Genomic DNA, 55,415 nt, shown 5'->3' on the forward strand with positions numbered 1-55,415 from the left:
GCGTATCATCGCCAACCTGCCCTACAATGTCGGCACGCAGCTTCTCGTCAACTGGCTGCTGCCGGAGCGCTGGCCGCCCTTCTGGGAGTCGATGACGCTGATGTTCCAGCGGGAAGTCGGATTGCGCATCGTCGCAGGCGCCGACGACGATCACTATGGCCGCCTTGGCGTCCTCTGCGGCTGGAGAACCAAGGCGCGCCTCGCCTTCGACGTGCCGCCGCAGGCCTTCACCCCTCCTCCGAAGGTCACGTCCACGGTTGTGCATCTCGAGCCGATCGAAACGCCCATTCCCTGTGTGGTATCCTCTCTCGAGAAAGTCACGCAGGCAGCCTTCGGCCAGCGCCGCAAGATGCTGCGCCAGAGCCTCAAGCCGCTCGGTGGCGAAGCACTGCTCGGCAAGGCCGGCATCGACCCGCAACGCCGAGCCGAGACGCTGACGGTCGAAGAATTCTGCCGCCTTGCGAATTGCCTGTGAGCCGACACGAAGGACTTAGAACGGGTTTTCCGTCAGAAGCCCGTTGACGAATTCGAACAGACCGGGGCGACGGTCGCGGCGCAGGCGCTCCGCTTCGATGATAGAACGGACCGAGGAGAAGGCGCGGTCCAGATCGTCGTTGACGACGATATAGTCGTATTCCCGCCAATGCTCGATCTCCGCGCGCGAGTTGGCGAGTCGAGTGGCGATCACCTCCTCGGTGTCTTCGGCGCGACGGTGCAGTCGCGACTGCAGCTCGGCCATGGACGGCGGCAGGATGAAGATCGAGACCACGTCGCCCGCCATCTTTTCCTGCAATTGCTGCGCACCTTGCCAGTCGATGTCGAAGAGCATGTCACGCCCTTCGGCCATCGCCGCCTCCACCGCGTCGCGCGGCGTGCCGTAAAAATTGCCGTGTACCTCGGCCCATTCGAGCAGCGAATCCGTCGCCCTCAGGGCTTCGAATTCGCGGATCGTCTTGAAGTGGTAGTGCCGGCCCTCGATCTCGCTCAGTCTCTTCGCGCGCGTCGTCACACTCACGGAAATGCTCAGTTCCGGATCGGCTTCAAGCAGGTTGCGCGCGATGGTCGACTTGCCCGCACCCGAGGGCGACGAGATCACGAGCATCAATCCGCGACGGGGTATCCTGATGGGCGATGCGGTCGCCGATTTCATGTGTTACTCCAGATTCTGAACCTGTTCGCGGAACTGGTCGATCACAACCTTCAGTTCGATGCCCGCGGCCGAGACGACAGCGGCATTCGACTTCGAACAGATCGTATTCGATTCCCGGTTAAATTCCTGTGCAAGGAAATCCAGCTTGCGTCCGACCGGACCGCCTTTCGTCAGAAGCTCGCGGGCGGCAGCGATATGCGAGCGGAGCCGGTCGATCTCTTCCCGGAGGTCGGCCTTTGTGGCAAGAAGTGCGACCTCGGCATGCAATCTCTCGCGGTCGATCGACGAGGCATTGTCCATGATCAGCGCGACCTGCTGCACCAGTCGCGCGGCAATGGCCGAAGGGCTGCGTGAGGGATCGTTCTCCACCGTCGTCGTCAGCGCTTCGATGCGGTCCACCTGCGCCAGCAGAACTTTTTCAAGCGCCGCTCCCTCGTCTTCGCGCATCGCCATGAGGTCGCCAAGCGCCAGCTCCAGCCCCTTGACAATGTCGGCGTCGCGGGCGGCGCGCTCGCTCTCGCTTTCCTCCGGCTCGCGAAGATCGATGATGCCGCGGAGCGACAGAAGCGTATCGAACCTCAGCGGCGCCGGATCGACGAGATCCCCGAGCTGCTCGCGGAGCCTCAGGACAGCGTCCAGGGCACCCCGATTGATCACGGCGTCGACGGCCGTCTCGCCGCCGCTGACCGACAGGGCGATCTGCAGGTTGCCGCGAGAGAAATACTGCGGAGCAAGACGCCGACAGTCGGGCTCGAAACGCTCCAGCCCCTGCGGCAGGCGGAGCCGCACATCGAGCCCCTTGCCGTTGACCGAGCGCAACTCCCAGGCCCAGCGATAGCGGCCGCTGCTCCCCTCTCTCCTGGCGAAGCCGGTCATCGATTGGAGCGGCATGGTTTCCTCCATTTCGCTGCTGAGTGCTTCCTCTAGCCGATTGCAGACGAGGGCCAAACACGCAGCGTTGCTAAGCTACAGCGGCTTTGTGCGTCCGCAAGAACGCAAGGCGCTGTCGTGCAGACAGCAATAGGGCGACGGCGCGGCATACCGCAAGGGATATCCGCGCCGTCCGCCAATCGTCCACAATGAGCCTGTCTATTGCGCCTCGGGCACCGTGGCGGCATCCGCAGCCGCCTTCGCCGCCTCGGCCGCCTTTTCGGCCTCGAGCTTTCGCCACCGCCGCACATTCGCATTGTGCTCTTCGAGGGTTGCGGCGAAGACGTGACCGCCGGTCCCGTCGGCGACAAAATAAAGCTCGGGCGTACGCGACGGATTGGCCACCGCTTCCAGCGCCGCCCGGCCCGGATTGGCGATCGGCGTCGGCGGCAGGCCCTTGATGATATAGGTGTTGTAGGGCGTTTGCTTTTCCAGGTCCGACTTCAGGATCGCCCGGTCGGCTGGTTTGCCCTCGCCGCCGAAGATGCCGTAGATGATCGTCGGATCCGACTGCAGGCGCATGCCTTTTTCCAACCGGTTGATGAACACGGAGGCTACACGCGGCCGTTCGTCTGCGCGGCCCGTTTCCTTCTCGACGATGGAGGCGAGCGTGACGAACTCGTCGACCGACGAAACCGGCAGCTTCGGGTCACGCTTTTCCCAGATCTGCTCGACCAGCGACTTTTGTGCCGCAACCATCTGCTGGACGATCTCGGCCCGCTTGGTGCCGCGGGTGAATTTGTAGGTGTCCGGCTTCAGCGAGCCTTCGGCCGGCAGTTCCGTTGGCAGGTCGCCCACGAGCACCGGGTCGTCCGCAAGCTTGCGGAACATCTGCTTCACCGTCAGCCCTTCCGGCAGAGACACGGCATAAAGGATCGACTTGCCGGATTTCAGCAGTTCCATGATCTCCTGCATCGACGCATGCGCCTTGATCTCGTATTCGCCGGCCTTCAGCGTTTCGTTGTCGAGATAGGCTTCGGAGACGAAGCGGAACACACGGGCGTCGGTGATGATGCTGTTGCGTTCCAGGTCCTCGGCAATCTGAATAATGCCGGCCCCGCTGCGCACGATGAAGTTCCTGTTCGCTTCCAGGGGCCCAGCTTTCTCGTATTCATGCATGGCGTAGTAGACGGCGCCCGCCGCCGCCAACACGACGAAAACCACCACGGTCATCAGGAAATTGAGGAAGATGACGACCTGGCTGCGTGCTTTCCTGGAACGCTTCGGCGGCTCCGGCACGCGTTCGGGTCGTAGCGCCTCGTTCGCCGACTTCGGAATGATCGGCCCGTTGCTCCCGGTCTCATTGCGGCCGAACTGCGCCGCGCTGTTATCGTTTGAGTCGCTCACGATTTTCCCGAATCCGAAACCCGCAAATTCAATTGAGCTGTCGCCGGCGCGAATTTCGGCTTAGACCGGCGGCAAGCGTAACGTGCACGAATGTGTCAGAGCAATGGATAGTCTACAATGCCGGTTGTGCCTTGCGCGAACATAGCCAAGCGGGGCGACGCCGACACGGCATTTCCCGCCGACAGCTTGTAGCGAGCATTGCGGCAAAAAGCGGGATAAGGCAACGCACGGGCCAGGAAAGCGCGAGCGGTTTTTCGCTCGCGCTGCCGCAGCCGGTCCGACGGGATCAGTGACCCCGGTAGCGGCGCAGCACCAGCGAAGCATTGGTGCCGCCGAATCCGAAGGAATTCGACAGGGCGACGTTGATTTCCCGCTTGCGGGCAACGTGCGGCACCAGGTCGATCTTCGTCTCGACCGACGGATTGTCGAGATTGAGGGTCGGCGGTGCGATATTGTCGCGAATCGCGAGCGCCGAGAAAATCGCCTCGACCGCGCCCGCAGCCCCGAGCAGATGACCGATCGCCGATTTCGTCGAAGACATCGAGATCTTCGAAGCGCTGTCGCCGACCAGCCGCTCGACCGCGCCGAGTTCGATCGTGTCGGCCATGGTGGATGTGCCGTGCGCGTTGATGTAGTCGACGTCGGCGGCTGTCACGCCGGCGCGCTTCAGCGCCATCTGCATGCAACGGTAGGCGCCGTCGCCGTCTTCCGACGGAGCGGTGATGTGGAATGCGTCACCGGAAAGGCCGTAGCCGACCACCTCCGCGTAGATCTTGGCGCCGCGCGCCTTGGCGTGCTCAAGCTCCTCGAGAATGACGATGCCGGCGCCCTCGCCCATGACGAAGCCGTCGCGATCGGCATCATAGGGACGGGATGCCTTTTCCGGATTGTCGTTGTGCTGTGTCGAGAGCGCCTTGCAGGCGGCAAAGCCGGCGAGCGAAATGCGGCAGATCGGCGATTCTGTGCCGCCCGCCACCATCACGTCGGCGTCGCCGAGCGCGATCAGGCGGCTCGCATCGCCGATCGCGTGCGCGCCGGTCGAACACGCCGTGACAACCGAATGGTTCGGGCCGCGCAGCTTGTGGCGGATGGAGACCTGGCCGGAGGCGAGATTGATCAGGCGGCCGGGGATGAAGAAGGGCGAAAGCCGGCGCGGCCCCTTGTCGCGCAGCGTGTAGCCGCCTTCGACGATGCCTTCGAGGCCGCCGATGCCGGAGCCGATCAGCACGCCGGTGGCAATCTGATCCTCGTCGCTTTCCGGCTTCCAGCCGGCGTCCGCCAGCGCCATGTCGGCGGCGGCCATCGCGTAGACGATGAAGGGGTCGACCTTGCGCTGCTCCTTGGGCTCCATCCAGTCGTCGGCATTGAAGGTGCCGTCGAATCCGTCGCCGAACGGAATGCGGCAGGCGATCTTGGCGGGGAGGTCCTCGACCTCGAATTCGGTCACCTTGCGCGCCGCGTTGCCGCCGGCAAGAAGACGCGACCAGCTAACCTCGGTTCCGCAACCTAAAGGAGATACCATGCCGGTACCGGTGATAACGACACGTCTCATGCCCATGATCCACCCTGAACGTTCCATTCCGGAGCCCGACCGGTACGCGTGCGACGAGCCCGATCCCTGCATCCCTTGCAGCTTCGACGATCAGAGGGAAAGGCGGGAGCGCTTTGCTGATCGCGACCCGCAATCGCGGCGGGCCAGCCCACATCCCCAGGGCTGTACGGGCCGCGGTCCAGCGGCCCGCCGGGCGGCCTTGCGGCCGCAGCGACGATTAGGCCTGGGCCTTTTCGATGAACTTGACGGCGTCGCCGACGGTCAGGATCGAATCCGCCGCGTCGTCCGGAATCTCGACGCCGAATTCTTCTTCGAAGGCCATGACCAGTTCGACGGTGTCGAGCGAGTCCGCGCCGAGGTCGTCGATGAAGCTTGCGCCTTCGCTTACTTTTTCGGCATCGACGCCAAGATGATCAATAACAATTTTCTTCACGCGTTCTGCGATATCGCTCATGTCGGAGTTCCTCGACCTTCGTTTTCTCTGCGGCGCCATTGTTGGCGCCGGTACTCGTTCACGCCTGATAGACCAAGATGGCCCACCGGGCAATCCATTCAACCGAAAACCGCGGAAAACCCGTGGCAGCAGGGGCTGCCGGACAACCTGGCCGGACCGGTCGACTGCGCACAGTCATGGCCCGATTAACACGGTTTAAGTCTGCCGCAAAGTCCGAAAATGCCCGACATTCGCTTGCTCAACATTGAATTTCAGGCATTTGACATCGATGGGCGATCGCACTGACCGGGCGCCCGGCGGCAGGCAGCAGGCTGCATCACCCGGCCGCCGAAAAAGCAGGTCAGATCATCGCCATGCCGCCGTTGACGTGGATGGTCTGACCGGTGACGTAGCCCGCTTCGTTGGAGGCGAGATAGGCGACGGCGGAAGCGACTTCGGCACCGCTTCCCATCCGGCGCATCGGGATCGCCGCCATGATGCCTTCCTTCTGCTTGTCGTTCAGCTTGCCGGTCATCGCGCTCTCGATGAAGCCCGGCGCCACGCAATTGACCGTGACGTTGCGGGTGGCGATCTCCTGGGCGAGCGACTTGGAGAAGCCGATCATGCCGGCCTTCGACGCGCAGTAGTTGGCCTGACCCGGATTGCCGGTCACGCCGACGACGGAAGTGATGTTGACGATGCGGCCGAACCGCCGGCGCATCATCGGATGCGTCAGCTCGCGGGTCAGCCGGAAGACGGCCGTCAGGTTGACCTCCAGGACATTATCCCAGTCCTCGTCGCTCATGCGGACGAAAAGACCGTCCTTGGTGATGCCGGCATTGTTGACGAGAATGTCCACGCCGCCGAGCTCGGTGTCCGCCTTCTCGCCGAGCGCCTTGACTTCCACGCGATCAGAGAGATTTGCCGGAAAGATCCGGACCCGCTCGCCAAGAGTGTTGGCGAGCGCCTCGAGCTTTTCGACGCGCGTGCCGTGAAGGCCGACAATTGCGCCTTGGGCGTGCAGCACGCGGGCGATTTCCTCGCCGATGCCGCCGGATGCACCGGTGACGAGAGCCTTGCGGCCGGAAAGATCGAACATGGATTTCTCCCTTTTACAATGGGCGCTTGATTGGGGCGCTCAGGCCAGAAGAGCGGCAAGCGCCGCGTCGATATCGGCGGGCGTATTGACGGCAAGGCCGTTGACGGTCTTGTCGATCCGCCGGGCAAGGCCGGTCAGCACCTTGCCCGAGCCGATCTCGTAGAGTGTCGTCACATCATTGGCGGCGAACCATTGCACCGTCTCGCGCCAGCGCACCTGACCGGTCACCTGCTCGACCAGCAGCCGGGCAATCTCGCCGGCATCGCTGACTGGAGCGGCCAGCACATTGGTGACGACCGGCACGAGCGGATCGCGCTTCTCGACAGTGGAAAGGGCATCGCGCATCGCGTCGGCGGCCGGCGCCATCAGGGCGGAATGGAAGGGTGCGGAGACCGGCAGCATCAGGGCGCGCTTTGCGCCTTTTTCAGAGGCGAGCGCGGCCGCCTTTTCCACCGCCTGCTTCTCGCCCGAGATCACCAGCTGCCCGCCGCCATTGTCATTGGCGATCTGGCAAGCACCGAGTGACAACGCCTCGCGACAGACCGCTTCGACATCCTCGTTTTCCAGGCCGATGATCGCAGCCATCGCGCCCCTGCCGACCGGGACGGCCGCCTGCATCGCATTGCCGCGGATGCGCAGGAGGCGCGCCGTATCGGCAAGCGAAAAGGTTCCGACGGCACAGAGCGCCGAATATTCGCCGAGCGAATGACCTGCAACGAAGGAAACCTTGTTTCTGAAATCGAGGCCTTTCGACTCGAGCACCCGGATGACTGCCATGGAGACGGCCATCAGCGCCGGCTGCGCATTCGCCGTCAGCGTCAGGGTTTCCTCGGGACCGTTCCACATGGTGTCGGAAAGCTTTTCACCGAGCGCGTCGTCGACCTCGGCGAAGACGGCTGCGGCCTCCGGAAAGGCTTCGGCCAATTCCTTGCCCATGCCTACGGCCTGGCTGCCCTGACCGGGGAACGTGAATGCAATGCTCATCAGGAGTGCCCTTCCCTGGATTTCGACGGGCGATCGTGTCGGGCCCGTCGCAATCTGCTTTCTCGGTGTGAGTGGAACGCGGGCGCCGGCGTCACAGTGTCCTCACCCCACCGTTTTCCTCTCCATTCACATTCCTGAACGGCGAGTCAAGCGCGCCGCCCTCTCGTTGCCGGCTTTTGCCCTTGATCTTCGTCAAGCAAGGCTTAAGTTTGCCCGCATCGCCGCACCGGCTCGATATCCTCCAGGTTGCGGCATCACCCTATTCGAGGGCAGCGCGCCTTTCTCCTCCCGCCGGCGCGCATCCGCCAGCACAAGGAACGTGATTACATGCGCTACAATACGCTTGGCCGCACCGGCATCAAGGTTTCCGAAATCTGCCTCGGCACCATGACCTGGGGCTCCCAGAACAAGCTGATCGAAGCCCACGGGCAGCTCGACTATGCCGTCGAACGGGGCGTCAACTTCATCGACACCGCCGAACTTTATCCGACAACGCCGCTTTCGGCGGAAACCTACGGCAATACCGAGCGCATCATCGGCGACTGGCTGGCAGCCCGGCGCCGGCGCGACGACGTGGTGCTTGCCACGAAGGTCGCCGGTTCCGGCCGTCCTTATATCCGCAACGGCGGCCCGATGACGCCGGAGGGCATCGACGAAGCACTCGACGCCAGCCTCAAGCGGCTGAAGACCGACTATGTCGATCTCTACCAGCTGCACTGGCCCAATCGCGGCCACTACCACTTCCGCAATGCCTGGTCGTACGACCCGTCGCGGCAGGACAAGGAGCATGTCGCCGCCGATCTGAAGGCCATTCTCGACAAGCTCGGCGATCTGGTGAAGGCCGGCAAGATCCGCGCCATCGGGCTTTCCAACGACACCGCCTGGGGCACGATGAAGATGCTCCACCTCTCCGAGAAACACGGTCTGCCGCGAGTCGCCAGCATCCAGAACGAGTACAACCTGCTTTACCGCCCCTTCGACCTCGACCTCGCCGAACTCTCGCATCATGAAGACGTCGGGCTGCTTGCCTATTCGCCGCTCGCAGCCGGTTTGCTGACGGGCAAATATCTCGACGGGGCAAGACCCGCCGGCTCGCGCCTGTCGATCAACGGCGACCTCGGGGGCCGCTTCACGCCGCACCAGGAGCCGGCGGTCGCCGCCTATGTGGCGCTGGCGCGCGAGCATGGCCTCGATTCGGCGCAGATGGCGCTTGCCTTTTGCCTGACGCGCCCCTTCATGGCATCCGTCATCATCGGCGCAACATCGATCCCGCAGCTCAAGACCGCCATCGGCGCCGCCGACGTGACGCTGTCGCAGGATGTGCTGAATGGAATTCGCCGTCTCCACCGGCTCTATCCGGCGCCGATCTGAGCGACGCCGTCTCCTCCATTCCAGGCGACCGGGACGTCAGGCGGCCATCTGACGGCAGCTTTCGGCGCAGCGCTGGCAGGCATCGACGCATTCGGCCATGTCGCCGATGCGCTCGCAGTCGGCCGCGCATTCGCTGCAGATCTCCGCACATTCGCCGCAGACATGCCGGTGATGGGGCGTTCCGATCAGCATGAAATGTGCCGAGGTCCGGCATATCTCGGCGCAGGCCATCATCAGCCGGAAATGATCGGGCTCCGTGTGCTTGCCGCCCGCCTCGAGACAATGGCTCATTGCCGTCGAAAGACAGGCACGGTAGCAGGCCAGGCAATTTTCGATGCACTCCTGCATCTTCGGATCGATATGGTGCATTGTCGTCTCCTGCAGTTTACGACAGCCGGGCCAACAGGGAAGTAGGCCGAATGTTCCGCAACTTGGCGCTGCGGGGATCCCTTACCATTTCTACGCGACGCAGGATCTTCCAATCGCGCCTTGCATTTCGGCTGAAAATCCGTATAAGCGCGCTGTTCGAAACGCCCGGTCTTCTGGCTGGTGGCTGAACGGAGGGCCGGCTTCCATCCCGGAGGCCGCCAGGAACGACAAGCTGTTCCGGCCTCCCGTGTCTCCGCTCTCGACCGTCTCGATACAACACTTTCTTGCCGGCTCGTTCGAGCCCATAAGAACAGTCGTTGAGGCTTAGCCGCCGAGGTCCGGGCTGATTAACGCAAGAAAGGCAAGCCACAATGGCTCTTTATGAACACGTATTCCTCGCTCGGCAGGACATCACGCCGCAGCAGGTCGACGCCCTCGTTGAGCAGTACAAGGGCGTCATCGAATCGAACGGCGGCAAGGTCGGCCGAGTCGAGAACTGGGGCCTGAAGTCCCTCACCTACCGCATCAAGAAGAACCGCAAGGCTCACTACGTCCTCATGGACATCGATGCTCCGGCACCGGCAGTCCACGAAGTCGAGCGCCAGATGCGCATCAATGAAGACGTCCTGCGCTACATGACGATCGCCGTCGAGAAGCACGAGGAAGGCCCGTCCGCGATGATGCAGAAGCGCGACCGCGACGATCGTCCGCGCCGCGACGGCGACCGTCCGGACCGTGGTGGATTCGGTGACCGTGGTCCGCGTCCGGACCGTGGCGATCGCGAAGACCGTCCGCGCCGCCCGCGCGAAGACCGCGCGTAACCCGAAGCCTAGGAGATAAAGACAATGGCTGAAGTTTCTTCCGCTCCGGTACGCCGCCCGTTCCACCGTCGCCGCAAGACCTGCCCCTTCTCGGGCGCAAACGCTCCGCGGATCGACTACAAGGACGTTCGCCTCCTGCAGCGCTACATTTCCGAGCGCGGCAAGATCGTTCCTTCCCGCATCACGGCCGTTTCCCAGAAGAAGCAGCGCGAACTCGCCCAGGCGATCAAGCGCGCACGCTTCCTCGGCCTGCTGCCCTACGTCGTGTCGTAAGGATCTCTCTCCGTTGGTCGCCTGACTCGACGGTAACCGACTCTGCGTCGAGGCGCTTCCTTCGGGTGAGCGCCTCGACGCCTCCCTTCCGCGGTGGGCGCGGATCGGAACCGGCGCGGAATGCGCCAAATCCCATGTTGGGGCAGCCAAAGGCGCCCCTAACTGCGTTTGAAGCAGGACAGCGAACGTTGAAGAACTGGAACAGGACATCGCTGATCACCGGCGCGCTTGCCGGCGTTACCGCCGCCCTTCTGTCGATGGGCGCGAACACGCAGTCGTCCCTGGCGATCGTTCTCTATGCCGCTTCCGCACTGCCGATTCTGATTGCCGGGCTCGGCTGGGGCAATGCCGCAGCGCTCACCGCGATCGGCGTGGCCGGAGCAACGGCGGCAAGTCTGGTCTCGCCCTATTTCGCGCTGCTCATCCTCGTCGTCACGCTCGTTCCGGCCGGCTGGCTCAGCCATCTTGCCAGTCTGGCGCGGCCTGCCTCCGAACTCGGCGGCCCCGAGGGCGCTCTTGCCTGGTATCCGCTTTCCGACATCCTCGGCCACCTCGCCGGGCTCGTCACCCTCGGCATGATCATCGTCGCCACGATCATCGGATATGATTCCAGCGTCTCGGAACTGATGGTGGACATGCTCGTCGAGGCGGTCAAGGCCCAGGAACCGCTCTACAATCCCGACGCGGCCACGATTGCCCAGCTCAAGTCGATGTTCACGCTGGCGCTGCCGTTGGTGCAGGGGGCGCTCTGGGTGGTCATGCTGTTTGCCGCCTATTACGTCGCCACCCGGATCGTCCAGATGTCGGGAAAGTCCCTGCGGCCGCGCGAAGACATTCCCTCTTCGCTCAGGATGCACCGCAACGCCATCTTCGTCTTCCTCGGCGGCCTGATCCTTACCTTTCTCGGCGGCGCGCCGGCGGCGATCGGCGCCCTCGTCTGCGGCACGTTCGGGGCGGGCTTTCTGCTCTCGGGCTTCGCCTCCTTCCATTTCCGCACGCGCGGCAGGTCCTGGCGGCTTCCCGTGCTGTGGATCGCCTATCTGTCGGTTCTCGTCTTTACGATCCCGGCGGTCTTCTTCCTCCTGTCCGGATTGACCGACACGCGACGCACCATCGCGGTCACGCCGACGGGGAAAAGCTAACCAACGAACAATGCCAAACTGAAAAGGAACTCAACATGGAAGTGATTCTCCTCGAACGCATCGCCAAGCTCGGCCAGATGGGCGAAACCGTGAAGGTTCGCGACGGCTTTGCACGCAACTACCTGCTGCCGCTTGGCAAGGCCCTGCGCGCCAACGCCGCCAACAAGGCCCGCTTCGAATCCGAGCGCGCAACGCTCGAAGCCCGCAACCTCGAGCGCAAGTCGGAAGCCCAGAAGGTCGCCGACAAGCTTGACGGCAAGTCTTTCGTGATCGTGCGCTCCGCCGGCGAAACCGGCCAGCTCTACGGCTCAGTCGCCGCTCGCGACATCGTCGATGTGCTGGCCGCCGAAGGCTTCAACATCAACCGCAACCAGGTTAACCTCAACCAGCCGATCAAGTCGATCGGCGTTCACAAGGTAACGCTGCACCTGCACGCGGAAGTCGACGTCGTCGTCGAAGTCAACGTTGCCCGTTCGGCCGAAGAAGCCGAGCGTCAGGCCAAGGGCGAGAGCCTGACCTCCGTCGACGCCATCTACGGCGTCGACGAAGACGCCCTGAAGCCGGAAGACTTCTTCAACCCGGAAGCCGAATTCGCGGGCGAAGAAGAATAAGCATCAGCTTCAGAGCTCAACGACAGGCCCGGATCTCCCGATCCGGGCCTTTCTTTTGCCGTCACGAACAGCGCGCGAAGGCGATTGCGGACGACGGGGGAAGGCGAATCAGATAGATTTGCGGCCGACCTCCGCCATTGTGCAAATGCCCGGCGTGGCATGTTTCGGGTCCACCGCGCCCCCCTGTGAATCAGTGTGAACAACCGCCAAAAACCAAAGGCGGACACGCAAGCTCCAGCACTGTTGCACAGCTACACTAGACGTGGCGGAAGGGAGGAAGCAAATCGATTGGCACACGGGATAATAGAGGCGGATACGGATCTCCCATGAACGACGCAGCGCGAAAGCTCGCTCCCTTGCCCAAGGATCAGGCGGACCAGCATTACCGCGAAGCGCCGAACAATCTGGAAGCCGAGCAGGCGCTGCTTGGCGCGATCCTGGTCAACAACGACGCCTTCTATCGCGTGTCGGACTTTCTCAAGCCCGTGCATCTCTACGAGCCCCTGCATCGCAAGATCTTCGAGGTCGCCGGCGAGATCATCCGCATGGGCAAGACCGCTAACCCGGTGACGGTCAAGACCTTCCTCAAGGCCGACGAGAAGGTCGGCGACCTGACTGTCGCGCAATATCTTGCTCGCCTCGCGGCCGAAGCCGTGTCGATCATCAACGCCGAGGATTACGGCCGGGCAATCTACGACCTGGCGCTCCGCCGCTCGCTGATCACCATCGGCGAGGACATGGTCAACATCGCCTATGATGCGCCGCTCGACATGCCGCCGCAGAGCCAGATCGAGGACGCCGAACGGCGCCTCTTCGAACTCGCGGAGACCGGCCGCTACGACGGCGGCTTCCAATCCTTCAACGACGCCGTGGCGCTCGCCATTGACATGGCCGGCCAGGCCTTCGAACGCGACGGGCACCTCTCCGGCATCTCCACTGGCATCCATTCGCTCGACGGCAAGATGGGCGGTCTGCAGCGCTCGGACCTGATCATCCTCGCCGGTCGCCCTGGCATGGGCAAGACGTCGCTTGCCACCAACATCGCCTATAACATTGCCGCGTCTTATGAACCGGAAGTGCAGCCGGACGGCTCCTTCAAGGCGAAAAACGGCGGCGTCGTCGGCTTCTACTCGCTTGAAATGTCGTCCGAACAGCTTGCGACCCGCATCATCTCGGAACAGACCGAAGTGTCGTCCTCGAAGATCCGCCGCGGCGATATCTCCGAAGCCGATTTCGAAAAACTCGTCGCCTGCTCGCAGATGATGCAGAAGGTGCCGCTCTATATCGACCAGACCGGCGGCATCTCGATCGCCCAGCTGGCGGCCCGCGCACGCCGCCTGAAGCGCCAGCGCGGCCTCGACGTGCTCGTGGTCGACTACGTCCAGCTGATGACCGGCTCGAAGAAGTCTGGCGAAAATCGGGTGCAGGAGATCACCGAAATCACCACCGGCCTCAAGGCGCTCGGCAAGGAACTCAACGTACCGATCATCGCTCTGTCACAGCTGTCGCGTGCGGTGGAAAGCCGCGAGGACAAGCGCCCGCAACTCTCCGACCTGCGTGAATCCGGCTCGATCGAGCAGGACGCCGACGTCGTGCTCTTCGTGTTTCGCGAGGAATACTATGTGAAGAACATGGAGCCGCGCGACGAACTCGACCCGAAATACGAAGAGTGGAAAATGCAGATGGAGCGGGTGAAGGGCACGGCCGACGTGATCATCGCCAAGCAGCGCCACGGGCCGACCGGCACCGTCAAGCTCGCCTTCCAGTCGGAATTCACCCGCTTCTCGGACCTCGCCGACTCATCGTTCACGCAATACGAGCATTGAACGTATTGGCCCCTCATCCCGCTGCCGCGACCTTCTCCCCGCACGCGGGGAGAAGGGGCAAGAGGCACCGCTTAGCCTCCCCCTCCTGCAAGGCGGAGCAAAGTCTGAGAGGGCGCCGCGAGTCTCCTTCGCCCCGCCTGCGGGGAGAAGGTGGCCGGCAGGCCGGATGAGGGGAAAATCCCGAAAACGTTCGCTCTCACGCCCCGATCAGCGCTCTTGCGACCGCTACGACGAAGACGCCAATCGCGACGGCCGCAAGCAGCGGCAGTCGCGTGGCGGCGAGTGCCGTCGCAAGCGTTGCCAGCGTCTCGGCCGGCCCGGTCACGAGCGCCGTCGGGGCGATGACCGCCATGAGCACGGCGGGAGGAATCGCCTCCAGGGTGCGCTTCTGCTGCGGGCCGATCGCGACGAAGCGAATGACGAGAAGACCGGCAATGCGTGTCAGCACCGTAGCTGCAGCCATCGCCACGATGGCGAGGAGCGTATTGGGATCGAGCGTCATGCGCAGGCCTCCCGGTGTCTGGCGGTGAGGAGCGTTGCGGCAACGCCTGCGGCGGCACCGGCCGCGATGTACCAGACGCCGGGCAGGACTTGGTGGGCAAGGACCGCCGCCGCCGCACTGGCGAAGAGCACCGCGCCGGTGTCCCGCCCCTTCCAGAAGCCAATCACCAGAACCGTAAATACGGCCGGGAACGCGAAATCCAGGCCGATCGCCTTCGGGTCGCCGAGGAAGGCGCCAGCGGCGGCGCCAGCGAGGCTCGTTAGAACCCAGACGCAATAGAACGGCACGGCAAGGCCCGCATACCAGGCGGGCGTCAGCCGCGTCTGGCCGGCGCGGACCTCGGCCATGGCCCAGATTTCATCGGCGAGCAGCAACATCGCGGCATATCTTGCCGGGCCGGAAAACGCCGGCATCTTCGTGCCGATCGAAGCGCTCATCAGCACGTGACGGATATTGACGAGCAGCGCCGAAAAGGCGAGCGCGCCCCAGGAGGCCGGATGCGTCCAGATGTCCATGGCGACGAATTGCGACCCGCCGGCAAAGACGAAGGCGCTCATCAGCGTCGCTTCAAGGCTGCTCAGGCCCTTGCTTGCGGCAACGGCGCCAAACACCAGGCCGATCGGCATCACCGCTACCGTCAGCGGCGCCATCGCCCTCATGCCGCCTAGAAACTGAGACATCCCTGCCCTTCTCACGTCCGTTATCTCCACCTTGTCTTGCGGAGAGTTCATAGAACGGACAGCGAGGGCCGGTCTTGAACGAAAGTGATCAGCCGGCGCGGAAGGCCCCCGGCGTCACGCCGGTGCGCGCCTTGAAGTGGCGGGTAAAATGCGCCTGGTCCGCAAAGCCGCAATGATAGGCCGTATCGGCCGGCGACCAACCCCGACGCAGAAGCGTCCTTGCCTCGCGCACCCGCTTGTCGGTCAGGAAGGCATGCGGTGTGATGTGGAACTCCTTGCGAAAGGCCCGGATCAGATGGGCGCGGCTGAGGCCGGCGACGTTCGCAAGCTCGTCGAGGCCGATGTCGCTCGCATAATTCTCGAGAAGATAGTCGCGGGCGCGGTGTACCGCGGAACTCTCGCGCGTGCGGACCGGAACGATGATCGCGCTGCCGTGCCGCTCGAACAGCGTCGCCAGAAATCCAAACATGCCCTCGTCCGCCTCGAGCGCCCCCGTCTTTCCCTCCAGCACCTGATGCGCACGGCGGAAGGCGGCTGCAAGCTCGAGGTCCGTCAGCCACTGCCGCGAAAAGCACGGCGTGCCACGGAACGGACGGCCGGTGATATCTTCGAGAATTTCGACGAACAGCTCCACGGACGGGTATATCATCCTGTAGCGATAGCCGTCATTGCCCGGATGCCCGTCATGGGTTTCGTCGGGATTGATCAGGTAGAGGTCTCCCGGCCCTGTCTGCGAACGCTCGCCTTTGATGGTGCTGATCTGCGAACCCGCTTCGATGGCACCAATGCTGAACGTGTCATGCGCATGCGGCGCGAACTCGTGGGTGATGAATGTCGCGCTCAGGCATTCCATGCCCTTGAACCGCGCATCCCGCCAGAAACGGGTGTGCTCGGCTCCCTTGAGCGGCATGGCCTCGATGGCCTCTTCCTGGGAAATCGTATGCATCGGCCGATCCTAACGGTGCCGAGATTTTTCGTCTTGCACAAAAGTGCTCAGCTTTCGCGAGGTCGGCAGTCAGGCCGAAGAGGTTTGCGGCACCGGGCGCTTGGATGTATTGCTCACATATCGCCCATGCAAGAGTTCTCCCATGCACAGCCCCGAATTCCTCGCTGCCTCGAACCGGCTCACCATCGATCTGACGGCGCTCGCCGACAATTGGCGGGCGATGAACGAGCGGTCGGGCAAGGCCCGTGCCGCCGCCGTGCTCAAGGCCAATGCCTATGGTATCGGCGTCGCGCATGCGGCCCCGTCGCTCTACGCTGCCGGCGCCCGCGATTTCTTCGTCGCGGATGCCGAGGAAGGTGCCGAACTCCGCCCGCTCCTGCCGGACGCCCGCATCTATATTCTCGCCGGCATGTGGCCCGGCAACGAGGAGCTGTTCTTCGCCAATGACCTCGTGCCGATCATCAACTCGGAGGAGCAGCTTGCCGTGTTCATGGCGGCGCTTTCCGATCGGGGCGACCATCCTTGCGTCCTCCATGTCGATACCGGCATGAACCGGCTCGGCCTATCGGTCGAGGAGGCCCTAGCGCTCGCCCATGATCCAGCGCGCCCGGCGAGTTTCTCGCCCGTGCTGGTGATGAGCCATCTTGCCTGCGGCGATGATCCGAGGCATCCGATGAACCTCTATCAGCTGCAGCGTTTTCGAGAGGTGACGGCGGCCTTTGAAGGCGTGCCCGCCAGCCTTGCAAATTCCGGCGGCGTTTTCCTCGGCGAAGACTACCATTTCGACCTCACGCGTCCGGGCATTGCGGTCTATGGCGGCGAAGCGGTCAACGATGCCGTCAACCCGATGAAGCCAGTCGTCACCGCGGAAGCGCGCATCCTGCAACTGCGCACCGTCCCCTCGGGCGGAACGGCAAGCTACGGCGCCTCGGCGCGCTTTATGCGTGACAGCCGGATCGCGACCGTCGCGATCGGCTATGCGGATGGCTACCACCGCTCCGTTTCCGGAGGCGGGGTCACGATGAGGCAGGCGATGCCGTCGGGTGCCTGCGGGTTCCTGCATGGCAGGAAGGTTCCGCATGTCGGACGTGTCACGATGGATCTCAGCCTGTTCGATGTCACCGACCTGCCGGAACGGGCGGTGCGTGCCGGCGACTATATCGAGCTTTTCGGCCGGAACGTCGCCATCGACGACGTTGCGCGGGCCGGCGGTACGATCGGCTACGAGTTGCTGACGAGCCTCGGACACCGCTATTGCCGGACCTATGTCGGCGGTGCCTGATCGTCGTTTCAGGCGGCGTCGAAAATCACCCTTTCAATCGGCATTTCGCGTCATTATGTGACCGCTCGAAGTGATTCTCCCGAGGCGGAGACGGACCGCCCCTTCCTCTTGCAACTTTCCGAAAGCTGATCCCGATGGCGAAAACCCGCACCCAGTTCGTCTGCCAGAATTGCGGCACCGTGCACTCCCGATGGGTCGGCAAGTGCGACGGATGCGGCGAGTGGAATACCATCGTCGAGGAAGACCCGATGGGAGGCATCGGCGGCGGTCCGATGCGCGCCCCCAAGAAGGGACGGCCGGTGGCGTTGACGACGCTTTCCGGCGACATCGAGGACGCGCCGCGCATCAAGACCGGCATATCCGAGCTCGACCGCGTTACCGGCGGCGGCTTCGTGCGCGGATCGGCGCTGCTCGTCGGGGGCGACCCGGGCATCGGCAAATCGACCGTGCTGATGCAGGCGGCGGCAGCGCTTTCGCGCCGCAAGCATCGGGTGATCTATGTCTCGGGCGAGGAGGCGGTCGCCCAGGTACGTCTGCGGGCCCAGCGGCTCGGTGCCGCAGACAGCGACGTGCTGCTCGCCGCCGAGACCAATGTCGAAGACATCCTAGCGACGCTTGCCGAGGGCAAGCGCCCGGATCTCGTCATCATCGATTCGATCCAGACGCTTTGGAGCGATACCGTCGATTCCGCCCCCGGAACGGTGACGCAGGTGCGCACCGGCGTTCAGGCGATGATCCGCTTCGCCAAGCAGACGGGGACGGCGGTCGTGCTCGTCGGCCATGTCACCAAGGAAGGGCAGATCGCCGGACCGCGGGTCGTCGAGCACATGGTCGATGCCGTGCTCTATTTCGAGGGCGACCGCGGCCACCACTATCGTATCCTCCGGACGGTGAAGAACCGTTTCGGTCCGACCGACGAGATCGGCGTCTTCGAAATGTCCGACCAAGGCCTGCGGGAAGTCGCCAATCCGTCCGAGCTCTTCCTCGGCGAACGCAACGAGAAATCGCCCGGTGCCGCGGTTTTTGCCGGTATGGAAGGAACCCGGCCGCTCCTCGTCGAGGTGCAGGCGCTGGTAGCACCGACCTCGCTCGGCACGCCGCGACGGGCGGTCGTCGGCTGGGACTCGGCGCGGCTCTCCATGATCCTCGCGGTCCTGGAGGCCCATTGCGGCGTCCGCCTCGGGCAGCACGACGTCTACTTGAACGTCGCCGGAGGATACCGGATTTCCGAGCCGGCAGCCGATCTTGCCGTCGCTTCCGCACTGGTTTCGTCACTCGCCGGGCTTGCTCTTCCAGCCGATTGCGTCTATTTCGGCGAAGTCAGCTTGTCGGGCGCAGTCCGGCCGGTTTCGCATACCGCTCAACGTCTCAAGGAAGCCGAGAAGCTCGGTTTCTCCCAGGCCGTATTGCCGTCTGCAACAGCCGACCTGCCGAGGAGCGGCAATGGCCGCTGGAGCGAGATGGAAAGCCTGCCGGACCTGGTTGCGCGCATCGCCGGATCGCGGCGCGCCCTGCAACAGGCGGACGAGGCGGAGTGAAGGATCGGCGCCGACGAAACGCGCTTCTGGCGCGGCGCCGTCGACAAGCGGTGGAAAGATGATCCGGGCGCGGGCGGACGGGGCCTGCGGCGGATAAGCTTGGTAGGACCCGAGTGATGACGGGGTCGGAGTAAGGACAACATGCCCATTACAATTCTCGACGGTATCGTTCTCGGCGTCGCACTGTTTTCGGCGATCCTCGCCATGGTGCGCGGCTTCTCGCGCGAGGTCCTTTCGGTCGCGAGCTGGGTCGGTGCGGCGGCGGCGGCCTATTTCCTCTATCCGTACCTCCTGCCCTATGCCAAGCAATACACCACCAATGACACGGTCGCGATGATCGGCTCGGCCGCGGTGATCTTCCTGGTGGCGCTGATCATCATTTCCTTCATCACCATGCGGATCGCCGACTTCATCATCGACAGCCGCATCGGCGCGCTCGACCGGACCCTCGGCTTCCTCTTCGGTGCGGCGCGCGGCATCCTGCTCGTCGTCGTCGCCATGCTGTTCTTCAATTGGCTGGTTGCGCCGCCGCAGCAGCCGATCTGGGTCACCCAGGCGAAGTCGAAGCCGCTGCTCGACAATCTCGGCAATAAGCTGGTCGCGCTGCTGCCGGAAGAGGCGGATGCCACGATTCTCGACCGCCTGCGTGGCAAGGACACGACGGGCGAAGGCGAAAGCGATGCGCCGCCGGCCGCCACCGAACAGTCGCCCGCCGAGGAAGCGCCGGCGACGAACGGCTAAGGGGAAACGAGAAAATATGCAACAAAGCCCGCTGTGCGGGCTTTGTCCATTTGGAATAACGCTTGCCAGGCATTTCGGCTAAGATCGCTTGACGTCTGGCAGCCTGATCACGATATGCGCACCGGCACGGAGCAAAGGCGACTGCGATGACCGATCTCAGATCCAGTGAAATCCACGACGAACTCGATGGTGATACGCTGCATGAGGAATGCGGCGTGTTCGGCATTCTCGGACATCCGGATGCAGCCACCCTGACGGCACTTGGTCTGCATGCGCTCCAGCATCGCGGCCAGGAAGCCGCCGGTATCGTCACCTTCGACGGCAAGCAGTTCTATACCGAAAAGCGCATGGGCCTCGTCGGAGACCACTATACCGACCCGGCCACGCTGGCGAAGCTGCCGGGCTATATCTCCATCGGCCATACGCGCTACTCGACAACCGGCGAAGTGGCGCTGCGCAACGTCCAGCCGCTCTTTGCCGAACTCGAAGTCGGCGGCATCGCCATCGCCCATAACGGCAACTTCACCAATGGCCTGACGCTGCGGCGCCAGCTGATTGCCGACGGCGCCATCTGTCAGTCGACCTCGGACACCGAAGTCGTCCTTCACTTGATCGCCCGCTCGAAGCAGACCTCTTCCTCCGATCGTTTCATCGACGCCATTCGCCAGATGGAGGGCGGCTACTCGATGCTGGCGATGACGCGCACCAAGCTGATCGCGGCGCGCGACCCGATCGGCATCCGGCCGCTCGTCATGGGCGAACTCGACGGCAAGCCGATCTTCTGTTCGGAAACCTGTGCGCTCGACATCATCGGCGCCAAATACATCCGCGACATCGAAAACGGCGAAGTCGTCATCTGCGAGATCCAGCCGGACGGTTCGATCTCGATCGACGCGCGCAAGCCCGAGGCCTCACGGCCCGAACGTCTCTGCCTCTTCGAATATGTCTATTTCGCTCGTCCGGACTCCGTTGTCGGCGGTCGCAGCGTCTATGTGGCGCGCAAGAACATGGGCGTCAATCTCGCCAAGGAATCGCCCGTCGACGCGGATGTCGTCGTCCCTGTGCCGGATGGCGGCACTCCGGCCGCGCTCGGCTATGCGCAGCAGAGCGGCATTCCCTTCGAATATGGCATCATCCGCAACCACTATGTCGGACGGACCTTCATCGAACCGACGCAGCAGATCCGGGCCTTCGGCGTCAAGCTGAAGCATTCGGCCAATCGCGCCATGATCAAGGGCAAGCGTGTCGTGCTTGTCGACGATTCCATCGTGCGTGGGACGACGTCGGTCAAGATCGTCCAGATGATCCGCGAGGCCGGCGCACGCGAAGTGCATATCCGCGTCGCCAGCCCGATGATCTTCCATCCGGATTTCTACGGCATCGACACGCCCGACCGCGACAAGCTGCTGGCCAACCAGCATTCCGACCTCGCTTCCATGTGCCGCTTCATCGGCGCGGATTCGCTCGAGTTCCTGTCCATCGACGGTCTCTATCAGGCCGTCGGCGGCGCCCCGCGCGATCCGCAGGCGCCGCAGTTCACCGACCATTACTTTACCGGCGACTATCCGACCCGCCTGCTCGATCAGGAAGGCGCGAGTAACGTCCGCAAACTTTCGGTTCTTGCCAGCAACGGATAACCAGACAACAACATGACGCTCAATCTGAAAGACCGGATCGCCGTCGTCACCGGCGCATCGCGCGGCATCGGCTATTTCACCGCCCTCGAACTCGCCAAGGCCGGCGCCCATGTCATCGCCTGCGCCCGCACGGTCGGCGGCCTGGAGGAGCTGGACGACGCCATCAAGGCGGTGGGCGGATCGGCGACGCTGGTCCCCTTCGACCTTGCCGACATGGCCGCGATCGACAAGCTCGGCGGCGCCATCAACGAACGCTGGGGCAAGCTCGACATCCTGGTTGCCAATGCCGGCGTGCTCGGCACGATCTCGCCGATCGGCCATGTCGAGGCCAAGGTCTTCGAAAAGGTGATGACGATCAACGTCACCGCCACCTGGCGGCTGATCCGCTCACTCGAGCCCCTGCTCGTCAAATCGGATGCCGGTCGCGCGCTCATCCTGTCCTCGAGTGCTGCGCACAAGTGCAAGCCCTTTTGGGGCCCCTACTCCGCCTCCAAGGCAGCAGTCGAGGCGCTGGCGCGCACCTGGGCCTATGAGACGCAGCGCCTGCCGCTCCGCATCCTCAGCGTCGATCCGGGTGCGACACGCACCGCGATGCGGGCCCAGGCCGTGCCCGGCGAGGATCCCGCAACAGTGCCGCACCCCTCCGAGGTCGCCGCCGCGCTGATGCCCCTCTTCGGACGGGATCAGACCGAAACCGGCAAGCTCTTCATCGTCCGAGAAAAGAAGATCGTCGACTACCGCCTGCCGGAGTAATCGGTTTCTGCGCATGTCCCACAAAAAAGCCACCGCGATGTCTCGCGGTGGCTTTTTCTTAGCAACGCGTTTGTGGTCAGTCGGTGTCCCCTGGCAGGCCATCATTTCCCTGGCCCGCAGGCCAGTCGCCATATTTCCTCTGCCAGGAGCGGGCGCCGAACGGCAGGGTCAGCAAATAGCCGACTGCCGTCACGACCATGGTTTCCCAGGTGTAGGTCATCAGCGTCGCGACGTAGAGGACGACGACCAGAATGGCCGGGAGCACCAGATCACGGCGAACGCGGTTTTCGGACTTGCCGGACCAGACCGGCAGGCGGCTGACCAGCAGGAAGGCGATCAGGACGGTATAGAACGCCGCGATCAAGGCGAAGATCCTGCCGGGCGCCAGCCCCAGGAGACCGATATAGACCGGCAGCAGCACCAGCATGGCGCCGGCCGGAGCCGGCACGCCGACGAAATATTCCGACTGCCAGGCCGCCTTGACGGGGCGCTCGGCCATGACGTTGAAGCGGGCAAGTCTCAAGCCGACCGCAATCGCATAGATCAGCGCCGCGATCCAGCCGACCGAGCGCGCCTGGTCCAGCAGGAAGACGTAAAGCACAAGAGCCGGGGCGACGCCGAAATTGATGATATCGGCGAGCGAATCCATCTGCACTCCGAAGCTCGACGTCGCCTTCAGCAGCCGCGCCACGCGCCCGTCGATGCCATCCAGGAATGCTGCAAGCAGGACCATCGCGACGGCGAGCTCGAAGCGATTTTCGAAGGCCAGGCGGATGCCGGAGAGGCCCGCACAAATCGCCAGGACGGTGATCGTATTCGGCACCATCAGGCGCAGCGGGATTTCCCGCAGCCGCGGGCCACGGGCCTTGTCATGCCCGTCGTTCGTGTCGACCGCCACTTCGGGGATCTCGGCCGTTTCTTCCTGCCGGGGATTTTCCATGTCGGTTCCTCACGCGCGTCGGCTGATGACCGGCCCCTTCGACGAGCCGAATTCGGCGATCACGGTCTCTCCGCCGATAGTTTTCTGACCGAGACTGACGCGCGGCTGCGCGCCTTCCGGCAGGAAGACGTCGAGGCGCGAGCCAAACCGGATGAGGCCAAAGCGTTCGCCGCTTTCCAGCGAGGCATTCTCCGTGGTCCAGCACAGGATGCGCCGCGCCACCAGGCCGGCGATCTGGACGACGCCGATGGCGCCGCGGCTCGTTTCGACGACAAGGCCGTTGCGTTCGTTGTCCAGGCTCGCCTTGTCGAGCTCGGCATTCAGGAAACTTCCGGCCCGATAGGCAATTCGCCTCACCGTACCGCTCATCGGCGCGCGGTTCACGTGGCAGTCGAAGACGTTCATGAACACGGTAATGCGCAGCATCGGCTCGGCGCCGAGACCGAGTTCTTCCGGCGGGACGACGGTGGCGATCGACGATACGCGCCCGTCGGCCGGGCTGATGACGAGATCCTCGTCGATCGGCGTCATGCGCTCCGGATCGCGGAAGAAATAGGCGCACCAGGCGGTCAACAGAAAGCCGATCCACATCAGCGGCTCCCACAGGAAACCAAGGATCAGGGAAACGACGAAGAAGATCGCGATGAAGCGATAACCTTCCTTGTGCACCGGGACCAGCGTGTTGCGGACCGTTTCAACCAAGCTCATCAACTTACTCCAGCTATGACGCGGAACGTGAACTAGCGCGATTTCGCACACCCGGCAACGGCGAACGGCAAACCGCGGTTGCTTCACCGCCACCGAAGCGACCCTGCTCAAGCCGCCGGCGCGCCGCGGTCGACGATGCCGAGATCGTCTCGCTCGCGCACTCGCTTCAACTGCTCCTCCGCCTGCGTAGCCTCGCGCTGACGGCTCCACATCGAGGCATAGAGGCCGTCACGGTCGATCAATTCGCCGTGCGTGCCCCGTTCGGCGATGGCGCCGTCCTTGAGCACGATGATCTCGTCGGCGTTGATGACTGTCGACAGGCGATGGGCGATCACCAGCGTGGTGCGATTGCGCGACACGATATCGAGGGCCGCCTGGATTTCCTGCTCCGTCTTGGTGTCGAGGGCGGAGGTCGCCTCGTCGAGGATCAGGATCGGCGGCGCCTTGAGGATCGTCCGCGCGATCGCGACGCGCTGCTTCTCGCCGCCCGAAAGCTTCAGCCCGCGCTCGCCGACCATCGCCCGGTAGCCTTCCGGCAAGCCGCGGATGAAACCGGCGATCTGCGCCGCTTCGGCCGCCGCCTCGACTTCGGCATCCGAGGCCGCCACTCGGCCGTAGCGAATGTTGTAGGCGATCGTGTCGTTGAAGAGCACCGTATCCTGCGGAACCATGCCGATCGCCGTGCGCAGGCTTTTCTGGGTGACCTCTCGCACATCCTGGCCGTCGACGGTGATCGACCCCCGCTGAACGTCGTAGAAGCGATAGAGCAGCCGCGACAAAGTGGACTTGCCGGCCCCGGACGGACCGACGACCGCCACCGTCTTGCCGGCGGGCACCTCGAAGGAAATTCCCTTGAGAATGGGACGGGCCGGATCATAGGCGAAATGCACGTCCTTGAAGGCGATTGCGCCGCGCCCGATCGCGAGCTCCTTCGCATCCGGCCGATCGACCACTTCCGCTTCAACGTCGAGGAGATCGAACATGTGTTCGATGTCCGTCAGTCCCTGGCGGATTTCGCGATAGACGAAGCCGATGAAGTTCAGCGGAATGGCAAGCTGGATCAGCATCGCATTGATGAAGACGAAGTCGCCGATGGTCTGCTCGCCGTTTCTCACGGCAAGCGCCGAGATCGTCATCATCACGGCCGTGCCGGCCCCGAAAATAACGGCCTGGCCGAAGTTCAGCCAGCCGAGGGAGGTCCAGACCTGGGTGGCGGCGCGTTCGTAGCGCTCCATCGACTTGTCGAAACGCTTCGCCTCCATGTCTTCATTGCCGAAATATTTGACCGTTTCGAAATTGAGCAGCGAATCGATCGCCTTGGTGTTGGCCTCGGTGTCGCTGTCGTTCATCGACCGGCGAATGGCGATACGCCAGTCGCTGGCGCGCACGGTGAACCAGATATACAACCAGACGGTGACGGCGGTGACGACGAGATAGCTGAAGCCGTAGCCCCACCAGAAGATCACTGCGGTCAGCAGAAATTCGATCAATGTCGGAACGCTGTTCAGGATCGTGAAGCGAACGATCGTCTCGATGCCCTTGGTGCCGCGCTCGATGATGCGCGACAGCCCGCCGGTGCGCCGCTCCAGATGGAAGCGCAGCGACAGCTGATGCATATGAACGAAGGTTCTGTAAGCCAGCTGCCGAACGGCATGCTGGCCGACACTTGCAAAAAGGGCATCACGCAATTGGTTGAGGCCGGATTGCAGCAGGCGCGCCAGATTGTAGGCGAGCACCAGCATGACGGCGCCGGTCAGGAATTGCGGCAGGAAGCCGAGCGCATCAGGCTTGTTGTTCAGCGCATCGGTCGCCCACTTGAAGAAATAGGGAACGAGTACGAGGACAATCTTGGCGGCGACGAGAATGATCGTCGCCCAGACAACGCGCAACTTGAGATCGGGACGGTCGGCCGGCCACATATAAGGCCAGAGATTGGCGATCGTAGCCAATGGATTGGCGGCATCGGCGGAAACCGTCTTCTTCTGGCGCGTAGGTGTCAAATGTATCTGCTTCCGATGCTTCCGGATCGCGGCGATGCCGAATGCGCGCGACCCCCGACGTGAACCGAAGGGCCAGGATACCGCGCGAGCTCGTCCGCGACCCTGACCGATCAATGAAAAGCGGCGTCCTTGAAGACGCCGCCTTCCTTACAGATAGGTCCACCCCCGCACGATCGCAATGGAACTGCGGTTGGAAGACGGATTATTATTCGCGCCTCACGCGCTTGCGATGGAGCTCGCGCGACTCGTCGTCGGAGAGCGCCTCATTGGGCACCCCGAACACCTGTCCGGGGCGGATCAGATCGGGATTGTCGATCTGTTCGCGGTTGGCGAGATAGATCGTCGTGTAGCGAACCCCCGCGCCATAGACGCGGCGCGAAATCTGCCAGAGCGTGTCGCCGCGGCGGATGATCACCGATTCCTTGCTTTCCTTGAGCGGCGGCTGCTCGATCGTCGCGGGCTGCGCCTCAGCCGGTGAGGACGCGGCGACCTGCTCGCTGGCCGGCGGAGTTGCGGCCTTCGCCGCGCTCTCGGGCTTCGCCGGCTCCACCGCGTCGCTCGCCGCCGCCTGGGGCTTGGCGGCAGCCACGAGTCCGGTCCCAGCCGCCCGTTGCGGCAGGGCAGGTCCGATGACGCCCTCGACCTTGCCAAGCGTCGCGACGATGCCTGCCGGGTCCTGCGGCGAGTTGCGCAGAAGCTTCAGGGCCTCGGCGGCTGCCTTCGAAGCCTCGGCCGCCGCCGCTGTCTGGGCCGCGTCCGCACTGTCGGCCGGCTTGAATTCGGAGAGCGACTTCAGCGCAAATTCGGTGGCCGAACGAGCAGCGGCGAGTTGCTCGGCGGAGGGCTGCTTGCCATCGGCGAAGAGCCCCTTCAGCAGGGTGAGCGCCTTGCCTGCCTCCGTCCTCAGGCCATCGAGACCTGGGGCGGCGTGTTCCGAGGAGGAACCGGCGATCGCGGCAACCTGCGTGCCGGACGGCCTGTCGAAGGGGACCGAGGCGCGCATCGCCACCTTGGTGGCGTCCTCGCTCATCATATCCGCACGGATGATGTGACTGCCGACGGCGAGATCGACCAAACCGTCTACGACGAAATGCCCCTTGTCATCTGCCTTCATCTCGCCGACGAGCGTGTCGTCGGCGTAGATGCGTACCAGCGCTCCGGGCTTCGCGTTGCCGGCAACGAACATCTTCCTGCCCTCGATCTCCACGGCCGTCACCTGCAGCCCCGGCACGGTATTGGAAGGGGCCGGCGTCGCCGGCACCGCCTCCGTCGCGCCGTTCTGCGTGGCGGGCGCGGCGGCAGTCTCGGTCGGCTTGGCTTCGGCCGTCGGCGTGGTGATCAGCCGGCTCGCCTCACCCGGTTTCGATACCATCGCCAGCAACTGTCCGCCCGGCTCCTTCGGCACGGAAACGGTTGCAACCTCTTCCGAGATCTTGCTGGCGCCGCCTGTGCCGACGCTTCGAAGCGTCAACTGGTGGTCACCTGCAGCGAGCGGCTTATCGAAGACTGCGGCGAAATCCCCGGCGGCGTTGACATCGGCCGTACCGACAACGGTGTTGCCGCTCAGAATTTCGAGCTTCGTGCCCGGCTGGGCGCGGCCCGCGACGACGGTCGACCCGTCGGGCTCAACACGGAGAAGATCGAAGCCCGGAACGGTCAAATCGGCAGCACCGGGAGCAGTGCCGCCGGCGGTGGCGGCCACCTGTTCCTTGGCCGCGTCTCGTGCCGCGCCCGGGGCGCCGTCAATCTTGGCGGCGGGCGCAACCCCTGCGATCTCCGTCCCGGTAGCCGCCGGTAGCGCGGCCTGATCCTTGTCATCGTCGTTCAAATCGAGGTTCGGTTGGACCACGAAAACCATCAAGGCGGTCGCAATCGCCAGCACACCGAGGGCCACCCAGCTGGCCTTGTTCTTGATCATGCCACTCTCCACGGAGCGGAGCGCTGCTCCGCACATGCCCCTTCGTCGACTTACGAAGCGCAAGCCATTGACATATTATAGCGCAACGGCGGGCGCACGTCCGAATTCTTCAATGTATTGCTGAAATTGCTAACGTTTCCTGTAGTTAAGCACAAGCTTCGACTGCGCCCGCGAGAAACTGCGCGAAAAGTTTTCGCGCATTTTTCTTGACCGGTGCTGCGCTGCAATGTCTTTTTGCCCCCATGAGCAACCAGCCTACCCCGATTCGATCCGTCTGCGTCTATTGCGGTTCGCAGCCTGGACGCGATCCCGCACATATCGAGGCGGGGCGCCTTCTTGGCAAATCGATTGCCGATCACGGCCTGCAGCTCGTCTATGGCGGCGGCACGCGCGGCATCATGGGTGCCGTGGCGAGCGGCGTGCTTTCGGCCGGCGGTCACGTCACCGGCATCATTCCCGAGTTCCTGATGGACAAGGAGGCGACTCGCCACTCGCTCGGCCAGCTCAACGAGCTGATCGTCACCGGGGACATGCACGAGCGCAAGCACACGATGTTCGAGCGCGCCGACGCCTTCATAGCGCTGCCCGGCGGCATCGGCACGCTCGAGGAGATCGTCGAGATCATGACCTGGGCACAGCTCGGCCGCCACCGCAAGCCGATGGTGTTCGGCAATATCAACGGCTTCTGGGCGCCGATGCTCGAACTGCTGACGCACATGCGCGAGCAGGGCTTCGTCCACACGGCCCACCTGGTTCAGCCGCTGGTGATCGATCGGGTCGCAGACATCGTGCCCGGCATCCTGGCCACCGCCGCCGCGAACGGTCGCGAGGGGGAAAGCGAGATCATCTCCAGACTCTGAGCTATTCCGCCGGGGTCGGCTGTGCGGCGCGACGCGCCCTGCTTTCGGCCAGCATCGCTCCCGAATAGATGAAGAGGGCCGCCCAGATCAGCGCAAAGGCGATGATCTTCGCAACGCCGAAGGGTTCGTGGAACACGAAGACGGCGATCACGAAGATCATCGTCGGGGCGATATATTGCATGATGCCGATGGTCGAGAGCCTGAGGAGCTTGGCACCATTGGCATAGATCATCAGGGGCACGGCGGTGACCAGACCGCAGGACAGCAAGAGGACGACGTCGGCCATGGTCGTATCGCCGAAATGCCCCTGCCCTGTCGCCTCGAGCCAGATGATGTAGCCGACCGCCGGGATGCTGAGCAGCAGCACTTCGAGGAAGAAGCCCTGGTTCGGTCCGATTGGCAGCGTCTTGCGGAAGAAGGCGTAGAAGCCCCAGGAGATGCAGAGTCCGATCGACACCCAGGGCAGGCCGCCGGCGTCGAAGGCGAGCACGGCGACCGCAAGCGCGGCGAGCCCGATCGCCACCATCTGCGCCGGATTCGGACGTTCCTTGAGCAGCAGCGCACCAAGGAAAATCGAAAACAGCGGGTTGATGTAATAGCCGAGTGCCGTCTCGATCGCCCGGCCGGCACCGATCGCCCAGACATAGATGCCCCAGTTGACGGTGATGAGGGCGGCCGTCAGCGTCGCCATTTTGAGCATGCGCGGCGAGCGTAGCGCAGTTTTGATCTCCTGCGTGCGGCCAAGCCACAGAAGCACGAGGCCGGCGAGCGGCACCGACCAGACGATGCGGTGGGCGACGACTTCGGGCGCAGGGATGTGCGCTACCGCCTTCATGAAGAAGGGAAGAAAACCCCAGAGCAGATAGGCCGTCAGCGCGAAGGCGAAGCCTCTCGCGGAATCGGTATTCTCGGCGGGCTGCTTCGCATTCGGCTCTGCCATGATCCTGATCCTGAAAACTCGACCGGAGCAATGCGACTCCGGTGCCAATCGACGACCAAGCAACAGCGGAGATCGGCCGTCTCTCCTTCCTGCGTCCTACTCCAACGAACAGTGATGCACCAATTCATTTCCGTGAACCGATGCGTGAACGCGATTGAAGGTGGGGCGACGCTATTCCGCCGCGATCAGCCCGACCCGGTCGCGGTTCTTCAGCAGCTTGTAGACGATACTGTCCATCAGCGCCTGGAAGGAGGCGTCGATGATGTTGTCGGAAACGCCGACGGTCCACCAGCGCGCACCGGTGCGGTCCGTCGATTCGATCAGCACTCGGGTGACCGCCCCGGTGCCGCCGTTCAGGATACGCACCTTGTAGTCGGCGAGTTCGAGATCGGCGATCTCGGACTGGAATTTGCCGAGGTCCTTGCGAAGAGCAAGGTCGAGTGCATTGACGGGGCCGTGTCCCTCGGCGACCGACATCATCACTTCCCCGTCGACGATGACCTTGACCACGGCCTCCGACACGGTCTTCAGATTGCCGTTCGCATCGAAGCGGCGCTCGACCATCACCCGGAAGCTCTCGACGTGGAAGAAATCCGGCACGGTGCCGAGAATGCGGCTGGCGAGCAGCGTAAAGCTCGCATCGGCGCCCTCATAGGCATAGCCCGTCGCCTCGCGCTCCTTGACGATTTCTATCAGCTTGTCGAGCCGCGGATCGTCCTTGGCGACAGTGATGCCGCGCCGCTTCAGCGCATTGATGAAGTTCGCCTTGCCGCCCTGGTCGGAGACCATGACCTTGCGCAGGTTGCCGACCGACTCGGGCGCGACATGCTCGTAGGTGCGTGGGTCCTTCAGGAGCGCCGAAGCGTGTATCCCCGCCTTGGTGGCGAAGGCCGAAGCGCCGACATAAGGCGCCTGCGGGTCGGGCGAACGGTTGAGGAGCTCGTCGAAGGCATGCGCAAGCGTCGTCAGTTCCTGCAGCTTGTCGGCATCGATGCCGGTCTCGAAGCGATCCGAGTAGGTTTCCTTCAGCGCAAGCGTCGCAATCAGCGTCACCAGATTGGCGTTGCCGCAGCGCTCGCCGATGCCGTTCAGCGTGCCCTGTATCTGCCGCACGCCGGTTTCGACCGCGGCGAGCGAGTTGGCCACCGCCTGGCCGGTATCGTTGTGGGCGTGGATGCCGAGATTGGCGCCCGGCACCCCCGCGGCGATCACGGCCGAAACGATCTCACGGATTTCCGGCGGCTGCGTGCCGCCATTGGTGTCGCAGAGCACCACCCAGCGCGCCCCGGCCTCCAGCGCCGTTCTCGCACAGGCGATCGCATAGGCCGGATTCGCTTTGTAGCCGTCGAAGAAATGCTCGCAGTCGACCATCGCCTCGCGGCCGGAGGCGACCACAGCATCGACGGAGGCGCGGATATTCTCGATGTTCTCCTCGTTGGAACAGCCGAGCGCCACCTCGACATGGTAGTCCCAGCTCTTGGCGACGAGACAGATGGCATCGCTTTTCGCCGCCAGCAGCGCATTGAGGCCCGGGTCGTTGGAGGCGGAGACGCCCGCACGCTTGGTCATGCCGAAGGCGACGAAGGCGGCCTGCTGCGTGCGCTTTCTCGTGAAGAACTCCGTGTCGGTCGGATTTGCCCCTGGATATCCGCCCTCGACATAGTCCATGCCGAATCCGTCGAGCATGGCGGCAATGGCGATCTTGTCCTCGACGGAAAAGTCGATGCCGGGCGTCTGCTGCCCGTCGCGAAGCGTCGTGTCGAAGAGATAGATGCGTTCCTTGGTCATGGCTCGGTCCAAAATGCGAGTCTGGAAATCATTGCGGGTCGTGGTCATCCCGCTATTCGGTCTTCCCGGCGAATTTGTCGGTCGCGCGGATCAGGCGATCGAGAATGCCCGGCTCGGAATAGGCATGGCCCGCGCCCTCGATCAGATGGAATTCTGCCTCCGGCCAGGCCTTGTGAAGCAGCCAGGCGTATCTGGCCGGACACGGCATGTCGTAACGGCCGTGGACGATCACCCCGGGAATGCCGTGGAGCCTATAGGCGTGGCGCAGCAATTGGCCTTCCTCGAGCCAGCCGGCATTGACGAAGAAATGGTTCTCAATCCGCGCAAAGGCATCGGCAAACTCCTCTTCCTCGAAGCGGTTGCTGGTCGCCGGCTCCGGCAGAAGCGTGATCGTCTCGCCTTCCCAGATGCTCCAGGCCTTGGCCGCGGCGAGCCGCGTCGCGCGATCGTCGCTCGTCAGGCGGCGATGATAGGCGCGCATCATCTCGTGCCGCTCTTCCGGCGGGATCGGGGCTATGAAGCGTTCCCACTTGTCCGGAAACATCTCCGAAACGCCGAATTGATAGTACCAGTCGAGTTCGGCCCGAGTGAGCATATAGACGCCCCGGACGACCAGCTCGGAGACGCGCTCGGGAAACTTTTCGGCATAGGCGAGGGCCAGCGTCGAACCCCAGGAGCCGCCGAAGACCAGCCATTTTTCGGCACCGGCCATTTCCCGCAGCCGCTCGATATCGGCGACGAGATGCCAGGTGGTATTGGCCTCGATCTCGGCATGCGGGGTCGACTTGCCGCAGCCGCGCTGGTCGAACAGCGTGACATCGTAGAGCGCCGGATCGAAGAGGCGGCGATGGTTCGGCGAAATCGTACCGCCGGGACCGCCATGCAGGAAGACGGCCGGCTTCGCGCCGGGCGTGCCCACCCTTTCCCAGTAGATCACATGGCCGTCGCCGACCTCGATATGACCCGAGGCATAGGGCTCGATTTCCGGATAGAGAGTTCTGAGCGCAGCACTCACAGCAGGTCTTCCTCGGGTGGCCAGTGGACGGTGTCGAAGTCGGGGTGCTGGCGGTTCGATCCGAGCACGCGCAGATGGCGCGCGACGGCCTCTGCGCTGCCGTCGTCCGTGTCCCTTTCGGGAAGTTTTGGCAGGTGCGCAAACCACATCATGCGCGACTCGACGCCGGACTGATAAATGGGCTGGACGTCGTCGGGATCGTCGAGCGAGCCCAGCGCGATGTTCAGGAAGCCCGCGTCCGGCATGTCGTAGAACAGCGGCGTCCCGCAATTGCGGCAGAAACCGCGCCGCACCAGGTCGGAGGAGCGGAACCAGGAAGGCTGGCCGCGCGTGATGCTGAAATCCTGGCGCGCGATATTGGCAAGCGGCAGGAAATAGTTGCCAGCCGCCTTCTGGCACATGCGGCAGTGACAGATATGCGGGTCGTCGAGCGTGCCCTCGGCACGGTAACGAACCTGGCCGCATTGGCAGCCACCGGTGAAGATGCGCCGGATCATCATGCCCAGTGCCCTGCCCGCGGCCACTGGTCCGTCTCATGATCGGGATGCTGGAAGGAAATGATCTGTTCCTGCCGCGAATAATAGTCCTGATCATCATGGACCGGCTGGTCGAAGATGGTTTCGACCCAAGGCAGGCGGGCCTGGTAGTTGACCTGGATCCTCGGCGCGAGATCGGAGCGGTCGTCAAAGGCGCCGATCGCGATTTCCAGGCCGCCGGGATGGCGATAGGTGAGAGGCGTCCCGCATTTCGGGCAGAAGCCGCGGTCGATGTTGACGGAGGATTGAAAATAGCTCGGCTCGTCGCGCGTCCATTCGACGCCGTCCTTGGGCGCCGTCACCAAGGCTGAAAAGAACGAACCGAACTGCTTCTGGCACATCCGGCAATGACAAATCGACGGGCGTCCGAGTTCGCCGCGGATGCGGAAACGGACCGAACCGCACTGGCAGCCTCCACTTCGCGTGGCGTCACTCATCGTCTCTCCTCCGGGGCCCAGATTTCGGTGTCGTGATCGGGATGCTGATAGGAAACAAGATCGGCCAGATAAGAAGCCTGGTCGAGGTCGGCCATCGTCTCCTCGCCGGGAAGGGTCGGCACGTGATCGACATAGGGCAATTTCGCCTCTGTACCCCACTGAATGGTCGGCGTGATGCCTTCGGGCCTGTCAAATGCGGCAATCGCCAGCGCCATGCCGTCCGGCGCCTCGAAGGTGAGCGGCGTGCCGCAATCGCCGCAGAAGCCGCGCCATACCGCGTTGGACGATTGGAAGCGCCTGCGCTGCCCGCGTGTCCAGGCGACTTTCGCCCCGCGCACCGAAACGAGCGGCAGATAGAAGTTGCCGCTCGCCTTCTGGCACATGCGGCAGTGGCAAACCGAGGCATCGCCGAGCTTGCCCTCGACGCGGAAGCGGACCGCACCACATTGGCATCCGCCGGTATGGATATCGTCAGCCATGTCTTCCTCCTCGTCCGCAGGTGCCGGGCAACGGTCAGACCTGCGATCGTTTCACTTCCCAGGTGGTCACCCGTTCCCCGGTTTCCGGATCCTTCCCGTCCTTGAGCTGGACGCCGCGGGCCAGGAGATCGGCGCGGATCTCATCCGCTTCGGCATAGTTCTTCGCCTTCAGGAGTTCGAGCCGAGCTCGCACACGGCCGTCGATCTCCTGCACGACCGCCTCATCGAGCTCGATCTCCTTCGGTAGGACGCCGATCAGCGCCGCGCTTGCGGCGAAGACGCCGAGATATTGCGCATCCGCAGACGCCTTCTGCGCCAGGGCATGCAGAGCCTGGATCGCCGCGACGGTGTTGAGGTCGTCCGCCAATGCAGCCACGACCGAGGGATCCGCCTCGCCCGTCGCCTCACCAGCCGCGGGCCATCTGGAGAGCAGGTGCTCGGCTTCCTCCAGCCGCTTGATGGAGAAGTCGATCGGCTCGCGGTAGTGCGTCATCAGCATTGCGAGCCTCAGCACTTCGCCCGGCCATTTGCGGCCGCCGAACGTCTCCGTGTGGAGGAGCTCGTAGATGGTGACGAAATTGCCCTCGGACTTCGACATCTTGCGGCCTTCGACCTGCAGGAAGCCGTTGTGCATCCACACATTGGCCATGACGTCCGTGCCGTGGGCGCAGCGCGACTGGGCGATCTCGTTCTCATGATGCGGAAAGATCAGGTCGAGCCCGCCTCCGTGAATGTCGAACACGTCGCCAAGATAGCGGCCGCTCATCGCCGAGCATTCGATGTGCCAGCCGGGCCGGCCCCGCCCCCAGGGACTGTCCCAGCCAGGCTCATGCTCTTGCGAAAGCTTCCAGAGCACGAAGTCGCCAGGATTTTTCTTATGGGCCTCGACTGCGACGCGCGCACCGGCCTGCTGCTCGTCGAGATTGCGCCTGGAAAGCTGGCCATAATCCGGCATCGATTTCGTGTCGAAGAGCACCTCGCCCTCGGCCAGATAGGCATGACCCTTGGCGAGGAGCTTCTCGATGATCTCAACCATCTGCGGAATGCTCTCGGTGGCGCGCGGCTGAACCGTCGGATCGAGGCAGCCGAGCACAGCGGCATCATCGAGGAACTGCGTCTCGGTCTTCTCGGTGACGCGGCGGATCGCTTCGTTCAGCGGCAGGCCGGGATAGTCGCGCAGGGCGCGAGCATTGATCTTATCGTCGACGTCCGTGATATTGCGCGCATAGGTGATATGGCTTTCGCCGTAGACATGGCGAAGCAATCGGAACAGCACGTCGAAGACGATGATCGGCCGCGCATTGCCGATATGGGCATAGTCATAGACGGTCGGGCCGCAGACATACATGCGGACGTTTTGAGGATCGATCGGCCGGAAATCGGCCTTTTCCCGCGTCAGCGTGTTGTACAGCTTCAAAGTCGGCACTCCGCCCATCCCAATTCTCCAAGACTGCATGCAACCGTAACACTATACGCCCGGGCCGGCCCGCACGTTTGTCATCTTGGATTTCGGGAGACGAAAACGGCCAGGCCAGCGGATCGCTAGCGAATAATCTTCCGGCAAATAATGCAGATAACCGTTTTCATGGCGATCCTTATCGCGCGTCGCATCGCGCCGGTCAAGGGGCAGCCCACATGCAAGCAAAGGTGGGCATCAACGCAACACCGCGGCCATGGATTTGTCACGATTTGGCTCGACCGGATCATCGGGCGGGAACCGTGATTCGCGCTGCACCTGCGTGCGGCATCGGATGCTTGTTTCCCGCGGAACAAGGAGAAACGTCGTTTTCGGGCACAAAACCGAAGACGAAGCGTTTCCGATCTAGGGAAGCATCAAGGAGAACCTGAAAATGAAACCCGCCAAGACACCCGGCTCCAAACGAGCGGCAGCCGATCTCGTGGCGAAATACCGGCCGGTCGGCCTCAAGGCCGTACTCGCCGCCGCGCTACAGGCCAAAGCCAAACCTGCCGGTAAGAAACCCGCCAAGCGTTCCCTACCAGGGCGGAGCGCGCTTTAAAAGAGCGTCAGCTGTCCATTGTCTCCATCGCGATCGTCGGCAGGATTTCTTACCGCCGAGCGCGATACGACGGGCCTAACTTCTTCCTGGAGATCGGGTCCGGCACTCGCGACTTTGTTGACGCGGTCGGAAATAGGAATCGCTTCGAAGAAATCCTCAGGCGCCGGACTCATGAGGTCGGTCATGTCGCGCGGTTCCTGCGTCCTGCAGTCCAGCCAGCGGGAAAATTCCTCCGGCGGGACCACCACGGGCATGCGATCGTGGATGTGCCGGATCGTTTTGTTCGCGCCGGTGGTGAGGATGGCGGCCGTGTCGACCTCCGATCCATCGGCCGACGACCAGGTCTCCATGAGACCGGCGAAGGCGACGATGCCGCCTTTCTTCGGCCGGACCCAATAGGCCTGCGGGGCTTCACGGCTCCCTTTCGGTGGACGATGCCACTCATAGAAACCGGAGGCTGGCACCAGAATGCGGCGGTGGCGCATCGCAGCGCGGAAGGCGGCCTTTTCCATCGCGGTGTCGGCGCGGGCATTGATGAGCAAGGGAAAGCTGCGCGGATCCTTCACCCAGCCTGGCGTGAAGCCCCAGCGGACGAGCATGGCCTTGCGGTCGGGCAGGTTGCTGCCTGGCTCCGGCTGCTCGGACGCAACGACGATGAGAATCGGCTGGGTCGGCGCGATGTTGAACCTCGCCGGAAAGTCTTCCACCTTCAGCAGGCCAAACAGTTCCAGCAATTCTTCCGGGCTCGCCGTCAGCGCAAAACGTCCACACATGACATGGGTGTGGCATTTCAACTAGGATGGGTCAACGACATATGAAGACAGCTCTGACGATGACACGCCAGCCCCAGCTCGCCTCCTCCGCCATCATCGAACGGAACGGACGCTATCTGCTCGTCCGCCGAGCCAATCCGCCATCCGCCGACATGTACGCCTTTCCGGGCGGCCGGGCAGAACCCGGAGAGACTCCTGCCGAAACCGCCCTGCGCGAACTCGCCGAGGAAACCGGCATCTGCGGCCGTGAGCCGGTGCTTTTCGAGACCTATGACCTCGTTCCGAGCCACCCGGAGAGCCGGCATTTCCTGCTCTCCGTCTTTACGGTCGAGGCCGATCCGGATTGCGACGCCGTTGCCGCCGACGATGCGGCAGACGTCGGCTGGTTCACGCCGGAAGAGATCTTCGCCCTGCCCATTCCGGAGAGCGTCCGTCATTGTGTGGAAAAACTGGGTGTGGAAAAAGCCGGCATTCGGCCGACGATCCGCCCGGGCCGCGACGCCCTTGCAAGCGGCGCCGATTCGGATTTGATGGACCCATGATCATTGCGTCCTTCATCTTCCGACTTGTCCTGGCCGGCACCGCGCTCGCTATCGCGGCAGGGGCGGCCGCACAGGAGGCAGCCCCTGCTCCTCAGGACGCGCAAACCGCTGCTCCGCCCCCGGTCGAAGACAAGCCGCCGCCCTATGAGCAGCGCCTCGTCCGTCTGGCGGAGATCCTCGGGTCGGTCCATTATCTGCGCAATCTCTGCCTCAACCAGCCGGAAGACAGCTGGCGACGCTCTATGCAGGAATTGATCGACAAGGAGACTGCCGACGAGCCGAAGCGGCGCGAGCGCATGACCGCCGCTTTCAACCGCGGGTACAGAACCTTCGCCTCGGTCTATACGGCATGCACGGAGCCCGCGACGCTCGCCGAAGAGCGATACCGTGCCGAAGGTGCAACACTCGCTTCCGAAATCGTCGCGCGCTTTGGAAATTAGGGAGATATTAACCTCTTTTTCCGCCGGCCCGTGTCGTTTCGGGAAAAGGCTGCTAAAGTCCGTTAAGAGAGTGGTAAGAAGTAGCCGGCCTGTCTGCCCGTTCAGTTGCGGTTCAGCGGAGAGGCGCTAGGTTGACCAACTGCACGTGATGGAAGCCGCATGGAACGAATGATGGAACCAAGCCTGACCGACATCGACGACATGATCGTTCACGAGAAAATGCAGGCGGCTCTGGAACACCAGAACGAAGCCTGGGCGGACGGCATGGCGGATGGGATCGAGCCGGAAATCATTGCCGACGCGGCGATAGCACTGGCCATGCGGGAAACCATTCGGCTGCATGGCGAAGACGGCGCCGAGGCCATGCTGAATTCGCTTCGCGAGCGCATGCTCGCCGGAGAGTTCTCGCCACAGCGGTCAATCCAATAGCATCAGGACTGCCCATGACCCGGATCCTTGCAGGCCGTGCCAGAGCGGTGCGCCTCGTCATGCTGTTGCTGGCGGGGGCCGTTCCTTACGTCCCGATGGCGGCTCCGGCTGCATTCGCCTTAAGCGAGCTCAATGGCGCTCCCCCTACCGCTCCGAGCGACAGCGCGGAGAACGCGGCACCGGCCGAGACGCCCGAAGCCGACCCGGAAGAGCCGCTTGAAATTCCGATGCCGGATCCGCTGGTCGACAAGGCCGCGACCGAGACCAAGGATGCCGCGCCGGAAGTGGTCCAGCCGGTCGAGGTTTTGTCCGATGTTTCGAAAATTCCTGAACCGGTCGCCCGCATGCGCGAACTGATCGTCGAGGCAGCCGCCTCCGGCGACATCGAGCGGCTGCGCCCGCTGCTCGGCAAAGGGCCGACCCAAACCCAGGTCAGCGGCAGCGGCGGCGATGAAGATCCGATCGCAATTTTGAAGGGTTTGTCCGGCGACCAGGACGGTGTCGAAATTCTTGCGATCCTGCTCGATGTTCTGTCGACCGGCTTCGTCCTTGCCGACAAGGGCACGCCGGAGGAAGCTTATGTCTGGCCCTATTTCGCCGAAAAACCCTTGTCTTCCTTGACCCCTCCGGAGAAGGTCGACCTCTTCCGGCTGGTGACCGCCGGCGATTTCGCCGGCATGGAAGAATTGGGCAACTACAACTTTTACCGCGTCGGGATTGCTCCCGACGGCCAGTGGAAGTTCTTCGTCGCCGGCGATTGACCGTTTCTCAATGGCTTCAGGCGGGATGCGGGCGGAAAACCGCTTCGCACTTTTCCTCATCCCGCTTTTAAATTCGGACGCGGTATGCGGGCGGAAAACCGCTTCGCACTTTTCCTCATCCCGCTTTGCGCGCTTGCCCTTCAGCAGCGGAAATCCTACCTCTTCGTCAAAGAGAACGGGATTCGAGACCATGCCCAAACTTCGCCTCGAGGATCGCGCGCTGATCAGCGTTTCCGGCAAGGACGCTGAAGCGTTGCTGCAGGGGCTGGTGACGACCGACATCGGCGCACTGGCCGCAGACGAAGTGAGACCGGGGGCGCTGCTGACGCCGCAGGGCAAGATCTTTTTCGACTTCCTGATCTCGCGCGATGAAGGGAGGTTACGGTTGGAAACGTCCCGCGACCAAGCTGACGCGCTGTTGAAGCGGCTGACCCTGTACAAGCTGAGGTCGGCAGTGGAACTCTCTCTCCTCTCACCCTCCCCGGTGACTGTCGTCTTCGGGGAGGCACGGCCCGAGGGCAGCTATCGGGACCACCGGTTCGAGAAGGCAGGCATGTCCGTGTTCCGCCTCTATCGCGAACTCGCCGGAGCAGAGGCGAGCGTCGCCGAATACGACCGGCTGCGGATCGAAGCTGGTATCGCCGTTTCGGAGCGGGACTACCCGCTGCAGGATGCCTTTCCGCATGACGTGCTGATGGATCTGAACGGCGGTCTCTCCTTCCGCAAGGGCTGCTATGTCGGCCAGGAGGTCGTCTCGAGGATGCAGCATCGCGGCACGGCGCGGCGTCGTGTGGTCATCGTTTCCGGCCAAGCCGACCTCCCGCCGACGGGCACCAGCCTTTCGATCGGCGGCCGCCCGATCGGCTTGCTTGGGACCGTCCAGGACAAGGCGGGGCTGGCGATCGTCCGCATCGATAAGGCCGGCGAAGCCATCGCCAAGGGCGATGCCATTCTCGCCGGTGACGTGCCGGTTAGCTTGACATTGCCCGGCTGGACCGGCCTTGCCTTTCCCGCCGAGGCGGACGAGGCGAGCGCATGATGAATGCACGCGCGTGGCAGCGGATGCTTTCCGGCCGGAGGCTCGATCTGCTCGATCCTTCGCCACTCGACGTCGAGCTTTCCGACATTGCCCACGGCCTTGCGCGGGTGGCTCGCTGGAACGGGCAAACGACTGGCGACCACGCCTTTTCCGTCGCCCAGCACAGCCTGATGGTCGAAGACATTTTTCGCCGCACCAACCGTTGCAACGCGGCCGACTGCCTGATGGCGCTTCTTCATGATGCGCCCGAATATGTGATCGGCGACATGATCTCGCCCTTCAAGGCGGTGGTCGGCGGCGGATACAAGGCGGTGGAGAAACGGCTCGAAAGCGCCGTCCATCTGCGCTTCGGCCTGCCTCCGCATACGCCCAAGGAGCTCAAGGAGCGGATCAAGAAGGCCGATCGCGTCGCCGCCTATTTCGAGGCGACCGAACTTGCCGGCTTCTCGCCCGAGGAGGCGCGCAAGTTCTTCGGCCAGCCGCGCGGGGTCACGCGTGAGACGCTGCTGATCACCCCCCTGCCAGCGGTCGATGCGCAACGGCTTTTCGCCGAGCGCTTCACGTTTCTCGAGGCGGAGCGCGCCAAGTTGAGCCAGGAGGCCTGACATGGCAGGCATCATCGTCTCTCCGCTCGGCCGTATCGCCGAAATGGCTGTCCGCCACGGATGCCGCGAAATGCTAAGCCTGGTGGCCAAGGGACAGGATTTTCACCGCCCCGGCATTATCGATCGAGACAAGCATCTGACGATCGGCGTCAACGACATCAGCTTTGCGGGAACGGGCGAACTGATCGCGCCCCAGGAAATGCATGTCGCACAGATTATCGATTTCGCCCGCAAGTGGGACCGCTCGCGGCCGCTGCTGGTCCATTGCTGGATGGGCGTCTCGCGCTCGCCCGCCGCGGCGCTGATCGCGGCGCTCGCCGTCGAGCCGGACCAGGACGACGACGCGCTGGCCCGACGCCTGCGGCTCGCCTCGCCCTTCGCCACGCCGAATGCACGCATCATCGAGATCGGAGACGATGCGCTGTCGCGAAAAGGAAGGCTCATCGCAGCGGTGAGGGCGATCGGCCGCGGCGCGGATGCCGACGGCAATGCTCCCTTCCTGCTATCTCTCCTCCCGGAAAATCGCCGTCATGCGGGCTGAGGGCGTGCCGGACACCGTCGAGATCGGCCTCAACGCGGTGATCGTCGCCGTCGTCCATCGCAGTCCGCGCATTCTCGCGGTGAGCGAAACGGACGGCGACGCACGCGACAGCCTGCCCTTCGGTCCCTTCGATCCAGCCCGCCACCGCACCTTCGAGGCGAGCCTGCGCGACCGCGTCGAAAAGCGAACGGCGCTCAAGCTCGGCTATATCGAGCAGCTCTACACCTTCGGCGACCGCGGTCGCCAGCGCCTGCCGGGCGAAGAAGGCAAGCACATGGTCTCCGTCGGCTATCTGGCGCTGACACGCACCGATGCTGAAAACAACGAGAGACTGGCGGAGGCCGGCGCCCATTGGCGGGACTGGTACGGATACCTGCCCTGGGAAGACTGGCGACAGGGACGACCTCAGCTACTCGACCAGACGATCCTGCCTGCACTCGCCCGCTGGGAGGCCGGACCTGACGGCGACGAGAGATCGGCCGCGGCTGCGCAGCGCCGGTCGCGGGTGCGGCTGGCCTTCGGCCTCGACGATTTCCCATGGGACGAGGAGCGCGTGCTGGAGCGCTACGAACTGCTCTACGAAGCCGGCCTGGTGCGTGAGGCGGAGATCGACGGCCATTGCCGTGGGTCGGAGAAGCCAGCCGCCGGGCTGGCGATGCAGCACGACCATCGCCGCATCGTCGCGACCGCTGTCGCCCGGCTGCGCGGCAAGATCAAATACCGCCCGGTGGTCTTCGAGTTGATGCCGCCGGACTTCACCCTTACCGACCTTCAGGCGACGGTCGAGGCGATCTCCGGCCGGCACCTGCACAAGCAGAATTTCCGCCGGCTGGTCGAGGGGGCGGAACTCGTCGAGCCGACGGGAGGCACCCTTGCCTCCACCGGCGGCCGGCCGGCCGCGCTCTTTCGATTCCGCCGGCAGATTCTCGACGAGCGCCCAGCGCCCGGCCTCAAGGTCGGCGGAAGGTAATTCCTATTTAATGACGGCACAGGCGAGCCGGTCGCCGGCATCTCCTGCCGGCTGGCTACGATTGTCGTCCGAGCGCGCATGGACAACCAGAGCGCGGCCGCGAATCGCCGTCCCCTTGTCGTCGAGGGAGACGAAGCTGTTGAAAATCTGCGCACGCAGCACACCGTCCGCACTCACATATTGGTTGGGCATGTCACCGGCATGCGGCCCGTGTGCGGCAAGAAAGCCGTGCTCGGCGCCCTCGTTTCCGTCGACGAAATGCTTGCCGGCGGATTCGAAACCGTCCGCCACGTCACATCGTCCCATTTCGTGAACGTGGAACGCCACCCATGTATCCTTGGTAAGGCCGCTGACTTCCATCTCGATCAGCACACCCTTGCCGCCGGACGTCAACGTGGCCCGTCCGGTATCCGTGCCATCCTTGCCGACGAATTCCGCCGTCGCTGTCTGCGACGATTGTTGCGCCGAGGCAGCGGCCGCCAGCCCCACCGTAGCGGCGAGCGCGAATATCACCCTGGTCATCATCGATCCTTCCTCGCTGTCGGTTTGAGGGGCAACGCGCGGTTGCCCATCTCGTTCCGCGGCAATTCCGGGAAGCCCGTTGGCCGTCAACGTCAGATCGAAATGTCCAGCCCGATGTCGAGCGTCGGCGCCGCCATGGTGACCTTCGACGTCGAGATGTAATCGACGCCGGTCTCGGCGATTGCCCGGATCGTCTCGATCCTGACATTGCCAGATGCCTCCAGCCGCGTCCGGCTCGGATCGCCGGGATAGGCGGCGGCATCCAGCCGCCAATGTCCGGCATTGAGAGCCACCGCCTCGCGCAGGAGGTCCGGACCCATGTTGTCGAGCAGGATGACGTCGGGCGCGGCCGGCAGTGCCTCGCGCATCTGTGCCAGCCCGTCAACCTCGACCTCGACCTTGACCAGGTGGCCGCAATAGGCGCGGGCCGCGCGGATGGCGCCCGCGACGCCGCCCGAGACGGCGATATGGTTGTCCTTGATCAGCACCGCGTCGTCGAGGCCGTAGCGATGATTGGAGCCGCCGCCCAGGCGAACGGCGTATTTCTCCAGCGCGCGAAGGCCGGGAATGGTCTTGCGGGTGCAGCAGACCTTGGCCGCCGTGTGAGCGATCTCGTCGGCGAACTTCGCCGTGTAGCTGGCAATCCCCGAGAGGTGCATGAGGAAATTGAGCGCGACCCGCTCCGCCGAAAGCACGCCTCGGGCGCGGCCCGAGATCCGGGCGACCGTGGTGCCCGGCGCGACGCGATCGCCGTCCTCAACCAACGCTTCGAAGCGGATCGAAGAATCGACGAGGCGGAAGGCCGTGCGCGCCAGTTCCAGCCCGGCGACGACGCCCGCCTCGCGCACGCTCATATTCGCCGTCGCCGTCAGATCGAGGCCGATTGTCGCCAAAGTGGTGATGTCGCCGGCTCGGCCGAGGTCTTCGAGAAGCGCCGATTTCACCTGCTCCTCGACCAGAAGGGCGGGCAGTTCCGGACGTAGGGCGACGGTCATGATCTTCTTTCCGATTTCGTCGTTGTCTCTGCGGCAATGACAGCCGGCCTCAAGCCGGCTCCGTCTCGGCTGCCTCGGCGGCGAGGCGCTCCGCTTGTGCGAGCGTCAGATAGGTGCGCCGCTGCCATTCCGGGCGTTCGGCCGGGCAATCGGCGCGAAAATGGCCGCCGCGGCTTTCGGCCCGCTGCAGGGCGGCGACCGCGATGAGCTTGGCCGTGGTGATGATATTGGCGAAGCGCAGCCGCGTATTGACCCGCTCCAGCTCGGCGATCTCGCGGATCGCGTGCAGCAGGCTTTCGCGCGTGCGCACCACGCCGACGCACTCGCTCATCAGACCGCGCAGCCGCCTGAAGGGTGGGCTGTCCTCAACGGTCACCGGATCGTCATTCTCGCCGGCATTGTCGCCCCATTCCGTGAGCTTCGGTGCGGGGAGCGTGCCCTTGATGTTTTCGGCAATCCGGGCCGCGAAGACGACCGCCTCGAGCAGGGAGTTGGAGGCAAGCCGATTGGCGCCATGGACGCCGGTCGAGGTCACCTCGCCGGCCGCCCAGAGGCCATCGATCGAGGTGCGGCCCTCCCCATCCGTCAGCACGCCGCCCATGTGGTAATGGACCGCCGGCGCGACTGGGATCGGTTGCGTCACCGGATCGATGCCGGCCGCCATGCAGGAAGCGTAGACGGTCGGGAACAGGTCCGGGAAGTCCCTGCCGACCGCCTTGGTGCAGTCGAGAAAGGCGCCGCGCCCGGCCTTCACTTCGTCAAAGACGCCGCGGGATACGACGTCACGCGGCGCGAGCTCGCCATCCGGATGGATATCGAGCATGAAGCGGCGGCCCTTCGAATTGACGAGGATCGCACCGTCGCCGCGCAGAGCCTCGGTCGCGAGCGGAGCCGGATCCTTGCCGATATTGATAGCGGTGGGGTGGAACTGCACGAATTCCGGATCGGCGATGATGGCGCCTGCCCGTGCCGCCATGCCGACGCCCTGGCCGCAGGCTTCCCAGGGATTGGTGGTGACGGCGTAAAGGTGACCGACGCCGCCGGAGCAAAGCACCACGGCGCGCGCCGGAAAGGATACGCGTGTCTTCGACTGGCCGGCATCCGGCCGCGCCACGACGCCGGAGATGAAGCGGCCCTCGCGCACCAGCTCCTCGACCACATAGCCTTCGATCACGCGGATCGACGGGGTGTTGCGCACCGCGGCGATCAACGCCTCCATGATCGCCTTGCCGGCCATGTCGCCCTTGACGCGCACAATGCGCCGCTCGGAATGCGCAGCCTCGCGCGACAGGATCAGCTTGCCCTCGAGATCCCGGTCGAAGGGCACGCCGTATTCAAGCAGGTCGTGGATGCGCGCCGGGCCTTCGGCGACCATCATCCGTGTCATCTTCTCGTCGACGATGCCGGCGCCGGCGGCGACCGTGTCGGCGACGTGTTTCTCGACGGTGTCGCCCGTGCTCATTGCCGCGGCAATGCCGCCTTGTGCCCAGGCGGAGGAGGCGCCGTGGCCGATCGGCGCGGCGGCAAGAATGGTAACGGGCCGCGGCGCCAGCTTCAGCGCGCAGAAAAGCCCGGCAAGGCCGCCGCCGACGATGACGATGTCATCGATCCCGTTAAAGGACTGCGGGCGGAAATGATCGGTCAGCATGGCTCGGTAACTCCTCCAACGGCCTGCACGGGTGCCCGGGCGCGATTACTGCTTGAGGTTCACCATGCGCTCGACTGCAAGGCGCGCGCGACCGGCGATCGCCGGATCGACCAGAACCTCTTCCGTCATGTTGAGCAGGCTGTCGAGGATCTTCGGCAGCGTGATACGCTTCATGTGCGGACAGAGGTTGCACGGCTTGACGAAATCGACGCCTTCGACTTCCGCCTGGATGTTGGACGCCATCGAGCATTCGGTGACGAGCAGCACGCGCTGTGGCCGCTTGTCCTTGACATAGTTGATCATGCCGGAGGTGGAGCCGGAGAAGTCGCAGACTTCGATCACGTCCGGATGGCACTCCGGATGGCCGATGATCTCGATGCCCGGATTGGCCTCCTTGTAGGCGAGTAGCTCGGCCGCCGTGAAGCGCTCGTGGACCTCGCAATGGCCCTTCCAGGTCAGGATCTTCTTGTTGGTCTGGCGGGCGACGTTCATCGCCAGATATTCGTCCGGAATGCAGAGCACCGTGTCGGACTCGAGGCTTTCGACAACGGCGAGCACGTTGGACGAGGTGCAGCAGATATCGGTCTCCGCCTTCACGTCGGCGGACGTGTTGACATAGGTGACGACCGGTACGCCGGGATAGCGCTGCTTAAGCAGGCGCACATCGGCGCCGGTGATCGATTCGGACAAGGAGCAGCCGGCTTTGGCGTCGGGAATCAGCACGGTCTTTTCCGGATTGAGCAGCTTCGACGTCTCGGCCATGAAGTGGACGCCGCACTGGACGATGATTTCTGCATCGACCTTGGTGGCGTCGCGGGCGAGCTGCAGCGAATCGCCGACAATGTCGGCAACGCAGTGGAAGATGTCCGGCGTCTGGTAGTTGTGCGCCAGGATGACGGCGTTGCGCTCCTTCTTTAGCCGGTTGATCGCATGCACGTAGGGCGCATAGGCGGCCCACTCGAATGCAGGGATGAAATCCTTGACCTTCGCGTAGAGATGCTCGGTCTCGCGGGCGATCGCCGACGTGAAGGCGAGGTCCGGCTTGTCGATGACGCCGAAGCGTGCCGCAGCGCTCACGAACGCCGGCGCAGCAGACGCATTCGTGCGAAGGTCAAGACTGGTCATCGGGCTCTCCTCTCTCGCCGTTTTCCGGCCTGCCAATTATGCTCAATCTGAGCATAATTGGGTCAAAACAAAAGCGGCTGAGCCGCGGCGACTGATTTAGAAAGTTTTGTGACAGATTTCAAGGCATGAATGTCGCGCCCGAGACATCTCGGGCGCGACATTCATATTCAAGCCATGGCTGGACGGGCGACGCCCCTCTCCTCGATCGGCCAATGAACGATGGCCGCGAAGACGCCGAGTGCGACACCAAGCCACCAGACCGGATCATAGGACCCGAAGCGGTCGTAGAGATAGCCGCCCATCCAGACGCCGAGGAATGAGCCGATCTGGTGCGAGAGGAAGACCACGCCGCCCAAAAGGCCAAGGTGGCGCGTGCCGAACATGATCGCCACGAGCGCGTTGGTCGGCGGGACCGTCGACAGCCACAGCAGGCCCATGACTACCGAGAAGATGACGACCGATGTCGGTGACTGAGGCAAAAGCAGGAAGGCCGCAACGGCGACGGAGCGCCCAAGGTAGATCCACACCAGGAAGTAGGGCTTCGAATAGCGCTGGCTGATGAAACCGGCCGACAGCGAACCGATGATATTGAAGAAACCGATCAAAGCGAGGGCGATCACCGCATAGCGCGCATCGATGCCGATGTCGCCGAGATAGGCCGGGAAATGCGCGGTGATGAAGGCGACCTGATAGCCGCAGACGAAGAAGCCGGAGACGAGCAGCAGGTAGCTCCTGTGCCCGAAGGCTTCCTTCAAGGCCTCGCCGACGGTCTGTTTGGAAAGCGCTTCGGCGTGTCGCCCGGACGAGGCATTGCCGCGCAACGGAATGGCGAAGAGCGGTACCAGCAGCATCAGGAAGCCGAGATAGACGAGACTGTCGGACCAGCCATAGGCGGAGATCAGCCCCTGGCTCAGCGGCGCGAAGAGAAACATGCCGGCCGAACCCGCCGCCGTGCCGATGCCGAAGACGAAGGAACGATGATGGGGCGCGACGTTGCGCGCAAAGGCCGACAGCACGATACCGAAGGAACCGGAAGCGACGCCGAGACCGACCAGCACGCCGCCGCCGACATGCAGCCAGATCGGCGCGCTGGCGAAGGCCATGATGAAAAGGCCGCTGGAATAGAGCAGTCCCGAGAGCGCCAGCATGCGCCAGGTGCCGAACTTGTCGGCCAGCGCCCCGAAAAACGGCTGGCCGAGACCCCAGCAGAGGTTCTGGATCGCCATGGCGAGACCGAAGGTCGTCCGGTCCCAGCCGGTGTCGGCGAGCATCGGCAATTGGAAGAAGCCCATGGCCGAGCGCGGACCGAAGGTCAGCATCGCGATGATGGAGCCGGCGGCAATGATCAGCCAAGGCAGGTGGTCGGTTGAACGCGTAGCGGCTGGGGTGGCAGCAGACATGGAAAGCTCCGATTTTTTGAGGGGCCATCCTATGTCGCTCCCCAGTCCGCGCAAAGCCAAATTAATTGACGGGACAATCACAGGAATTGATAGCGGACCGCCTGGCTTCAGCTCAACCGGTGCCGCGAAGTTTCATCGGCCAGCGCTCCGTACGCCGTCGCACGATGCTCGCCTCGTCGCCGATCCTGATAGTTCCCTCGCCCCTTGGCACGGCATTCCAGCCGAAGAGCACCCCCGGCACCCGGCGGTCAGCGGACATGCGCTTTTCCGCCAGCCCTTGAATCGGGTTGCCGCCGATGCGTTCGCCGGTCGTCTGGTCCTGGGTGGTCACGATGCATCGAGCGCAAGGTTTGACGAGATCGAAAGCAATGCCGGCTATCTCCAGGGTCTCCCACAGGTCCTCGGCCCAGGGATCGTCGCAATCGATGAGGATGTTCGTGCGAAAGCGCTCCATGCCGACCGGCTCCTGCCCCTTCTCGACGAGCGTGCGATTGAGGTCTGCGAGCGACCCGGTCGTGGTGATCAGCACCGGAAAGCCGTCGGCAAAGCCGACCGGCGCGGCAGTGCCGGCCCATTCGGCGCCGACGAAGCGTTCGGCCTCTTCGTCCATATGCACGAGCTTCACCGGTCGGCCGAACCAGGCCGACAGCGTTTCGTTCACGTCATCACCGGCAACGGCTGCATTCACGTCGCTCGACCAGACGCGGACATCGAGCCGGCTATCCGGATCGAAGCGCACGGACAGTTGGTTGCCGTTCATCTTCAGGTGCAAGCCGCCTTCGATATGCGTCGCGTCGACCTGGGCAAGCACCTGCAATTCGCGTTGGGTGATGAAATGGCCATCGGGCTCGACCAGCATGAACCGTCGGTCGCCCGCCAGCCCGTCGAGATGGACCGTCACCGCCGTCTGCGGCACGGCGCGACCGCTTTTCAGGGGATGGATATTGAGACCGGTGACTTTCATCGCGTCTTTCCAAGTTCAGAGATCGATTCAGGCGGTTCGCGAGCTGATTCATCGCGCGGCCGCAACTTACTGAAAATCGGTCTAAATTTCATCGAGCAGCATGGCAAGCACGCTGCGAAGCCGGCTTTGCCGCTCCAGGGCAAAGCGACGCCCCGCCGAAGTCTGGAAACCGTCTGCGAGGCGGAAGAGTTTCGTCTCGAAATGGTCGATTGCAAAGGCCTTATCGTCGAGCGGTCTGTCCTCTGCGAGGGGATCGAGTGGATCGTAGAGGCCGCTTCCCATGCGGCCGGCGATGTAGAAGCAGCGGGCGGCGCCGACCATGCCGATCGCGTCAAGCCGATCGGCATCCTGCAGGATTTTCGCCTCGAGCGTCTCGGGCGCGATATCGGCCGAGAAGCTGTGGGTCAGAATGGCATGGGCAACGGCCGAGATTTCCAGCGTGCGCCAGCCGAGGCCGTCGAGAATTTGCCATGCCTTTTCGGCGGCGAGCCGCGATGCGCCAGCCCGCAAAGGTGAGTTCTTCTCGACGGCGACGCAATCGTGCAGCAGGACGGCGGCCGCGAGTTGCCGGCTGTCGCCGCCCTCCTCCGCCTGTATGCGGGCCGCATTCTTCCAGACGCGGATGAGGTGCGCGGCGTCGTGGGACCCATCGTCGCTGGAGAAGGCATGCGGCAGGAGCTCGCCGGCAAGCTCCTCGTGCGGCGCGAAGGCGCCAGCCAAGGCGGCGAGGCGCGTCATGCCCTGCTTGCCCCCTCGCCCATATTGTCGGTCGCAGTCGAAACTGCGGCCGGGGGATCAGCCGCACCGTTGCCGCTGCTGGAAAGTATCCTTTGGTAGAAGAGCCCGATGCCGATCAGCACGCCGCCGAGGCCGATGAAGGAGAGTGCCCGCAGGAAGCCCTCGAGATTCGACATGTCGACGAGAAAGACCTTGAGCACGGCAATGAAGACCAGCACGGCCGAGGCGATGCGGATGCTCTTCGTGTTGAAGCGTGAGCCGACAACGAGCAGCAGAACGCCAAGCACCAGCCAGACCACCGAATAGGTGTAGGTCTCTCCCTGCAGGAAGCCTTTCCAGTCGGCCACGCTTTCGCCCTGCCAGAAGCGGCGCACGCTCAAGGTGGCCCAGGCGAAGGCAAGCACGGCGCCGCTGACGGCAAGCGCCACCACATAGGGCTGCGGACGCCGGTCGCGGGCATACCAGGCAAGGCCGGCATAGCCGATGGCGGGCAGCAGATAGCCGATGAAGAGGAGGTCGAAGAACGGGATTCTGCCGAGCAGCTCGCCGCTGAAATAGGGGTTAAGCCCGACGAGATGCGCCGAGAGCACCGACAGCATCGAGAGCACGCCGAGTACCATCCCGCCGTAGCGGAACACCGGGCTTGGCGATCTGCCGTCGAGCGTCATGAAGATGCCGGAAGCGCCGATCGCAAGCAGCGTGTAGATCGCCTGCTCGCCAAGGCTCGGAACGGAGCTGTCGAGAACGCCGCCATTCATCGCATGGCGCACCAGGATCGCGAGCGTCAGCAGCACGAAGAGACTCGCGAGCGCCTGCAAAAGGTTGCGCAGGCGCAAATCCGCGGAAGCGCGCAGGAAATAGGCGCAGCCGACGAGCAGCAGTGCCGGAATGCCGTAGCCCGGCAGGAGTGCATTGAAGACCGGCGTCGTTCCAAGGCTGCCGGGGCCGACGATGGTCGGCTCCCAGGCGATCCGCGCCAGTACGACGATGCCGGCGGCAACTGTCACCCAGGGCAGGACCGGCCAGGTGCGGAGACGCGTCGCAAAGGTGTAGCCGGCGCCGAGGAACGCGATTGCAAGCGTCGTCACCAGCCCGTCCGTCCACGCATGCAGGCCGATGACGAAGAGTCCGAGGGAACCCAAGGCGAGCAGCCCGATTGCGAGATCGAGTTCGCGTCCCTCGGCGTTGCGGCGGGAGAGCCATTCGACGAGGCCGAGGAGGAACAGGCCGCCCGCAAAGGCGGAAAGCCCATGCGGCAGGTCGAATGCGAAATTGCCGGTCATAAGGAACGACATTCCGATGAGAGTGCCGGGCACGACGGCAGCGATGCCGGCCCAAAGAATGGCAAATTGCCGATGCTCCGCGAGGCGCGAAAGCACCGCCGAGGCGAGCAGCAGGAAGAGCGCCGCGAGCACCATCGCCGTCAGCATGGCAGCCCGCCCCGGAACGACGATCTCCGGCGACGCCAATGTCGGGTCGAGATAGGCAAGGACGCCGCTGAGTGCGGTCAGCGTCCACGTCCCGACGACGGCAGCAAGAGACGCGAGCAACGCCGGATAGGCCGCAGTGGCCCGCAGGGCGCCGATGCCGGCGAGACCCGCGGTGACGACGACGAATTCGGCGATCGGGAATCGCGCCGCCTCGACCGCCGGGCTGATAAAGAGAAGCGCAAGGAGTGCCGCCACGATTGCCGCCGACAGCGAGATCGCCGCATGGGGCGGCGTGAAGAGCGTCTCCCAAGGGCCCCGAGCCGCGGCTGGCGATGCGATTGTTTCCGCCGTTGCACCGCTCGCGCGCTCGACGCCGCCGGGCCAGATCAAACCGACGCCGACGACCATCACCAAGAGCGCGGCGGCGACCGGCGGGGCCTCGAAAGGCGCGGCCAACGCGATATAGGCCAGTCCCCAAAGGCCGAGGCCGGCATTTGCGAGCGTCGGCACGATCGTCCAGCGGCGCAGGCGCGAGGCGGCAAGCGTCGCGAGCCAGGCGACCGAGAGAAACGCGAACAGCACCCACGGCCGCGGCTCGCCGCTGGAGACGAAGAGAGGGGTCAGCAACGACGCAAGCAGACCAAGACCGGCAAGCGCCTGGCCATGCAGCAGCGACAGGCCGACGGTCGCCAGCGAAATCAGCGCCAGCAGCGCGAACGCCGGCGCCGTCCCGATGTAGCCGTAGATGCCATGCGCCGCATAGACGACGCCGAACAGCGTAACGGCGCCGGCTGCGGTCAGCACGCCGGGAATCATCGCATTGCGGAACCGGTCGGAAATCGTCGGCACCGCCCGGCGCCGGATCACTTCACCGGCGGCCCCGAGCACAAGGCCGAAGACCGCAGCGAGCGTGAGCCGGACCGCCGGGCTCAAAAGCCCGGCCTCGATCGAGTACTGCACCAGGAAAAAGCCGCCGAGCGCCAGCGCAAGTCCGCCGACCCAGACAGGCCAGCGTCCGCCGATACGGCTCTCGAGGCTCTCCGCAGACCGCGCGGCTGCGGGTTCGGCAGTCGCTACAACGGGAGACTCGCTGCCCGTCTCGGCGCCCGCCGGGGCACTGCCGAAAATCTGCGCCCCCTCGCGCGCCTGCGACCACGGCCCCTGCACCGCCTCTTCGCCGACCTCTGGCACAGTCGCTGCCTCGGCCTCTGTTGGCGCAGATGCCGCAGGATCGGGCACGACCTCTTCAGGGGCCTGCGTCGCGAGCCGGGCGATCTCAGTCTTCAGACTTTCGATTTCGGCGTCCAGCCGGTCCGCAGTCCTGCGGCCGCCGAGGAAAGCGGCAAGCGCCAAGACAAAGGCAACAAGGGCGATAAACTCAAGCATGGGCCCCCCCCGGCACCACGACGACTCGTGAACGATTCGCACAAGTTAGCCCGGAATGCCAGCGGAGACATGCCGCTTGAACTTTCTCCTTCTTGCAACCGCAGGATTGTGCCGCAGGTCCAACTGTCTCCAGCGGCAGAAGAGCCGCAAACTCTTCATGGTTCTTCACGGTATTGTCGCAGAACTGTCACGAGCTAGCTGGTAGAGCGAGGATGGACGCCGACCACAGGCGGCGCTTCAATCGTTCAAATGGGGAGAATGACCATGGACAAGCATCTCGGCTCGACGGAAGAAACCGAATTCAAGACGCTGACGGAACAGAGGGAGGAGCTGGAAGATATCGGCCAGAACTGTTCCACTAACCCGACCATGGGCGACATCATCAACCGTCGCTTCTCGCGTCGGTCGTTCCTTGGCGGATCCCTTGCGGTTGCCGCCATTTCGACGACGGTCAGCCCGCTTGCGCTGCTTTCGGCCGATGAAGCTCGCGCCGAGAGCGCGTCCCGCTTCGACTTCAAGGAGATCGAGGCCGGCGTCGACGAGAAGCATCACGTCGCTGAAGGCTACGACGCCGACATCCTGTTGCGTTGGGGCGACAAGATCTTCGCTGACAGCCCCGAATTCGATCCGCTCAAGCAGACCGCCGAAGCGCAGGGCCGTCAGTTCGGCTACAACAACGACTATGTTGGCTTCATCCCCCTGGACGGGAGCCCAGACCATGGCCTGCTGGTCGTCAACCATGAATACACCAACGCCGAGATCATGTTCCCGAACTTCGCCCGCGTCGAAAAGGTGACGGAGGACGGCAAGGAGGAGGACAAGGTCGTTCTCGGCGAATACACCAAGGAACTGGTCGACATCGAAATGGCCGCCCATGGCGGCACGGTCGTCGAGATCCGCAAGGTTGACGGCAAGTGGCAGCCGGTTCTCGACGGCAAGTACAACCGCCGCATCACGGCAAATACCGAAATGCAGCTCTCCGGTCCGGTGGCCGGCCATGACCGCGTCAAGACCGTAGCCGACCCGACCGGCAGGAAAGTCTTCGGCACCATCAACAATTGCGCCGGCGGCGTCACCGCCTGGGGCACCTACATGATGGCCGAGGAAAACTTCAACGGCTATTTCGGCGGCGAGCTCGCCGAGGATCATCCGGAATTCAAGCAGCTGAAGCGTCTCGGCGCGCCCGGCAGCCAATATGAGTGGTCGAAGTTCTACGAGCGCTTCGACGTATCGAAGGATCCGAACGAGGCCAACCGCTTCGGCTGGGTCGTCGAGGTCGATCCGCTCGACCCGACCTCGGTGCCGAAGAAGCGCACCGCCGTCGGCCGTTTCAAGCATGAGGGCTGCGAATCGATCGTCAACAAGGATGGCCGCGTCGTTCTCTATAGCGGCGACGACGAGCGTTACGACTATGTCTACAAGTTCGTGACGAAGGGCACCTACAATCCGAACGACCGCGCCGCCAACATGGACCTCTTCGACGAAGGCACGCTCTACGTAGCGAAATTCGACGAGGACGGCACGGTCACCTGGATGCCGATCATCCATGGCGAGGGCCCGCTGACGACCGAGAACGGCTTTGCCTCGCAGGCCGACGTCCTGATCAACACCCGGCTTGCCGCCGATGCGCTCGGCGCCACCAAGATGGACCGGCCGGAAGACATCCAGCCCAACGCGAAGACCGGCAAGGTCTATGCCATGCTGACTAACAACACCAAGCGCAAGGAGGAAGAGGCGGACGCTGCCAATCCGCGCGCCAAGAACGCCTTCGGCCACATTGTCGAGATCTCCGAAACGGATGGCGATTTCGCTTCGACGAAATCCAAATGGGACATCCTGCTGAAATGCGGCGACCCGAGCGTTGCGGAAGTCGGTGCTTCCTTCTCGACGGCGACGACGAAGAACGGCTGGTTCGGCATGCCGGACAATTGCGCGATCGACTCGGACGGCCGCCTGTGGGTATCGACCGACGGCAATAACGAGAAAGAGACGGGCCGCACCGATGGCGTCTGGGCGATCGAAACCGAAGGCGAAGGACGCGGCACATCGAAGCTGTTCTTCCGGGTTCCGGTCGGCGCGGAAATGTGCGGCCCAAGCTTCAACCCGACGAGCGACACCTTCTTCCTCGCCGTTCAGCACCCGGGCGATGCCGGCCTTGCCACTTACGAGAAGCCGGCAACGCGCTGGCCCGACTTCCGCGACGACATGCCGGTGCGCCCGGCAGTGGTCGCCGTGACCAAGCAGGGCGGCGGCAAGATCGCCTGATGCATGCCGCCCGAAAGTGCTCAGCGGTTTCGGGACAACGACATGCATAGAGCAAAGACCTGAAGCGCGTTGCACGGCTCCGTCCAAAGCGACGCGCTCTAAGGCCGAATTGCCGGTTCGGGTGCCGCATTGAAGGTGCGGCACCTGTTTCGCATCTCATGCTGCCGGGGGCGGGACCGGCTTCAGCGCCTTCAGTGTCGCATGGACGAAACCGTCTCGCGCCGAGGAAACGTCGACGCCGCGCGGTTCATAGACGTGGCGATTGAGGAAATAGGCCGTCAGGCGAAAGGCCGCGGCGAGGCTGTCGTAATCGGCCGCGCTGTCCCCTCCCGAGAGGAAATCCGGAAGCGCAAGCATGCGCTCCGCATAGGGTGCGCCGGCCGCACGGCTGACGGCGCGACCCGTTTTCGGCGACACGTAGACAAGTTCGGCCCGGGCGCCGGTCGCAGCACATTCGGAAAGATCGAGGCCGAAGCCGAGATCGTTCAGGACCGCCAGTTCAAAGCGCACGAACAATTCGCCGGCGTCGGCCGGGTCCTCGAGGTGGTCGACGATCACGGCGAGCGCCTCGTAAAGATGGGGATGCGGATCGCGCTCCGGCAGCAGCCGCAGCAGGGCGCCAAGCGCCTGGATGCCGTAGACCGAGGTCGCCGCCTCCATCAGTCTGGCGGCGCGCAGTTCGAGCGGCTCGATGCGGAACTCGCCGAGATGTTCGTCGAGCCTGGCTCGCCAGGTGACTTCCACCGAATTGCCCGGCTGCAGCACCGGCTGCATCGTTCGCGAGCGGCCGGAGCGCACGAGCCCAAGATGCCGCCCATGCGCGGACGTCATGGCCTCGGCGATGACAGAGCTTTCGCCGTGCCGCCGGATGCCGAGAATGATGGCCTGATCGCTCCATTGCATGGAAAAGGCATACACCCGCTGCGGAAAGCGGATCAAGCGAAGATGGCGCGTAAATCGGGCCGCGCCCCTGGGCCACCCAGACCAGCGACCGTCGCCCTTTCCGGGACCTGTTCGCCGCACTACAATTCTATCATTGTCCAGCCGAATCGCGGCCAGCCTTCCTGTACGAAGCGGCTGCCGTCCCCACGGACAACCACCAGGAGTGTTTGGAGTATGTGTGTTTCCCGCCTCGTCCAGCCTCTCACGCTCCTCCTTGTTCTGGCCGCGCTGGCGGGCTGTGCGACGAGTACCGCGCAGCCGCCCCGGCCGCGGG

56 protein-coding genes (2 of these 56 cut by a window edge) are annotated in these 55,415 nt (G+C 63.9%); 24 read left to right on the forward strand and 32 right to left on the reverse strand.

Translation table 11 applies throughout. The features are described from left to right. Window positions 1–475: the 3' portion of a 16S rRNA (adenine(1518)-N(6)/adenine(1519)-N(6))-dimethyltransferase RsmA gene (gene rsmA / locus CO656_RS17125; RefSeq protein ID WP_097526507.1), read on the forward strand. 350 nt of this gene lie to the left of the window's left edge; only the last 475 of its 825 coding nucleotides appear in the window; its start codon lies beyond the left edge, outside the window; the stop codon is at window positions 473–475. A gap of 15 nt (window positions 476–490) precedes the next feature. On the opposite strand, the gene gmk is transcribed toward rsmA, so the two are convergent. The 7 genes from gmk to fabD form a co-directional block, all read right to left on the reverse strand. Beyond that, a complete protein-coding gene (gmk, locus tag CO656_RS17130) occupies window positions 491–1,150 on the reverse strand; it encodes a guanylate kinase (protein WP_037379753.1) in 660 nt (219 codons plus the stop codon). Between the two features lie 3 nt (window positions 1,151–1,153). Further along, entirely contained in the window at window positions 1,154–2,041 is an 888-nt protein-coding gene (locus CO656_RS17135) for a YicC/YloC family endoribonuclease (RefSeq protein ID WP_037413969.1), read from the reverse strand. Window positions 2,042–2,239: 198 nt separating this feature from the next. Then, window positions 2,240–3,427: an endolytic transglycosylase MltG gene (gene mltG / locus CO656_RS17140; RefSeq protein WP_037413855.1), complete on the reverse strand. Its 1,188-nt coding sequence runs from the start codon at window positions 3,425–3,427 to the stop codon at window positions 2,240–2,242. 286 nt (window positions 3,428–3,713) lie between these two features. Beyond that, window positions 3,714–4,979, reverse strand: coding sequence for a beta-ketoacyl-ACP synthase II (fabF, locus tag CO656_RS17145; protein WP_097526566.1), 1,266 nt, complete (start codon window positions 4,977–4,979; stop codon window positions 3,714–3,716). 217 nt (window positions 4,980–5,196) lie between these two features. Then, on the reverse strand, window positions 5,197–5,433 hold the full coding sequence (locus tag CO656_RS17150) for an acyl carrier protein (RefSeq protein WP_003531676.1): 237 nt from the start codon (window positions 5,431–5,433) through the stop codon (window positions 5,197–5,199). Between the two features lie 340 nt (window positions 5,434–5,773). After that, a complete protein-coding gene (fabG, locus tag CO656_RS17155) occupies window positions 5,774–6,511 on the reverse strand; it encodes a 3-oxoacyl-[acyl-carrier-protein] reductase (protein ID WP_097526508.1) in 738 nt (245 codons plus the stop codon). A 39-nt stretch (window positions 6,512–6,550) separates the two neighbouring features. Beyond that, window positions 6,551–7,495 (reverse strand): ACP S-malonyltransferase, encoded by a 945-nt coding sequence (gene fabD, locus CO656_RS17160; RefSeq protein WP_097526509.1) that lies wholly within the window; start codon window positions 7,493–7,495, stop codon window positions 6,551–6,553. 327 nt (window positions 7,496–7,822) lie between these two features. Here fabD and CO656_RS17165 point away from each other — a divergent pair, with 327 nt between their 5' ends. Further along, complete coding sequence (locus tag CO656_RS17165) at window positions 7,823–8,866, forward strand: aldo/keto reductase (RefSeq protein ID WP_097526510.1); 1,044 nt, start codon at window positions 7,823–7,825, stop codon at window positions 8,864–8,866. A 36-nt stretch (window positions 8,867–8,902) separates the two neighbouring features. Here CO656_RS17165 and CO656_RS17170 read toward each other — a convergent pair whose 3' ends face one another. Then, window positions 8,903–9,235, reverse strand: coding sequence for a four-helix bundle copper-binding protein (locus CO656_RS17170; RefSeq protein ID WP_097526511.1), 333 nt, complete (start codon window positions 9,233–9,235; stop codon window positions 8,903–8,905). A gap of 371 nt (window positions 9,236–9,606) precedes the next feature. Between CO656_RS17170 and rpsF the strand changes: the two genes are divergently transcribed. The 5 genes from rpsF (at window position 9,607) to CO656_RS17195 (ending at window position 13,908) form a co-directional block, all read left to right on the forward strand. Continuing rightward, window positions 9,607–10,056, forward strand: coding sequence for a 30S ribosomal protein S6 (gene rpsF / locus CO656_RS17175; RefSeq protein ID WP_037379737.1), 450 nt, complete (start codon window positions 9,607–9,609; stop codon window positions 10,054–10,056). A gap of 24 nt (window positions 10,057–10,080) precedes the next feature. Then, window positions 10,081–10,329 carry a 30S ribosomal protein S18 gene (gene rpsR, locus CO656_RS17180; protein WP_012707461.1) on the forward strand — a complete coding sequence of 83 codons (249 nt, stop codon included), beginning with the start codon at window positions 10,081–10,083 and terminating at the stop codon, window positions 10,327–10,329. Between the two features lie 188 nt (window positions 10,330–10,517). Then, a complete protein-coding gene (locus CO656_RS17185; protein ID WP_097526512.1) occupies window positions 10,518–11,471 on the forward strand; it encodes a DUF2232 domain-containing protein in 954 nt (317 codons plus the stop codon). A gap of 35 nt (window positions 11,472–11,506) precedes the next feature. Continuing rightward, window positions 11,507–12,082 (forward strand): 50S ribosomal protein L9, encoded by a 576-nt coding sequence (rplI, locus tag CO656_RS17190; RefSeq protein WP_097526513.1) that lies wholly within the window; start codon window positions 11,507–11,509, stop codon window positions 12,080–12,082. Window positions 12,083–12,408: 326 nt separating this feature from the next. Further along, window positions 12,409–13,908 (forward strand): replicative DNA helicase, encoded by a 1,500-nt coding sequence (locus tag CO656_RS17195; RefSeq protein ID WP_037413841.1) that lies wholly within the window; start codon window positions 12,409–12,411, stop codon window positions 13,906–13,908. Window positions 13,909–14,104: 196 nt separating this feature from the next. Here the strand turns inward: CO656_RS17195 and CO656_RS17200 are convergent, their stop codons facing one another. From CO656_RS17200 to CO656_RS17210, 3 genes are all read right to left on the reverse strand, one after another. Further along, entirely contained in the window at window positions 14,105–14,410 is a 306-nt protein-coding gene (locus CO656_RS17200; RefSeq protein ID WP_097526514.1) for an AzlD domain-containing protein, read from the reverse strand. Next, a complete protein-coding gene (locus CO656_RS17205; protein ID WP_097526567.1) occupies window positions 14,407–15,060 on the reverse strand; it encodes an AzlC family ABC transporter permease in 654 nt (217 codons plus the stop codon). The genes CO656_RS17200 and CO656_RS17205 overlap by 4 nt, the downstream gene beginning before the upstream one ends. Before the next feature lie 118 nt (window positions 15,061–15,178). Beyond that, window positions 15,179–16,036 carry an AraC family transcriptional regulator gene (locus tag CO656_RS17210; RefSeq protein WP_037413835.1) on the reverse strand — a complete coding sequence of 286 codons (858 nt, stop codon included), beginning with the start codon at window positions 16,034–16,036 and terminating at the stop codon, window positions 15,179–15,181. Between the two features lie 142 nt (window positions 16,037–16,178). Here CO656_RS17210 and alr point away from each other — a divergent pair, with 142 nt between their 5' ends. The 5 genes from alr to CO656_RS17235 all read left to right on the forward strand — a co-directional run bounded on the left by alr (window position 16,179) and on the right by CO656_RS17235 (window position 21,987). Next, window positions 16,179–17,318 carry an alanine racemase gene (gene alr / locus CO656_RS17215; protein ID WP_097526515.1) on the forward strand — a complete coding sequence of 380 codons (1,140 nt, stop codon included), beginning with the start codon at window positions 16,179–16,181 and terminating at the stop codon, window positions 17,316–17,318. Window positions 17,319–17,452: 134 nt separating this feature from the next. Further along, the gene (gene radA / locus CO656_RS17220) at window positions 17,453–18,856 is read left to right on the forward strand and encodes a DNA repair protein RadA (protein WP_097526516.1); all 1,404 of its coding nucleotides are present in this window, start codon (window positions 17,453–17,455) and stop codon (window positions 18,854–18,856) included. A 141-nt stretch (window positions 18,857–18,997) separates the two neighbouring features. Further along, window positions 18,998–19,597 (forward strand): CvpA family protein, encoded by a 600-nt coding sequence (locus tag CO656_RS17225; protein WP_037413830.1) that lies wholly within the window; start codon window positions 18,998–19,000, stop codon window positions 19,595–19,597. 146 nt (window positions 19,598–19,743) lie between these two features. Then, window positions 19,744–21,234, forward strand: coding sequence for an amidophosphoribosyltransferase (gene purF, locus CO656_RS17230; RefSeq protein ID WP_097526517.1), 1,491 nt, complete (start codon window positions 19,744–19,746; stop codon window positions 21,232–21,234). A 12-nt stretch (window positions 21,235–21,246) separates the two neighbouring features. Continuing rightward, window positions 21,247–21,987 carry an SDR family NAD(P)-dependent oxidoreductase gene (locus CO656_RS17235; protein WP_037413827.1) on the forward strand — a complete coding sequence of 247 codons (741 nt, stop codon included), beginning with the start codon at window positions 21,247–21,249 and terminating at the stop codon, window positions 21,985–21,987. A gap of 76 nt (window positions 21,988–22,063) precedes the next feature. On the opposite strand, the gene CO656_RS17240 is transcribed toward CO656_RS17235, so the two are convergent. The 4 genes from CO656_RS17240 to CO656_RS17255 form a co-directional block, all read right to left on the reverse strand. Next, on the reverse strand, window positions 22,064–22,927 hold the full coding sequence (locus CO656_RS17240; protein ID WP_037413825.1) for a phosphatidylcholine/phosphatidylserine synthase: 864 nt from the start codon (window positions 22,925–22,927) through the stop codon (window positions 22,064–22,066). A 9-nt stretch (window positions 22,928–22,936) separates the two neighbouring features. Next, entirely contained in the window at window positions 22,937–23,635 is a 699-nt protein-coding gene (locus tag CO656_RS17245; protein WP_097526518.1) for a phosphatidylserine decarboxylase, read from the reverse strand. A gap of 107 nt (window positions 23,636–23,742) precedes the next feature. Next, a complete protein-coding gene (locus CO656_RS17250; protein WP_097526519.1) occupies window positions 23,743–25,635 on the reverse strand; it encodes an ABC transporter ATP-binding protein/permease in 1,893 nt (630 codons plus the stop codon). A gap of 205 nt (window positions 25,636–25,840) precedes the next feature. Further along, window positions 25,841–27,553, reverse strand: a complete 1,713-nt coding sequence (locus CO656_RS17255) for a LysM peptidoglycan-binding domain-containing protein (RefSeq protein WP_097526520.1) — start codon at window positions 27,551–27,553, stop codon at window positions 25,841–25,843. Window positions 27,554–27,795: 242 nt separating this feature from the next. Between CO656_RS17255 and CO656_RS17260 the strand changes: the two genes are divergently transcribed. After that, window positions 27,796–28,413, forward strand: coding sequence for a TIGR00730 family Rossman fold protein (locus CO656_RS17260; protein ID WP_037413812.1), 618 nt, complete (start codon window positions 27,796–27,798; stop codon window positions 28,411–28,413). A gap of 1 nt (window position 28,414) precedes the next feature. On the opposite strand, the gene rarD is transcribed toward CO656_RS17260, so the two are convergent. The 7 genes from rarD to cysS all read right to left on the reverse strand — a co-directional run bounded on the left by rarD (window position 28,415) and on the right by cysS (window position 35,043). Beyond that, on the reverse strand, window positions 28,415–29,353 hold the full coding sequence (gene rarD, locus CO656_RS17265) for an EamA family transporter RarD (protein ID WP_037413811.1): 939 nt from the start codon (window positions 29,351–29,353) through the stop codon (window positions 28,415–28,417). 171 nt (window positions 29,354–29,524) lie between these two features. After that, entirely contained in the window at window positions 29,525–31,141 is a 1,617-nt protein-coding gene (cimA, locus tag CO656_RS17270; protein ID WP_037413819.1) for a citramalate synthase, read from the reverse strand. A 52-nt stretch (window positions 31,142–31,193) separates the two neighbouring features. Continuing rightward, window positions 31,194–32,156, reverse strand: a complete 963-nt coding sequence (pip, locus tag CO656_RS17275) for a prolyl aminopeptidase (protein ID WP_037413810.1) — start codon at window positions 32,154–32,156, stop codon at window positions 31,194–31,196. After that, complete coding sequence (locus tag CO656_RS17280; RefSeq protein ID WP_097526568.1) at window positions 32,153–32,653, reverse strand: GFA family protein; 501 nt, start codon at window positions 32,651–32,653, stop codon at window positions 32,153–32,155. The genes pip and CO656_RS17280 overlap by 4 nt, the downstream gene beginning before the upstream one ends. After that, the gene (locus tag CO656_RS17285) at window positions 32,653–33,129 is read right to left on the reverse strand and encodes a GFA family protein (RefSeq protein WP_037413809.1); all 477 of its coding nucleotides are present in this window, start codon (window positions 33,127–33,129) and stop codon (window positions 32,653–32,655) included. Before CO656_RS17285 ends, CO656_RS17280 begins: the two co-directional genes overlap by 1 nt. Next, window positions 33,126–33,608 (reverse strand): GFA family protein, encoded by a 483-nt coding sequence (locus CO656_RS17290; RefSeq protein WP_037413806.1) that lies wholly within the window; start codon window positions 33,606–33,608, stop codon window positions 33,126–33,128. Before CO656_RS17290 ends, CO656_RS17285 begins: the two co-directional genes overlap by 4 nt. Before the next feature lie 34 nt (window positions 33,609–33,642). Next, window positions 33,643–35,043 (reverse strand): cysteine--tRNA ligase, encoded by a 1,401-nt coding sequence (gene cysS / locus CO656_RS17295; protein ID WP_097526521.1) that lies wholly within the window; start codon window positions 35,041–35,043, stop codon window positions 33,643–33,645. Window positions 35,044–35,458: 415 nt separating this feature from the next. Here cysS and CO656_RS30250 point away from each other — a divergent pair, with 415 nt between their 5' ends. Beyond that, on the forward strand, window positions 35,459–35,626 hold the full coding sequence (locus CO656_RS30250) for a hypothetical protein (RefSeq protein ID WP_176536611.1): 168 nt from the start codon (window positions 35,459–35,461) through the stop codon (window positions 35,624–35,626). On the opposite strand, the gene CO656_RS17300 is transcribed toward CO656_RS30250, so the two are convergent. Next, window positions 35,623–36,399: an SOS response-associated peptidase gene (locus CO656_RS17300; protein WP_097526522.1), complete on the reverse strand. Its 777-nt coding sequence runs from the start codon at window positions 36,397–36,399 to the stop codon at window positions 35,623–35,625. The two genes, CO656_RS30250 and CO656_RS17300, sit on opposite strands and share 4 nt — an antisense overlap. Before the next feature lie 59 nt (window positions 36,400–36,458). Here CO656_RS17300 and CO656_RS17305 point away from each other — a divergent pair, with 59 nt between their 5' ends. The 8 genes from CO656_RS17305 (at window position 36,459) to CO656_RS17340 (ending at window position 41,726) form a co-directional block, all read left to right on the forward strand. After that, a complete protein-coding gene (locus CO656_RS17305; RefSeq protein ID WP_097526523.1) occupies window positions 36,459–36,941 on the forward strand; it encodes an NUDIX domain-containing protein in 483 nt (160 codons plus the stop codon). Then, window positions 36,938–37,381 (forward strand): TIGR02301 family protein, encoded by a 444-nt coding sequence (locus tag CO656_RS17310; RefSeq protein ID WP_037413797.1) that lies wholly within the window; start codon window positions 36,938–36,940, stop codon window positions 37,379–37,381. The genes CO656_RS17305 and CO656_RS17310 overlap by 4 nt, the downstream gene beginning before the upstream one ends. Window positions 37,382–37,540: 159 nt before the next feature. Further along, window positions 37,541–37,810, forward strand: a complete 270-nt coding sequence (locus tag CO656_RS17315; protein ID WP_018239227.1) for a hypothetical protein — start codon at window positions 37,541–37,543, stop codon at window positions 37,808–37,810. A gap of 14 nt (window positions 37,811–37,824) precedes the next feature. After that, complete coding sequence (locus CO656_RS17320) at window positions 37,825–38,571, forward strand: hypothetical protein (protein ID WP_097526524.1); 747 nt, start codon at window positions 37,825–37,827, stop codon at window positions 38,569–38,571. Between the two features lie 190 nt (window positions 38,572–38,761). Next, a complete protein-coding gene (locus CO656_RS17325; RefSeq protein ID WP_097526525.1) occupies window positions 38,762–39,610 on the forward strand; it encodes a folate-binding protein YgfZ in 849 nt (282 codons plus the stop codon). Next, window positions 39,607–40,215 carry an HD family hydrolase gene (locus tag CO656_RS17330; protein WP_037413790.1) on the forward strand — a complete coding sequence of 203 codons (609 nt, stop codon included), beginning with the start codon at window positions 39,607–39,609 and terminating at the stop codon, window positions 40,213–40,215. Before CO656_RS17325 ends, CO656_RS17330 begins: the two co-directional genes overlap by 4 nt. A gap of 1 nt (window position 40,216) precedes the next feature. Then, on the forward strand, window positions 40,217–40,756 hold the full coding sequence (locus CO656_RS17335; protein ID WP_037413788.1) for a tyrosine phosphatase family protein: 540 nt from the start codon (window positions 40,217–40,219) through the stop codon (window positions 40,754–40,756). After that, window positions 40,746–41,726 carry an NAD regulator gene (locus CO656_RS17340; protein WP_097526526.1) on the forward strand — a complete coding sequence of 327 codons (981 nt, stop codon included), beginning with the start codon at window positions 40,746–40,748 and terminating at the stop codon, window positions 41,724–41,726. Before CO656_RS17335 ends, CO656_RS17340 begins: the two co-directional genes overlap by 11 nt. A 3-nt stretch (window positions 41,727–41,729) precedes the next feature. Here the strand turns inward: CO656_RS17340 and CO656_RS17345 are convergent, their stop codons facing one another. The 8 genes from CO656_RS17345 to CO656_RS17380 form a co-directional block, all read right to left on the reverse strand. Continuing rightward, window positions 41,730–42,248 carry a superoxide dismutase family protein gene (locus tag CO656_RS17345; protein WP_179864781.1) on the reverse strand — a complete coding sequence of 173 codons (519 nt, stop codon included), beginning with the start codon at window positions 42,246–42,248 and terminating at the stop codon, window positions 41,730–41,732. 92 nt (window positions 42,249–42,340) lie between these two features. Beyond that, complete coding sequence (gene nadC / locus CO656_RS17350) at window positions 42,341–43,243, reverse strand: carboxylating nicotinate-nucleotide diphosphorylase (RefSeq protein ID WP_097526528.1); 903 nt, start codon at window positions 43,241–43,243, stop codon at window positions 42,341–42,343. A 49-nt stretch (window positions 43,244–43,292) separates the two neighbouring features. Next, window positions 43,293–44,891 carry an L-aspartate oxidase gene (locus CO656_RS17355; RefSeq protein ID WP_097526529.1) on the reverse strand — a complete coding sequence of 533 codons (1,599 nt, stop codon included), beginning with the start codon at window positions 44,889–44,891 and terminating at the stop codon, window positions 43,293–43,295. A gap of 45 nt (window positions 44,892–44,936) precedes the next feature. Beyond that, window positions 44,937–46,016: a quinolinate synthase NadA gene (nadA, locus tag CO656_RS17360; RefSeq protein ID WP_097526530.1), complete on the reverse strand. Its 1,080-nt coding sequence runs from the start codon at window positions 46,014–46,016 to the stop codon at window positions 44,937–44,939. 167 nt (window positions 46,017–46,183) lie between these two features. After that, window positions 46,184–47,416 carry an MFS transporter gene (locus CO656_RS17365; RefSeq protein ID WP_037413732.1) on the reverse strand — a complete coding sequence of 411 codons (1,233 nt, stop codon included), beginning with the start codon at window positions 47,414–47,416 and terminating at the stop codon, window positions 46,184–46,186. A 112-nt stretch (window positions 47,417–47,528) separates the two neighbouring features. After that, window positions 47,529–48,380, reverse strand: coding sequence for an MOSC domain-containing protein (locus CO656_RS17370; protein ID WP_097526531.1), 852 nt, complete (start codon window positions 48,378–48,380; stop codon window positions 47,529–47,531). Window positions 48,381–48,461: 81 nt separating this feature from the next. Continuing rightward, window positions 48,462–49,118 carry an HD domain-containing protein gene (locus CO656_RS17375; RefSeq protein WP_097526532.1) on the reverse strand — a complete coding sequence of 219 codons (657 nt, stop codon included), beginning with the start codon at window positions 49,116–49,118 and terminating at the stop codon, window positions 48,462–48,464. Then, on the reverse strand, window positions 49,115–51,934 hold the full coding sequence (locus CO656_RS17380; protein WP_097526533.1) for a DUF2339 domain-containing protein: 2,820 nt from the start codon (window positions 51,932–51,934) through the stop codon (window positions 49,115–49,117). Before CO656_RS17380 ends, CO656_RS17375 begins: the two co-directional genes overlap by 4 nt. A 264-nt stretch (window positions 51,935–52,198) precedes the next feature. Between CO656_RS17380 and CO656_RS17385 the strand changes: the two genes are divergently transcribed. Beyond that, window positions 52,199–54,199, forward strand: coding sequence for a PhoX family phosphatase (locus CO656_RS17385; protein ID WP_097526534.1), 2,001 nt, complete (start codon window positions 52,199–52,201; stop codon window positions 54,197–54,199). 156 nt (window positions 54,200–54,355) lie between these two features. Here the strand turns inward: CO656_RS17385 and recO are convergent, their stop codons facing one another. After that, entirely contained in the window at window positions 54,356–55,102 is a 747-nt protein-coding gene (recO, locus tag CO656_RS17390) for a DNA repair protein RecO (RefSeq protein ID WP_179864782.1), read from the reverse strand. 213 nt (window positions 55,103–55,315) lie between these two features. On the opposite strand from recO, the gene CO656_RS17395 reads away from it, so the two are divergent. Beyond that, a protein-coding gene (locus tag CO656_RS17395; RefSeq protein ID WP_037413720.1) for a L,D-transpeptidase crosses the window boundary here: on the forward strand, window positions 55,316–55,415 show its start. Its footprint extends 638 nt past the window's final position; 100 of the gene's 738 nt are visible here — the first part of the coding sequence; it begins with the start codon at window positions 55,316–55,318; its stop codon lies beyond the right edge, outside the window.

Source organism: Sinorhizobium sp. FG01, from assembly GCF_002531875.1.
GTDB classification, from domain to species: Bacteria; Pseudomonadota; Alphaproteobacteria; order Rhizobiales; family Rhizobiaceae; genus Sinorhizobium; species Sinorhizobium fredii_C.

Coding starts and splice junctions, on each gene's coding strand:
- CO656_RS17255 (WP_097526520.1), bottom strand. CDS start 27,553: ATGATCAAGAACAAGGCCAGCTGGGTGGCCCTCGGTGTGCTGGCGATT.
- fabD (WP_097526509.1), bottom strand. CDS start 7,495: ATGAGCATTGCATTCACGTTCCCCGGTCAGGGCAGCCAGGCCGTAGGC.
- cysS (WP_097526521.1), bottom strand. CDS start 35,043: ATGGGCGGAGTGCCGACTTTGAAGCTGTACAACACGCTGACGCGGGAA.
- CO656_RS17355 (WP_097526529.1), bottom strand. CDS start 44,891: ATGCTGACCGATCATTTCCGCCCGCAGTCCTTTAACGGGATCGATGAC.
- CO656_RS17305 (WP_097526523.1), top strand. CDS start 36,459: ATGACACGCCAGCCCCAGCTCGCCTCCTCCGCCATCATCGAACGGAAC.
- CO656_RS17150 (WP_003531676.1), bottom strand. CDS start 5,433: ATGAGCGATATCGCAGAACGCGTGAAGAAAATTGTTATTGATCATCTT.
- CO656_RS17385 (WP_097526534.1), top strand. CDS start 52,199: ATGGACAAGCATCTCGGCTCGACGGAAGAAACCGAATTCAAGACGCTG.
- nadC (WP_097526528.1), bottom strand. CDS start 43,243: ATGACCGTCGCCCTACGTCCGGAACTGCCCGCCCTTCTGGTCGAGGAG.
- rpsR (WP_012707461.1), top strand. CDS start 10,081: ATGGCTGAAGTTTCTTCCGCTCCGGTACGCCGCCCGTTCCACCGTCGC.
- CO656_RS17210 (WP_037413835.1), bottom strand. CDS start 16,036: ATGCATACGATTTCCCAGGAAGAGGCCATCGAGGCCATGCCGCTCAAG.
- purF (WP_097526517.1), top strand. CDS start 19,744: ATGACCGATCTCAGATCCAGTGAAATCCACGACGAACTCGATGGTGAT.
- CO656_RS17345 (WP_179864781.1), bottom strand. CDS start 42,248: ATGACCAGGGTGATATTCGCGCTCGCCGCTACGGTGGGGCTGGCGGCC.
- CO656_RS17165 (WP_097526510.1), top strand. CDS start 7,823: ATGCGCTACAATACGCTTGGCCGCACCGGCATCAAGGTTTCCGAAATC.
- CO656_RS17300 (WP_097526522.1), bottom strand. CDS start 36,399: ATGTGTGGACGTTTTGCGCTGACGGCGAGCCCGGAAGAATTGCTGGAA.
- CO656_RS17310 (WP_037413797.1), top strand. CDS start 36,938: ATGATCATTGCGTCCTTCATCTTCCGACTTGTCCTGGCCGGCACCGCG.
- CO656_RS17340 (WP_097526526.1), top strand. CDS start 40,746: ATGCGGGCTGAGGGCGTGCCGGACACCGTCGAGATCGGCCTCAACGCG.
- CO656_RS17135 (WP_037413969.1), bottom strand. CDS start 2,041: ATGCCGCTCCAATCGATGACCGGCTTCGCCAGGAGAGAGGGGAGCAGC.
- gmk (WP_037379753.1), bottom strand. CDS start 1,150: ATGAAATCGGCGACCGCATCGCCCATCAGGATACCCCGTCGCGGATTG.
- CO656_RS17205 (WP_097526567.1), bottom strand. CDS start 15,060: ATGGCGCCGCTGACGGTAGCGGTGATGCCGATCGGCCTGGTGTTTGGC.
- rpsF (WP_037379737.1), top strand. CDS start 9,607: ATGGCTCTTTATGAACACGTATTCCTCGCTCGGCAGGACATCACGCCG.
- CO656_RS30250 (WP_176536611.1), top strand. CDS start 35,459: ATGAAACCCGCCAAGACACCCGGCTCCAAACGAGCGGCAGCCGATCTC.
- CO656_RS17320 (WP_097526524.1), top strand. CDS start 37,825: ATGACCCGGATCCTTGCAGGCCGTGCCAGAGCGGTGCGCCTCGTCATG.
- nadA (WP_097526530.1), bottom strand. CDS start 46,016: ATGACCAGTCTTGACCTTCGCACGAATGCGTCTGCTGCGCCGGCGTTC.
- CO656_RS17240 (WP_037413825.1), bottom strand. CDS start 22,927: ATGGAAAATCCCCGGCAGGAAGAAACGGCCGAGATCCCCGAAGTGGCG.
- CO656_RS17375 (WP_097526532.1), bottom strand. CDS start 49,118: ATGACGCGCCTCGCCGCCTTGGCTGGCGCCTTCGCGCCGCACGAGGAG.
- CO656_RS17260 (WP_037413812.1), top strand. CDS start 27,796: ATGAGCAACCAGCCTACCCCGATTCGATCCGTCTGCGTCTATTGCGGT.
- CO656_RS17235 (WP_037413827.1), top strand. CDS start 21,247: ATGACGCTCAATCTGAAAGACCGGATCGCCGTCGTCACCGGCGCATCG.
- CO656_RS17290 (WP_037413806.1), bottom strand. CDS start 33,608: ATGGCTGACGATATCCATACCGGCGGATGCCAATGTGGTGCGGTCCGC.
- alr (WP_097526515.1), top strand. CDS start 16,179: ATGCACAGCCCCGAATTCCTCGCTGCCTCGAACCGGCTCACCATCGAT.
- CO656_RS17380 (WP_097526533.1), bottom strand. CDS start 51,934: ATGCTTGAGTTTATCGCCCTTGTTGCCTTTGTCTTGGCGCTTGCCGCT.
- recO (WP_179864782.1), bottom strand. CDS start 55,102: ATGCAATGGAGCGATCAGGCCATCATTCTCGGCATCCGGCGGCACGGC.
- CO656_RS17280 (WP_097526568.1), bottom strand. CDS start 32,653: ATGATCCGGCGCATCTTCACCGGTGGCTGCCAATGCGGCCAGGTTCGT.
- CO656_RS17170 (WP_097526511.1), bottom strand. CDS start 9,235: ATGCACCATATCGATCCGAAGATGCAGGAGTGCATCGAAAATTGCCTG.
- CO656_RS17330 (WP_037413790.1), top strand. CDS start 39,607: ATGATGAATGCACGCGCGTGGCAGCGGATGCTTTCCGGCCGGAGGCTC.
- CO656_RS17225 (WP_037413830.1), top strand. CDS start 18,998: ATGCCCATTACAATTCTCGACGGTATCGTTCTCGGCGTCGCACTGTTT.
- CO656_RS17315 (WP_018239227.1), top strand. CDS start 37,541: ATGGAACGAATGATGGAACCAAGCCTGACCGACATCGACGACATGATC.
- CO656_RS17195 (WP_037413841.1), top strand. CDS start 12,409: ATGAACGACGCAGCGCGAAAGCTCGCTCCCTTGCCCAAGGATCAGGCG.
- CO656_RS17365 (WP_037413732.1), bottom strand. CDS start 47,416: ATGTCTGCTGCCACCCCAGCCGCTACGCGTTCAACCGACCACCTGCCT.
- rarD (WP_037413811.1), bottom strand. CDS start 29,353: ATGGCAGAGCCGAATGCGAAGCAGCCCGCCGAGAATACCGATTCCGCG.
- CO656_RS17200 (WP_097526514.1), bottom strand. CDS start 14,410: ATGACGCTCGATCCCAATACGCTCCTCGCCATCGTGGCGATGGCTGCA.
- fabG (WP_097526508.1), bottom strand. CDS start 6,511: ATGTTCGATCTTTCCGGCCGCAAGGCTCTCGTCACCGGTGCATCCGGC.
- rplI (WP_097526513.1), top strand. CDS start 11,507: ATGGAAGTGATTCTCCTCGAACGCATCGCCAAGCTCGGCCAGATGGGC.
- CO656_RS17285 (WP_037413809.1), bottom strand. CDS start 33,129: ATGAGTGACGCCACGCGAAGTGGAGGCTGCCAGTGCGGTTCGGTCCGT.
- cimA (WP_037413819.1), bottom strand. CDS start 31,141: ATGACCAAGGAACGCATCTATCTCTTCGACACGACGCTTCGCGACGGG.
- CO656_RS17370 (WP_097526531.1), bottom strand. CDS start 48,380: ATGAAAGTCACCGGTCTCAATATCCATCCCCTGAAAAGCGGTCGCGCC.
- CO656_RS17245 (WP_097526518.1), bottom strand. CDS start 23,635: ATGAGCTTGGTTGAAACGGTCCGCAACACGCTGGTCCCGGTGCACAAG.
- fabF (WP_097526566.1), bottom strand. CDS start 4,979: ATGAGACGTGTCGTTATCACCGGTACCGGCATGGTATCTCCTTTAGGT.
- CO656_RS17325 (WP_097526525.1), top strand. CDS start 38,762: ATGCCCAAACTTCGCCTCGAGGATCGCGCGCTGATCAGCGTTTCCGGC.
- CO656_RS17335 (WP_037413788.1), top strand. CDS start 40,217: ATGGCAGGCATCATCGTCTCTCCGCTCGGCCGTATCGCCGAAATGGCT.
- radA (WP_097526516.1), top strand. CDS start 17,453: ATGGCGAAAACCCGCACCCAGTTCGTCTGCCAGAATTGCGGCACCGTG.